This is a genomic window from Ralstonia sp. A12, assembly GCF_000801955.1.
Classification (GTDB): Bacteria; Pseudomonadota; Gammaproteobacteria; order Burkholderiales; family Burkholderiaceae; genus Ralstonia.
Map to the genome: position 1 here is coordinate 57,672 of NZ_JSZO01000006.1, position 56,906 is coordinate 114,577.

Consider the following 56,906-nt stretch of genomic DNA (forward strand, 5'->3'; position numbering starts at 1 on the left):
CGTGCGAAATTCTCGTTGGGCTTGCCCTTACGGCTCTCCGCGCCATCCAGGTAGATCAGCATCGCCGGGTCCTTGCCGATGGCGTGCAACATCGCGCCGAAGTTGCCGACCGCGTCTTGGCGCAGCAGCACGTTCTGCCGATACATCAACTGCGCAAACGGCACCTTCTGCGAGCTGGATACGAAGTGGTTGTGCCAGAACAGCGTCATGCGCTCCGTCAGCGGCGACGGCGTCTTGATCATCTCGCCCATCCACCAGGCTCGCAGTTCCAGCTCGTGGGCAGCGTTCTTCTGACGCGCAGCCTTGCGGGCGTCTTCGTCCGGCAGCTTGTTGTAGGGGATGATCGGCTCATTGACCCACGCCGGCGGCGGCTGCGTGGCGACGTTGCCGGTCTGCGCCAGTACGCGGTCGATGGCTTCGCGGTGGGTCAGCCCGGCATAGGCGTCGAGTTCGCTCTCAGAGGGTGAGAAGCCGATGCGGGTGAGGAAATAGCGCGCGTCTTCGCGATCCAGACGCTGCTCGTCGGCAGCGGGTGCCTTGGCATGCGCGCTGTGGTGATGCGGCTTGTCCTGCGTCGCCGCCTGCGCGGGTTGAAGTGAAAGGACGCCAGCGGCTGCCAGCGCCAAGAAAATCGTGCCACGAACTTGCATGTCGGTCCCCCGAGTCGACCCTGATGCCTTCTGCCGGGGCAGCGACTGTGCGCCGTTCCTCGGCCCCTACCTAGCCGCCACGGTGGTAGATGTCCCGCGTGACGTCATAGATGTTCTGACGCAACTGCTTGCGTTCCTCGGGTGACAGCTTGCGCTGCGGGGGTGGCCCTGACCTGCCTTCGTTCTCGGCCCGGCGGTTTTCCATGGCGGCGGCGCGGCGACGGCGTTCATCCGCCTCGTTGCCGCGTGCTGCGCCAGAATTCCCGCCCTTGTGCGGCGCGGCGGCCTCGAAGAAGCCACCGCCATTGAATCGGCCGAACCCGTTTCCGCCACCAAAACCGCTGGGGGGCGCATTGTGCGGCCCACGCGCCTGTGCAGGCAGATACGCCAGGCACAGGGCGGCAGCACACACCGTCAGCGCCAAGCGCCGCCGGAAACTTGCTGATCGATCCGTCAAAAGAGAGAGAGAAGCCACGTCCATGTTGCTGGAAACCGATGCGCCATGCATCATTGCGCGACAATCGATATCAGGCAACCGCATTGCACGCCAGCCCCCTTTGCGGGGGTCAACACGTTTTGACCCCAACTGAGGAACCGCCAAGGCAGTGTAGCCGTGCGTCCTACAGACTGTTCGCGCGACCCGGTAAATAATGTAACTGTCTGTTTCAATTGGGGTTCTACCGCGCCTCGAGCCGCTGTTTTTGTCGTTACCATTAGCGCCATGGAAAATTCTGGTCAAAAGATTCTCGTCGTCGACGACGATCCCCGCCTGCGCGACTTGCTGCGCCGTTACCTCGGGGAACAGGGCTTCACCGTGCTGGTGGCAGAAAACGCCACGGCCATGAACAAACTCTGGCTGCGCGAGCGTTTCGACCTGCTCGTACTCGACCTCATGATGCCGGGCGAAGATGGTCTGTCGATCTGCCGGCGCCTGCGTGGCGCAAACGATCAGACGCCTATTATCATGCTCACCGCCAAGGGCGAGGACGTCGATCGCATCGTCGGCCTCGAAATGGGCGCCGATGACTATCTGCCCAAGCCCTTCAACCCGCGCGAGCTGATCGCACGCATTCACGCCGTGCTGCGCCGCCGTGGCCCGGCCGAGATTCCCGGTGCGCCGTCGGAAACGCCCGAAACCTTCGCCTTTGGCGATTTCGTGCTGAACCTTGCCACACGCACGCTCAAGAAGAACGACGAAGAGATCACGCTCACAACGGGCGAATTCTCCGTGCTCAAGGTGTTTGCGCGCCATCCGCGCCAACCCCTATCGCGCGAAAAGCTGATGGAAATGGCGCGCGGCCGCGAATACGAAGTCTTCGACCGCAGCCTGGACGTGCAGATCTCCCGCCTGCGCAAGCTGATCGAGCCCGACGCCAGTAACCCGCGCTTCATCCAGACGGTCTGGGGCCTGGGCTACGTGTTCATTCCCGACGGCGCCAAGTAACCCTTCCTACCCGCATCCGACTTGCGCATTCCGCGTCCGGCCGCGTTGCGGCGTCTATTGATCAGTGTGTTTGGTTCGCTGTTCTGGCGAACCTTCATGCTGATCGCCCTGCTGATTGCGATCTCGCTGGGTGTCTGGTTCCAGAGCTTCCGCATTTTCGAGCGCGAACCGCGCGCGCAGCAGATCGCCATGCAGGTGGTCAGCGTGGTCAAGCTCACGCGGGCGGCGCTGCTGTATTCCGACCCGGCACGGCGGCGCTTCCTGCTGCTGGACCTCGTGCAGAACGAAGGCATCAAGGTCTACCCGCGCGAGAAGGAAGATGAGTACCGCGAGCCGCACACCAACCCCTACCTGACGCAGCTCGTCCAGCAGGAGATCCGCAACCGGCTGGGTGCCGAAACGGTGATCGCCACTGCGGTCAACGACATCCCGGGCGTGTGGGTCAGCTTCCAGATCGAAGGCGACGACTACTGGGTCGCCATCAGCCCGGATCGTTTCGAGCACGTGCCGGGGCTGCAGTGGCTGTGGTGGTCAATGGCGGCACTGGTGCTTTCGGTGCTGGGCGCGGCTTTCATCACCTCGCGGGTGAACCAGCCGCTCAAGCGCCTGGCCGACACGGCACGGGCCATCAGCGCGGGGGACGACCCAAAGTCGCTGCCCGAGGGCGGCGGCACGGAAGTGGCGCAGGCAAATCACAGCTTCAATCAGATGGTGCGCGACCTCAAGCAACTCGAGGCCGACCGCGCCGTCATGCTGGCTGGCATCTCGCACGACCTGCGCACCCCGCTCACGCGTCTGCGCCTGGAAACCGAGATGAGCCCGGTCGACGAGCAAACGCGCGAACTGATGGTGGCCGACATCGAGCAAATGGACGCCATCATTGGCCAGTTCCTCGATTACGCGCGCCCTTCCAGCGAGATGCAGGAAGACGTGGATCTGACCGAGCTGGTGCGCGATACGGCACCGGTGTATTCAGCGCACGACGACATCGACCTCACGCTCAAGCTCGCGCCGGAAGCCATTGCCCGCTGCAATCGCATGGAGACGCAGCGCATTCTCGACAACCTGATCGAAAACGCGCGCCGCTACGGCAAAACGCCCAGCACTGGCCGCGCCGACATCACGGTCAGCACCCTGCTGCAAAACAACGAGGTCGTACTGTGCGTAGCCGATCGCGGCGCCGGCGTGCCGACCGATCAATTGGCGCTACTCACGCGCCCGTTCTATCGGCTTGAATCGGCACGCAGCGAAGCCAAGGGCGCTGGGCTCGGCATGTCGATCGTCAATCGCATCCTGCAGCGCAGCGGTGGCCGGCTGGTGCTTGAGAACCGCACGCCACCGGAAACCGGGCTGGTCGTCAGCGCCTGCTACACGCGCACCTGATCTGTGCCGCTCAGGCACATCCTCTGCTCCTCACGGCTGTCATTTGCGGCGACTACGTTCGAACTAGCGCGCCCATCGGCTATGGCCGACGTTGAGACAATCAATTAGCCGGTTTCAACATCGTCGACCATACTGCAGCCGCCAGGCTGCGCATCCGCCGCAATTGCGTTCTTCGCCGCTCCGCTCCTCCTCCCTCCTTGCTGGACGGGCGGCGAGTCTGTGCTTGTGCAAGCGCTGTTCCCACCGCCTCACAACTTCGGGAGAAGCTCATGAAGACCATTGGTGACAAGCTCGAGCCATTCAAGGTCGTCGGCGTCAAGCCGGGGTTCAATCATCACGAGGAAAACGGCCAGTCGGCGTTCGAAGACATCACCGAGACCTCGTTCCCGGGCAAGTGGAAAGTCATCTACTTCTATCCGAAGGATTTCACCTTCGTCTGCCCGACTGAGATCGTCGCCTTTGCCAAACTCAATGACGATTTTGAAGACCGCGACACCATCGTGCTCGGCGGCTCGACCGACAACGAATTCGTCAAGCTCGCATGGCGCCGCGAGCACAAAGACCTCGACAAACTCAACCAGTGGTCCTTTGCCGACACAACGGGCGCGCTGGTCGACCAGCTCGGCGTGCGTGAACATGAGGCCGGGGTTGCATTGCGCGCAACGTTTATCGTCGACCCGGACAACGTGATCCAGCACGTGTCGGTGAATAACCTGAACGTAGGCCGCAACCCGGATGAAGTCCTGCGCATTCTCGACGGCCTGCAGACCGACGAACTATGCCCGTGCAACCGCGCAATCGGCGGCGCCACGCTGTAACCGCCTCCTGCTTCGGTGGACTCACACCGCGCGCCAAGCCCGCCCGCTGCGAGCTTTTCAGCGCTGGGCGATAGGAGAGTCGATGGAATTCCTGCAGACGATTAAGGGGCGTATCCCCGACTACGCCAAAGACATCCGCCTGAACATGGACGGCACGATCGCGCGGTCTTCGCTTGAAGTCACCGATGCGGTGGGCGTGGCGCTGGCGGCAGCCTTTGCTGCCAAGAGCAAGGTACTGGTCGAGATCATCCGCGGTGCCGGCGTGCTGTCGCCCGAAGAGACCGCCGGCGTGCTCACGGCCGCAGCGCTGATGGGCATGAACAACACGTGGTATCCGTTTGTTGAGATGGCCGACGATGATGACCTGAAAACGCAACGCGCCGAATTGCGCATGAACGCCTATGCCGGCCATGGCGGCATCGACAAGCGCCGCTTCGAGATGTATGCACTGGCCGCATCCATTGTCGGCAAATGCCACTTTTGCGTCAGCTCGCACTACAAGCTGCTCAGGGAGTTCGGCATGACCACGCAGCAGTTGCGTGACGTGGGGCGCATCGCAGCGGTCATCAACGCAGCGGCCATCGTGATTGCCGTCGAATAGGTGATCACGCGCCGCCAACGAAAACGGCAGCGCGGAACCATCCGGGCTGCCGTTGCTTTCTGTGGGGCCGTGCTTCAGTCTTGATCAGCGGCTTCCGCGCGATAGATCAGCACCACAGCCTGCGCGACGATACCCTCTTCCTTGCCTTCGAAGCCGAGCTTCTCATTTGTCTTGGCCTTGACGTTGCAGCGCTCCGGCGCGATGCCAAGGTCTTCTGCCAGGTTGGCGACCATGCCCGGCACATGAGGGGCAAGCTTTGGCTTTTGCGCGATGACCGTGGCATCAACGTTGCCCACTGCATAGCCCGCCTTGCGCACACGTTGCACCGCTTCGCGCAGCAGCACGCGGCTGTCGGCACCGGCAAAGGCCGGATCGGTATCGGGAAAATGCCGGCCGATGTCGCCCAGGCCCGCGGCGCCGAACAGCGCGTCGGTAATCGCATGCAGCAGCGCATCGGCGTCGGAATGGCCGAGCAGCCCACGCGTGTGCGGAATGTCCACGCCGCCGAGGATCAGCTTGCGGCCCTCCACCAGCGCGTGTACGTCGTAGCCCTGGCCGATGCGAATGTCCATCCAGTTCATGCTTGCGATGCCTCGTGAGGTTGGTCTTGTCCGCCCTGCGCGAGGATGGCCTCGGCGAGTGCGAAATCGTCGGGATACGTCACCTTGAAGTTGCGCAGCGCACCGGGCACCAGCAACGGTTTGTGGCCGGTGGCCTCGATAGCGCTGGCCTCGTCGGTGACGATGCGATGCCGCGCCAGCGCGTCACGCAACGCACGTTCCAGAAGCCCTAGCGGGAACATCTGCGGCGTTTGCGCTTGCCATAGGCCATCACGCTGGACGGTGGCGTCAATGTGCTGCGCGGCGTTTGCGCGCTTGAGGGTATCGGCTACCGGCAACGCAAGAATGCCGCCGACCGCTTGCGAACCCTCGGCTTCCACGGCAGCAACCAGACGAGCGATCAGCGCAGGCGTCAGGCCCGGACGCGCGGCGTCGTGCACAAGCACCCAGTCGTCATCGTGCGCACCCAGCCCGCGCAACGCAGCCAGCCCATGCGTGACCGACGCGTGCCGCGAATCACCACCGCAATCGACCTCCACCAGCCTGGGGGCTTCGAAACCGCCATCGGGAAAGCGCTGCACGAGCGGCTGCGCGCCCGGCGTCGTCACGATCAAGACGGAATCGATCTCGGGGCTGGCCAGAAAGGCTTGGGCCGTATGCCACAGCATCGGCCGTCCGGCGATCGCCTGATATTGCTTGGGCAAATCGCCGCCGGCGCGCGAGCCGGTGCCGGCTGAGGGAATCAGCGCAAAACGGCGTCGGCCTGGGCGGGAGTTTGCGGACATGGAATGCGGAAGATGGGCTTTGGTTCGGCGTTTGCTCACGTTTTGAGCCGTCACCAACACGTAATTCGCGCGGATTTTATAATAGCGGCCAGTGTCACGACACCCCGCCTGCAAATGCCGGCGGGGTGTCGTGCTTTGTCTACGGATCCTGACACCCCATGTCTGACTTCTCGCTCTCTGCCCTGCCCGCTGTCAAACCGGGCGCGCGCTTTGTTTTCAGCGGCCTGCAAGGCGCGGCGGATGCCCTGCTGCTCGCGCGCTACCTGGAGCAACATCGCGCCGCCGTGCCGATGCTGGCGGTCGTCTGCGCCAACGCCGTCGATGCCCAGCGCCTGGCCGAAGAACTGCGCTGGTTTGCCCCGCAGGCGCACGTAAAGCTGCTGCCGGACTGGGAAACGCTGCCGTACGACAACTTCTCGCCGCACCAGGATTTGATTTCCGAGCGGCTGGCAACGCTGCACGACCTGCAGAACGGCGCGTGCGACATCCTGCTCGTGCCTGCTTCCACCGCCTTGCAGCGCGTGGCACCGCCATCATTCCTGGCGGCCTACACTTTCTTCTTCAAGAAGGGCGAAAAGCTGGATGAGGCGGCGCTCAAGGCGCAATTCACGCTGGCCGGCTACGAGCACGTCAGCGCCGTCATGCGCCCGGGCGAGTACTCCGTACGCGGCGGCCTGATCGATCTGTTCCCGATGGGCTCGCCACTGCCGTACCGGCTCGACCTGTTCGGCGACGAAATCGAAACCATCCGCTCATTCGACCCCGACACGCAGCGCAGCCTCTACCCCGTGAACGAAGTGCGCCTGCTGCCGGGCCGTGAATTCCCGATGGACGAGGCCTCGCGCACCGCCTTCCGCGGCCGCTGGCGCGAAGTGTTTGAAGGCGACCCGACGCGCTCGCCCATCTACAAGGACATCGGCAACGGCGTGCCGAGCGCCGGTATCGAGTACTACCTGCCGCTGTTCTTTGAAGACACCGCTACGCTGTTCGACTACCTGCCGAGCGCTACGCATCTGGCCTTCGTTGGCGACATTGAAGGCGCGGTGCGCCGCTTCTGGGCCGACACCACGCAGCGCTACAACTTCATGCGCCACGACCGCGAGCGGCCACTGCTCGAACCAGCTGCGTTGTACCTGGATGAAGAGGCGTTCTTCGTGGCCGCCAAGCCGCATGCGCGCCTCGTGCTGCGCGCCGAGCCTGGTGACGCCCCGCTCTCGCTGCCGCTGCCCAACGTGGCGGTCAACCGGCGTGCAGAAGACCCGCTGGTCAATCTCGAATCGTTCCTGATGCGCGGCAACTGCCGCGTGATGATCTGCGCCGAATCCGCCGGCCGCCGCGAAACACTCGCGCAGATGCTCGCCGCCAGCGGTCTGCATCCCGAAGGCGTAGCCGACTATGCCGATCTGCTGAGCGGCGACGCCAAATTCGTGCTGGGCGTCGCACCGCTGTACCAGGGCTTCATCCTCGGCGACGAACGCATCGCCATCATCACCGAGGCGGAGCTGTATGCGCAGACCACGCGCCGTGCCGGCCGCCGCAAGCAGGAACAGGCCACCGCCGTCGACGCCATGGTGCGTGACCTGGCCGAACTGAAGATCGGTGACCCGGTAGTCCACAGCGAGCATGGCATCGGCCGCTATCAGGGGCTCATCTCCATCGACATGGGCAACGGCGAGGAAGAATTCCTCCACCTCGACTATGACAAGGGCAACAAGCTGTACGTGCCGGTGCACCAGCTGCACGTGATCTCGCGCTACTCGGGCGCCGATCCGGAAACCGCGCCACTGCATTCGCTGGGTTCCGGCCAATGGGAAAAGGCCAAGCGCAAGGCCGCGCAGCAGATTCGCGATACGGCGGCCGAGTTGCTGAACCTGTACGCACGCCGCGCGCTGCGCCAGGGCTTCGCCTTCCCGCTCACGCCGGAGGACTACGTCAAGTTTGCCGAGAGCTTCGGCTTTGAAGAAACGCCCGACCAGGCCGCCGCCATCGCTGCCGTCATCGCCGACATGACATCCGGCAAGCCGATGGACCGCCTCGTCTGCGGCGACGTCGGCTTCGGCAAGACGGAAGTTGCCCTGCGCGCCGCCTTCGTGGCGGTGATGGGCGGCAAGCAGGTCGCCATCCTCGCGCCGACGACGCTCTTGGCGGAACAGCACTACCAGACACTGGTCGACCGTTTTGCCGACTGGCCGGTGCGCATTGCCGAAATTTCTCGCTTCAAGAACAAGAAGGAAATCGACGGTGCCATCGAGGCCATCAATGCCGGCACCATCGACATCGTGATCGGCACGCACAAGCTGCTCTCGCCGGATGTGAAATTCGACCGGCTGGGGCTCGTCATCATCGACGAAGAACACCGCTTTGGCGTGCGCCAGAAGGAAGCGCTCAAGACGCTGCGCGCCGAGGTCGATGTGCTTACGCTGACGGCCACGCCGATCCCACGTACGCTGGGCATGGCGCTGGAAGGCCTACGCGATTTCTCCGTGATTGCCACCGCGCCGCAGAAGCGGCTGGCCATCAAGACCTTCCTGCGCCGCGAAGAAGATGGCGTGCTGCGCGAAGCCATCTTGCGTGAGCTCAAGCGCGGTGGCCAGGTCTACTTCCTGCACAACGAAGTCGAGACCATCGAGAACAAGCGCGCCAAGCTGGAAGAGCTGATTCCAGAAGCACGCGTGGTGGTCGCCCACGGCCAGATGCACGAGCGCGAACTGGAACGCGTGATGCGCGATTTCGTGGCCCAGCGCGCCAACATCCTGCTGTGCACGACCATCATCGAAACCGGCATCGACGTGCCGACCGCCAACACGATCCTGATTCACCGCGCCGACAAGTTCGGCCTGGCGCAGCTGCACCAGTTGCGCGGCCGCGTTGGGCGCTCGCACCACCAGGCGTATGCCTATCTGCTGGCGCACGATCTGGACGGTCTGACCAAGCAGGCGCAACGCCGGCTGGAAGCCATCCAGCAGATGGAAGAACTGGGTTCGGGCTTCTATCTGGCGATGCATGATCTAGAAATCCGCGGCGCCGGCGAGGTGCTGGGCGACAAGCAGTCGGGCGAGATCTCCGAGATCGGCTTCCAGCTCTATACGGACATGCTCAACCAGGCGGTGAAGTCGCTCAAGGCCGGCAAGGAGCCCGATCTGATGGCGCCGCTGCATGCCACCACCGAGATCAACCTCGGCACGCCGGCCCTGCTGCCGCAGGACTATTGCGGTGACGTGCAGGAACGCCTGTCGCTCTACAAGCGCCTGGCCAACTGCGAAAGCGGCGAGACCATCGACAACATCCAGGAAGAGCTGATCGACCGCTTCGGCAAGCTGCCGCCGCAGGCGCAGTCGCTCATCGAGACGCACCGCCTGCGCATCGCAGCAGTGCCGCTTGGCATCCGCAAGATCGACACCGGGACGGAGGCCGTCACGCTGCACTTTGTGCCGAACCCGCCTGTGGATGCCATCAAGATCATCGACCTCGTGCAGAAGAACCGGCAGATCAAGCTGGCCGGGCAAGACCGCCTGCGTATCGAGAACATCCCCGCCGAATTCGCCGCGCTGACGCAAACGATCCGCCACACCATGCGGCAATTGAGCTGATCGGATAGCATCAGTCGCTTATAAGAAGGAATTCATCATGCACACCCCCTCTGCCAACTCCGGCCACCTCAGCACCTTCGACTGGACCCGCAAGCTCGTCAGCTTCGACACCACCAGCCGCGGCTCCAACCTGGCCCTGATCGAAACCGTGCGCGACTACCTGCGCGGCGTCGGCCTCGAATCGCATCTCTCGCACAATGACGAGCGCAACAAGGCCAACCTGTTCGCCACCATTCCGGCAGCAAACGGCAGCGTGCAAGGCGGCATCGTCCTGTCGGGCCATACCGACGTGGTGCCGGTGGACGGCCAGAAGTGGGACAGCGATCCGTTCACGCCCGAGGTGCGCGACGGCAAGCTGTACGGGCGCGGCACGTGCGACATGAAGGGCTTCATCGCCTCGTCGCTGGCGCTGGTGCCGTCGCTGCTGCAGGCCAAACTGCGCGAGCCGGTACATCTGGCGCTGTCGTACGACGAGGAAGTCGGCTGCGTAGGCGCGCCGCGCATGATCGAAGACCTGATCGCACGCGGTATCAAGCCGGCCGGCTGCATCGTTGGCGAGCCCACTTCCATGCGCCCCATCGTCGCCCACAAGGGCATCAACGCTTACCGCTGCCGCGTGCATGGCCGCGCGGCGCATTCGTCGCTGACGCCGCAAGGTGTGAACGCCATCGAATACGCGGCACGCATCATCTGCTTCGTGCGCGATCTGGCCGATGAATTCCGCGCCCAGGGCCCGTTTGATGAGGCATTCGACGTGCCGTTCACGACGTCGTCCACGGGGCTGATCAACGGTGGGATTGCGCTCAACACCATCCCGGCGCTATGCGAATTCGTATTTGAGTTCCGCAATCTGCCGGGCGTGGATGCCCCCGCCATCCGCACGCGTGTGGAGCGCTATGTTCGCGAGACCATCGAGCCCGCCATGCAGCGCGAGCATCCGGACGCCCGCATCGAGTTGGCGGAGATTGCCGCCGCGCCGTCGCTCGATGCCTCCGAGCAAGCCGCCATCACGCAGCTCGTGCGCGTGCTGACCGAAGACAACGACAAGCGCAAGGTCGCCTACGGCACCGAAGCCGGCTTGTTCCAGCGCGCCGGCATTCCGGCCGTGTTGTGCGGCCCGGGCAACATCGAGCAGGCGCACAAGGCCAACGAATACGTGGAACTGGCCCAGCTCGACGCCTGCGACCGCTTCCTTGCCAAGGTCGCCCGTAGCCTGATGGTGGAGACGGCATCCGCCTGAGCTTTGTGCTGCACTCGCCTCACCTTTTGGTGGGGCGCATTCCTACCGGGGGCTTCGCTACAATAGCGCGCTTCCCCCGGCGCATCCTTCCCCCCGTCCTCCCATGCCTGTCGTCCTGCAAAGCCTGTCGCCACTCTCCACTGGCGAGATCGAGTCCGTCCGCAGCCTGTTCGGCACGGCCGCGTTTGAAATGCGTGCGCCCAACGTCGCCGCCATCGAGTGGGTTCATGAACTGCCCAGCGAGCTGCGCGTGCAGCTCGACGCCATCTGCGCCAACCTGAAGCTGGACTACGCCTGGATTCCAGATGAATGGACCTTCGGTGACTTCCGCGTGCTGGCGATGGACATGGATTCCACGCTCATCACCATCGAGTGCATCGACGAGATTGCTGATTTCTGCGGGCTTAAGCCGCAGGTGGCCGCCATCACCGAAGCTTCGATGCGCGGCGAGATCAAGGATTTCAACGAAAGCCTGACGCGTCGCGTCGAGCTGCTCAAGGGCCTGGATGCGAGCGTGCTGGAACGCGTCTACAACGAGCGCCTGCAGCTCTCGCTTGGCGCAGAAAAAATGCTTAAGGCCGTGCAGGCGATGGGCATCCGTACGCTGCTGGTATCGGGCGGCTTCGATTTCTTCACCTCGCGTCTGCAGGAGCGCCTGGGGCTCGACCGCACGCGCGCCAATACGCTGGAAGTCGTGGACGGCAAGCTGACCGGCCGCGTGCTCGGCGAGATCGTCAACGCCGACGTGAAGGCGCAAACGCTCAAGGCGTTCTGCAAGGACATGGGCGTCACGCCGCACAACGCCATCGCCATGGGTGACGGCTCGAACGACTTGAAGATGATGGGCGTGGCGGGCCTGTCGGTGGCATTCCGCGCCAAGCCCATCGTGCAGGCACAGGCCGACGTGGCGTTCAACGTTGTCGGCCTGGACGGCTTGCTGAATCTGTTTCCGCAGCAGTAATCGACCTCAAGTCGCCCCCCCCCAGACCGGAATGGGGTGGCCTCCAAGCTAGCCATAGATTGCCTCGAGGGATGCCTTCCGCCGAGGCAGCGACACCGGCACAACGCGTCCATGCTCCACGACAACGCCTTTGTCCATCCGTCCACCGGTCTGGCGGGACGACTCACCAACCGGATCGTCGCGAACCGCTCGCTACTGCGTGCGCGCCGCGCACTGATGTCGCGACTGCCCTTCCTCCAACTCGCCAGCGATGTCGAGAACGTCGTGTATTGCACGTGGGTGGTCGACGTCGCGGCCGTTGCGCCACTGGTGCCGCGAGGCGTCACGCTCGCAAGCCGCAACGGCCTTACGCTGTTTACGGCGCTCACCTATGCACACCGGCACTTCGGCCCGCGCATCGCCGGTCCACTGCGACGCGTGTTCCCGTCACCGCTGCAAAGCAACTGGCGTCTCTATGTCGATGCACTGCCGGGCGGAACGCCGGTCGATGGGACGGTGCTGTTTGTGAAGAACGTGTTCAACCACCCACTCTATGCGCTCAGCACCCGGCTCTTCTCCGACGCGTTGCCGTCACACCTTGCGCAGCGCTTCACGCATACCGTGCAAGACGGCTGCTACCACACGTTGCTGTCGGGCGGCGCCGGCAGTGCGCCGGAACTGCGCTGCACGGCACAAGTGACCGACGATCGCACCCTGCCGGATGCATTCGCACCATTCTTCGACGGGTGGCGAGATGCCGTCGCGTCTTTGTCGCTGCAGCACGCAGCGATCGCGCAGGTCGAGGATTGCGGCCGTCTCGCACATGCGTCGATCGACCTGCCGATCGACGTCGATGCGGTGCGCCCACTGAAAGCAATCGGGCCAGTAGGCGGCGACGACTTTCTCGCCCGCATCGGTGCCACCGGCGAGCCGATGTGCTTCGTTGTGCCTGACGTCTCCTTCCGCGTGCTGTCCGAGCGGCTGCTATAGCGTTTCTCGACAATTCAGTCAGGCGTTCGAGGCGCCATCAACGCAGCGCTAACCTGTGCATGCCCCGCACTTGCCGACCCCGGATCGATCCCATTAAGGGGAATGCCAATGCAATGGCGATGGCGACAACGCAGCCCACCCGCCAGAAGCTCGCACCGGCGGCGCGGTGCTACCAGCAATCAACAAGGAACTGACGGGCCCGTACTGGGACATCCGCGTGATGCAGGAAAGCCAATTGGCGTAGCGACCTCCGCCATCACCAAGCGCTTGCCGAAGCAGCAGCAGGATCAGTTGCCGTCTCCCGAAGCCATCGCGCGCCCGCCGGAAACGTTACTGCCCCCAACAAAACGGGGCGCCGACGATCCAACGTCCATGCGCCCCGCCGCAACCGTCCTGAGAAGCCGGAAGATCAAGCCCGCAGGTGCATCTCCATCGCCTGCTTCAGATCTGCAATCAGATCACGCGGGTCTTCCAGACCGATGTACAGGCGCACGAAGCCACCTGCGCTCTCCCAGTCAGCCGGCGGCCAAGCCGTGGCCGTGCGCATCGATGGGATGTTGTACGGCAGTGCCAGGCTGTTCGCCCCACCCCACGAGAAGCCGATCGCGAAGTAGCGCAGGCCTTCGATGAAGGCATCGATCTGCGCCTGCGAGTAGCGCTCGTGCAACACGATCGAGAACAGGCCGCTCGCGCCAGTAAAGTCGCGCTTCCAGTTCTCATGGCCCGGGCAATCGGGCAGCGCCGGATGCAATACGCGCACGACTTCCGGTCGATCGGCCAGCCATTCCGCCACTTCCCGTGCATGTGCGTCGTGTGCGGCCAGGCGCGTCGGCAGGCTCGGCAGGCCGCGCAGCACGAAATAGCAATCGTCGGCCGATACGCCCCAGCCCATGCGCATGCGCGTGGCAAGCAGCTTGTGATGCAGCGCCTCGTCGTTGGTGATCGTGGCGCCCATCAGCACATCGCTGCCGCCGGACTGGTACTTGGTCAGCGCCTGCACGGAGATGTCGATGCCGTGCGCGAACGGCTGGTAGTACACGCCGCCGCTCCACGTGTTGTCGATGGCGGTCAAGGCGCCATGCGCACGGGCTACCTCGGCGATGGCGGTGCAGTCGGGCACTTCCATCGTCACCGAACCGGGCGCCTCAAGCCACACGAGCTTGGTGTTGTGGCGCATCAGGTCGGCAATGCCTGCGCCGATCATCGGGTCGTAGTAGCGCACGGTAATGCCGAATTGGCGCGCCATCCACTCGCCATGGTCACGGTTCGGGCCGTAGGCGTTGTCCGGAATGAGCACATCGTCACCGGACTTGATGAACGTGAAGTACACCAGCGAGATCGCCGCCAGGCCCGAGGGCAGCAGCAGCGCATGCGAACCGCCTTCGATCTGCGCAAGCGCCTGACACAACGTGTCGGAAGTCGGCGTGGCATGCAGGCCGTAGCGCCAGTGCACCACACTGCCACTGCCGAACGCACGCATGTCGGCCAGATCCTTGAACACCACGGTTGAGGCGCGGTGCGTGGCATGAGAGAACGCAGCAAAACCCGGCGGGACGTTCAGGTCCGGATGCACAGCCAAGGTTGCGGGAAACTTGGGCGGGAGCTTGGTATCGTCGGTCACGAAAGAGTCCTGGCGAGTGGCGTACGTGCAGCGCATGGCGGCTGCGGGCAACTGACCCGGCAGCTTACCAGTGCGCGCTGGATCGCGCGGGATTGACAGGCGGTAGCACCGGCGCAGGAGAGACTTGACCGGGTGCGGCGGGCATCAGCGGCGTGGCGGGCGTTGCAGCATTGCTGTTGGCGGCCGCATCGTACGGCGGAATCACCACCACGGCGACCGGCCGCAGCACAAATGGCAGCGTACCGCTGCCGTGCGCCACATCGGTCCAGGTGCCGCGCACGATGCCGCGCGCGTCGATGGCGCCCTCCCAGGTGCCGGTGACGTTCGTGCCGTCATCGGACTCTTCCATCAGGAAGCCGCCGTTTTCGTACTCGCCCGTCACGAGACGCACGGCCGGGCTCTTGCCGGCAACGTACTCGCCGTGAACGCTGTCGATCTCGCCGGTCTTGCGTCCGAGGCGCATGTGGATCGGCACGTCGCCAATGACGCCGGTGTACACGGGATATTTCGCGTAGTCGGGCTGGGGCTGCAGCACGTGGGGTTGATCGGTCTGGGCGGAGAACCCATTGTCGGCCTTGGCAGCCCTGGCGGCCCGTCGCTTGTCGCCATCGGCAATGGCGCGATTCAGGCCCAGGTCACCCGGCTGCACGTTGGCGCCGCCGGTCGACACGTCATAACCGTTGTTAGCAGACGGCGTCTGCGCAGACGCCGTCGCCACGCCTGTGGCCAACGCCAGCGCGAGCAGCGCGCCGGCCGGCCAAGTCAGGCGTTCAACCGAAAGAAAGCGTTCAGATGCGTTCAAACACCGCCGCAATGCCTTGTCCTCCACCAATGCACATGGTCACCAGTGCGTAGCGACCACCGATGCGTTGCAACTCGTGCAGCGCCTTCACCGTAATCAGAGCGCCCGTTGCGCCAATCGGGTGGCCGAGCGAAATGCCGGAGCCGTTCGGGTTGACCTTGGCCGGGTCCAGGCCGAGTTCCTTCGTCACTGCGCAAGCCTGCGCAGCAAACGCCTCATTGGCTTCGATCACATCCAGATCCTTGACCGACAGACCGGCGCGCTCCAGCGCCTTGCGCGTAGCCGGCACCGGGCCGATGCCCATGATCTTCGGGTCCACACCAGCATGGCCGTACGACACCAGACGCGCCAGCGGTTTCAGCCCGCGCTTCTCTGCCACCGAACGTTCCATCAGCACCAGCGCAGCGCCCGCATCATTCAGGCCCGAGGCATTGCCGGCCGTCACGGTGCCGTTTTCCTTCGCGAAGACCGGCTTGAGCTTGGTCATGTCGTCGATGGTCGCGTCGTGGCGGACGTGCTCATCGGTATCGAACTGGATGTCGCCCTTGCGCGACTTGATCGTCACCGGAACGATCTGGTCCTTGAAGTAGCCGGCCTGGATGGCGCGCGAGGCACGCTGGTGCGATTCCAGCGCGGTCTGGTCCTGCTGCTCACGGCTGATGCCGAATTCGCGGGCGACGTTTTCTGCCGTCACACCCATGTGGATGGTGTGGAACGGGTCGTGCAACGCGCCAAGCATCATGTCGACCATCTTGGCGTCGCCCATGCGCGAGCCCCAGCGGGCAGCGGGTGCCAGGTATGGGGCACGGCTCATGCTCTCGGCACCGCCAGCGATGGCGATATCGGCGTCACCCAGCAGAACGGTTTGCGCGGCGTTCACCACGGCCTGCAGGCCCGAGCCGCACAGGCGATTGACGTTGAACGCGGGCGTCTCGGCCGACACGCCGCCGTTCACGGCCGCCACGCGCGAGAGATACATGTCGCGCGGCTCGGTGTTGATCACGTGGCCGAACACCACGTGGCCGACTTCCTCGCCCTTCACGCCAGCGCGGGCCAATGCCTCGCGCACCACCAGCGCACCCAGCTCGCACGGCGCCACATCCTTCAGGCTGCCGCCAAACGTCCCGATTGCGGTACGAACGCCGCTGACCACCACCACTTCACGTGCCATTTCTGTCTCCATGCAATTAGAAATCGGATGGCGGCCAGTATAAATGAACGACCGTTCGCAAAATTTTACGTGGAACTACCTAAGCCAACCCGCCGATGCGCAGGTCTCAAACTTCGCCCCACAGGTCATGGCCATCTGCGCCGGTAATCTTGACCGACACGAAATCGCCCGCCTTGTAGCGCTTGTAAGGCTTGGACGGCGGCGCGATGTAGACCAGACCGTCGATCTCCGGCGCATCCGCCGACGAACGGCCGATACCGCCCTCCTGGTTCACCTCATCCACCAGCACGCGCAGCGACTTGCCGACCTTGCGCTGCAGACGGCGGGCCGACACACGTTCGGCCACTTCCATGAAACGCGCGCGGCGCTCCTCACGCACCTCGTCGGGCAGCGCGCCCGGCAGGTCGTTGGCGGTTGCGCCTTCTACCGGCGAGTAGGCGAAGCAGCCCACACGGTCCAGCTCGGCCTCGGCAATGAAGTCGAGCAGCGTTTGAAACTCTTCTTCCGTCTCGCCCGGGAAACCGGCGATGAACGTGCTGCGGATGGTCAGTTCCGGGCACACCTCGCGCCAGGCGCGGATGCGGTCGAGGGTCTTCTCGGCGTTGGCCGGGCGCTTCATGCGCTTGAGAACGTCCGGGTGGGCGTGCTGCAGCGGCACGTCGAGGTACGGCAGCACCTTGCCCTCGGCCATCAGCGGCATCACCTCATCCACGCTCGGATACGGGTAGACGTAATGCAGACGCACCCAGGCGCCGTACTGCGAGGCCAGTTCGCCCAACGCGGCCACCAGCTCAGTCATACGCGTCTTCAGCGGGCGGCCATTCCAGAAACCAGTGCGGAATTTAACGTCGACGCCGTACGCGCTGGTGTCCTGCGAGATGACGAGCAGCTCCTTCACACCGGCCTTCAGCAGGTTTTCCGCCTCCAGCATCACTTCCGCCACGGGGCGCGAGACCAGATCGCCGCGCATCGACGGGATGATGCAGAAGCTGCAACGGTGGTTGCAGCCCTCGGAAATCTTCAGATACGCGTAGTGCTTGGGCGTGAGCTTGATGCCTTGCGGCGGCACCAGATCGATGAACGGGTCATGCGGCTTGGGCAGATGCGTGTGCACCGCTTCCATCACTTCGCCCAGCGCGTGGGGGCCGGTTACCGCCAGCACCTTCGGGTGCACGCTGGTGATGATGTCCTGGCCTGCAGCGTCCTTCTTGGCGCCCAGGCAACCGGTCACGATCACTTTGCCGTTCTCGGCCAGCGCCTCGCCAATGGCGTCCAGGCTTTCCTGCACGGCCTCGTCGATGAAGCCACAGGTGTTGACGACCACCAGATCGGCCCCGCCGTACGTACCGGAGATCTCATACCCCTCTGCGCGCAGTTGGGTGATGATCTGCTCGGAATCGACCAAGGCTTTGGGGCAACCAAGCGAAACGAAGCCTACCTTGGGGCTCTGGGTACTGACGTCGGACATGGGGACAACCTGATGTGGGGAGAGGATTTGCGCCGCACACACGGGGGTGCAGCGCGGTTTGCGTATTTTAACCGTTTGCCGTGCTAGGGCGACCAAGCCGGAGCTGCATTTGCTCAATCACGCGCTCGATTTCCATCGCTTCCTGCAACCGGCGGATCGCATCGTGCAGCTCCGCGGCCTGCGGCCACGTCCGCTTGAGATAGCTGAGCCACAATTTGACGCGCCCATGCTCGTGTTTAGCCTGGATGCGCGCGTGCAGCTTCTTCAGATAATCGGCGAGATAACCAAGCACGATCGGCCATTCAGCAGCGGACGGCGCTTGCTCCATCTGCCCGCGAATGCGCTGCGCCAGGAACGGATCGGACACGGCACCGCGCCCGATCATCACGTCGTCACAGCCACTGACCGCGCGACAGCGCTCCCAATCGCCCACGGTCCAGACTTCGCCGTTGGCGGTCACGGGCACGCTGACGGCATCGGCAATGCGGGCAATCCAATCCCAGTGGGCAGGCGGGCGATAGCCGTGATCTCGTGTGCGCGCATGCACGACCAGCGATTCTGCACCGCCTTCAGCCAACGCCGTGGCACAGTCGATCGCCCGCGAGGTATCGGAGACACCGAGCCGCATCTTGGCCGTCACCGAAATGTGGGCCGGCACCGCCGCCCGCACGGCGCGCACGATGTCGTGCAGCACCTCTGGCGTGGAGAGCAGCATGGCGCCGCCGCCGTGGCGGTTCACGACCTTGGCCGGGCAGCCAAAGTTCAGGTCGATTCCATGCGGTGACAGGGTCGCAGCGTACGCGGCATTCCGAGCCAACCATTCCGGATCGCTACCCAAAAACTGGACGACCATCGGCGTGCCACTGGCGGTATGGCCGCCGTTGGCGATCTCGGGAGTCTCCCGCTCGTAGGTGCGCAAAGGCAGCACGGAGCCCGTCACCCGGATGAATTCCGAGACGCACCCGTCGTAGCCGCCCGCCTGCGTCAACACGTCTCGCATGACGAAATCCGCGACCCCTTCCATGGGGGCAAGCAAAAGCCGGCTCATGCGAAAACGGAGGGCAACCGGCGCGCAAGCCGAGGACGGACATCAAACATGGGAAACCGGGGCGGGAAACATGATCGTCGATGAGACGCATGCCTCACCTGAAGGACCCATATTTTACCCTGCCGCCCTATCTCGCGCCCCAAAACGAAAAAGGCGAACCGCCATGCGATTCGCCTTCGTGCGCCGAGTCGACTCGACTTACTTCTTCTCGGGCGGCTGATTGAACGGGAACGTCCCGAACATGTTCTTGGCCTGACTCTGCATCTGCTCCTGCATCTGCACGAACAGGTTTTTGCTCTGCTCGATGTAGTTGCTCATCATGCCCTGCATCATCGGCCCCTGCATGTTCATGAACTGCGACCACATGTCGGGGTTGAAACTGTTGCCGCTGTAGAGATCCTTCGAGTTCTCGGCCAGCTTGCTCTGGATGTCGACGAATGCCTGGATGTTCTTTTCCAGATAAGTGCCCATCATCCCCTGCATGGCGTTGCCGTAGAAGCGGATGATCTGCGCCAGCATCGAGCCGGAGAACATCGGCACACCGCCGGTTTCTTCTTCCAGAATGATCTGCAGCAGGATGCTGCGGGTCAGGTCCTCACCGGACTTCGCGTCGACCACGCGAAACTCCTCGGTTTCCATCACGAGCTGCTTAACGTCTGCCAGCGTGATGTAGGTACTGGTCTGGGTATCGTAGAGCCGGCGGTTGGGATATTTCTTGATCAGCCGTTCGGTGCCCTTCTTGCTGGTGGCCATCGTGCCTTTCCGTGTTGGCGATGCTGCTGCGGTGCAGCCGATGCAGTGCGAAATGACTACACCAAGCGGTGCAGCAAAATACGCGGTTGCCCGGCTGCTCCGATCTGCGTGCGAATGCTTCAATGCAGACTCAGCGCAGATGCATCCGGTTATGATCGGACGCCCCGTGTCTCCCTGCGGAGCGCCTCCGTGATTGGATTCTATGCGGATCGCCCTGCAAAGAAAAGGCGACCTCCCCCGGTGAAAACCCGCAGCATTTTGATACGACTGACGCACCCAGATGCACGTCGACAGGCGACACAAACACGCTGCTGCGACGCACTTAAGCATCGCAGCACCAAACGATTTTCAGGGGAAAAATTGCTGCGCCCATACTGCAGCATTGCCGCAGCGTGGGCGTTTGAAGGTCAGCCCATGTGCAGGCCGCCGTTGAGGGAGAAGTCCGCGCCGGTGGAGAAGCCCGACTCCTCGGACGACAGCCACGCGCAGATCGAAGCGATTTCAGTCGGCTCGCCCAAGCGTTTGACCGGGATCGTGCCGACGATCTTGTCGAGCACATCCTGACGAATCGCTTTCACCATATCGGTGGCGATATAGCCCGGCGACACAGTGTTGACCGTCACGCCCTTGGTGGCCACTTCCTGCGCCAACGCCATCGTGAAGCCGTGCAGGCCGGCCTTGGCCGTCGAGTAGTTGGTCTGGCCAAACTGCCCCTTCTGGCCATTCACCGACGAAATGTTGACGATGCGGCCCCAGCCACGATCCACCATGCCGTCAATCACCTGCTTGGTCACGTTGAACAGCGACGTGAGGTTGGTGTCGATCACGGCGTCCCAATCTGCGCGGGTCATCTTGCGGAAGACCACGTCGCGCGTGATGCCGGCGTTGTTGATGAGAACATCCACCTCACCCACTTCGGCCTTGACCTTGTCGAACGCGGCCTTGGTCGACTCCCAATCGCCGACGTTGCCCTCGGACGGGACGAAATCAAAGCCCAGCGCCTTCTGCTGCTCGAGCCACTTTGCCTTGCGCGGCGAATTCGGGCCGCAACCTGCGACGACGATAAAGCCGTCGCGCGCCAAGCGCTGGCAAATCGCCGTTCCGATACCGCCCATGCCACCGGTGACGTATGCGATGCGTTTGGTCATGTCCACTCCTAGTCCTTGTTGTTGGAGCCGCCTGAGCTTTTCTCAAACGGAGATGCTTCGGATCGGCGTGCGCTGCATTCGTTCAGCGCACGCCGATAACACTACAAAGATTTACGGACGCTCGACTGCCAGCGCCACGCCCATGCCGCCGCCGATACACAGCGAGGCCAGGCCCTTCTTCGCATCACGCTTCTGCATCTCGTGCAGCAGCGTCACCAGGATGCGGCAGCCCGATGCGCCAATCGGGTGACCGATGGCGATCGCACCACCATTGACGTTCACCTTGGACGTATCCCAGCCCATCTGCTGATGCACGGCCAGCGCCTGCGCGGCAAACGCCTCGTTGATCTCCATCAGATCCAGGTCATCCACCGACCAGCCGGCGCGCGACAGGCAGCGCTTGGAAGCCGGCACCGGCCCCATGCCCATCACCTTCGGATCCAGGCCAGCGCTAGCGTAGGCTCGGATGGTGGCCAGCGGCGTCAGGCCCAGTTCCTTGGCCTTGGCCGCAGACATCACGACCACCGCAGCAGCGCCATCATTCAGACCCGAGGCATTGGCCGCCGTAACGGTGCCAGCCTTGTCAAAGGCGGGCTTCAGGCCAGCCATCGAATCCAGCGTCGCGCCGTGACGAACGAATTCATCCTGCGTGAAGGCGATCGGATCGCCCTTACGTTGCGGAATCAGAATCGGAACGATTTCGTCGTTGAAGCGACCGGACTTCTGCGCGGCTTCCGCCTTGTTCTGCGAGGCCACAGCAAACTCGTCCTGCGCCTCGCGCGTGATGCCGTATTCCTTGGCGACGTTCTCGGCGGTGATGCCCATGTGGTACTGGTTGTAGACGTCCCACAGCCCGTCCACAATCATCGAATCGATAAGTTTGGCGTCCCCCATGCGGAAACCGTCACGCGAACCCGGCAGCACGTGCGGCGCGGCGGACATGTTCTCCTGACCGCCAGCCACAACGATGTCTGCGTCGCCCGCAATGATGGCGTTGGCCGCCAGCATCACGGCCTTCAGACCCGAACCGCACACCTTGTTGATGGTCAAGCCCGGCACCATGTTGGGCAGCCCAGCCTTGATGACAGCCTGGCGCGCCGGGTTCTGCCCCGAACCGGCCGTCAGCACCTGGCCCATGATGACTTCGCTAATCTGATCCGGCGAGACCTTGGCGCGCGACAGCGCCTCTCGAATCACAGCTGCACCCAGTTCAGGCGCGGGAATCTTCGCCAGCGAACCACCAAACTTACCCACGGCGGTACGGACCGCCGATACGATCACAACTTCGGTCATTTGCTTTCCTTCCACAGTCAAAGGGGGTTATGCGGAGGGCGCCGTCAGCCGTCCGGCTAGGCCGGCCAACATGGCGTCTTGCGCGCGATATTACGCCTTCTGTTTGACATAGCGACCAGGTGCCGGCTCGATCTCCGGGTGGTCTGCATTGCCATAGCGTTTGGGGGCGGCCTTTTGTGCGCCAGCATGGGATGCCAGCCAAGCCGACCAGTCGGGCCACCAACTGCCCGGGTGTTCTTTGGCGCCCTCGAACCACGCGTCGGCGGTCTCGGGCAGTTTGGTATTGATCCAGTGAGAACGCTTGTTTGCCGCCGGCGGGTTGATGACACCGGCGATATGCCCCGAAGCGCCCAGCACGAAGCGCCGCTTGCCATTGAGCAGCGGTACCGATGCATACGCCGATTGCCACGGGACGATATGGTCTTCACGGGAACCGTAGATGTAGACCGGCACGTCGATCTTGCCAAGGTCGACAGGCGTACCACCCACCGTCAACTTGCCCGGTTCCTTCAGGTCGTTCTGCAAGTAGGTATGGCGCAGATACCAGCAGTACCAAGGGCCCGGCAGGTTGGTTGAATCGCCGTTCCAGTACAGCAGGTCGAACGGCGCGGGTGTCTTACCCTTCAGATAGTTCTCGACCACGTAGTTCCAGACCAGATCGTTCGGGCGCAGGAACGAGAAGGTGTTCGCCAGCTCCACCCCGCGCAACAAGCCGGGGCCAGTCGGCGCACTTGCACCGATGGTCTGCTCACGCATCTCCACCTGGGCCTGATCCACAAAGACATCCAGGATGCCGGTGTCGGTAAAGTCCAGCAGCGTGGTCAGCAAGGTCAGGCTTGCGGCGGGATGCGCGCCTCGCGCCGCCAATACCGCCAGCGCCGTGGAGAGAATCGTGCCGCCTACGCAGAAGCCCAGCACGTTGATCTGGTCCTGCGCCGAGATCTCACGCGCCACGCGAATGGCTTCAATCGCGCCGCCCTCGATGTAGTCCTCCCAAGTGCGCGAGGCCATGCTGACATCGGGATTGCGCCACGACACCAGGAACACCGTGTTGCCCTGTTCCACCGCATAGCGCACCAGCGAGTTGGCCGGCTGCAAATCAAGGATGTAGTACTTGTTGATGCACGGCGGCACCAGCAGGAGCGGGCGCGCGTGCACCTTGGCCGTCAGTGGCTTGTACTGGATGAGCTGGAAGTAGTCGTTCTCGAAGACGACCGCGCCTTCGCTGTTGGCCACGTTGCGGCCGATCTCGAACGCCGTCTCGTCGGTCTGCGAGATCTTGCCCCGCTCCATGTCCTGCAGCATATTCAGGATGCCGGTACGCAGGGACTCGCCGCGCGATTCAAGCAGTTGCTTCTGCGCTTCCGGGTTCGTCGCCAGGAAGTTGGACGGCGACATGGCAGCAGTCCATTGCGACACCGCAAAACGCACACGCTCGCGGGTCTTGGCATCGGCCTGCACGGCATCGGCCATTTCCATCAGCGTACGGGCGTTGAGCACATAGAAGGCGGCGGCATAGCCATAGAGCGGGCTGTTGCGCCAAGCCTCGTTGGCAAAGCGGCGGTCCGACGGCGCGACGGCTTCGGCGCTATCGCCCGTGCTCATATGACGCCAGATCTGGAGCCATTCTTCGAGGTATTTCTGCTGGATTTCAGCCAGGCGTTCAGGTGGGATCAATGCGAAGGGCACTGCGCCCTCGCCCATCATCTGCGTGCCATTGAACTGGCCGAGGCCAGGAGCGGCAGCGCCAGGCTGGGCGAATGCGCCCGCGTAGGCTTGCCATTGCTTGAATTGCTCAGCCCATTGTGCCGGATCCGACAAGCCCTGCCAGGGGGCTTGGGTGTGGGCGCTAGATGCTTTGGAAGATGCGGATTGACGCGTTGCCATAGTGCCCTCATGCGTACGATACGCGCCGCTCCGGGTGGTTGTGCGGCGCATATCGCAGTATTCCAGGGCATTGTTGCCTTGCCGTTTCAAGGCTGTCAATCGGAGTTGACCGTTGATTGCTTGTAAACCGTGATCCAGTGCGGGTTTTGCCGAATCCGCCCCAAAGCGACGCACACCAAATGGCTAAGTGCAGCGGCAGGCTATGGTCGAACCGGGGCAATTTCGTGCGAGACTGCACTATTGCTCCATTTGCATAAGCGCCGGGCGCCTTCCCGCCATGTATATCGTCGCCATTGCCTGGCTTTACGTTGTCCTGATGATGTCCTTGACTGAGCAATCGTGGGTTGCCGGTATCGGCACATTCATCCTGTACGGCCTAGCGCCGCTGTCGCTCTTTTTGTGGATTGTCGGCTCACCGGCACGCAAACGGCGCCGGCTAGCGCAGGAAGCAGAGAAAAACGCCGCCGCATCCATCGACAGCGCCACCTGACGCCAGTCAGCGTCACTCAGTGCGCCAGATCAGCGTGGCCATGCGGCCAGTCGTTCGCTCCCGGCGATACGAATAGAAGCGATCGGCGTCCGTCATCGTGCACAAGCCCCCGCCGTACACATCCGTACAGCCGACACGTGCCAGCCGCAGCCGGGCCAGCGCATAGAGATCGGCGAAGAACTTCCCTTCCGATACGCCATTGACAAACGCCACCTCGGTAGCCGGCAGCTCATCTTGCTGAGCCGCGTCAATAAAGGCTTGGCGCACTTCTGCCCCCACTTCGAAGCACGATGGGCCGATGGCGGGCCCCAGCCATGCCAGCCATGTCGGATCGGCCTCCTGACCGCAGGCACGCAGCCGTTGCATCATCGCGTCGACCGTGCGCTCGATCACGCCACCGCACAGGCCACGCCAACCGGCGTGCGCTGCCCCGATGGTCACGCCACGCGCGTCACTCAGCAGAACAGGCAGGCAATCGGCCGTCATGACCACGCAGACACGATCGCGCCAGGACGCTACTGCTGCGTCGGCCACCACGGGTGTCGACACGTCCGTGAGTTGATCCAGGTCCGCCACGCCGGTGCCATGCACCTGTTCCATCCATGCCGGTTCCGCGGGAACGGCGGCACGCAGGATGCGACGATTCTCCTCAACGGCATCCGATGCATCGCCCACGTGCTGGCCGAGGTTAAGCCCGCCCGGCAGGCCGCCGGCCAGACCATAGGGGCCGGTGCTGACCCCACCCAGCCGCGTGGTCGCCAGCGCCTTGACACGCGGATGCGCTGGCCAGTCGGGAGTGATCCAATCAGGTGAAATCGACATCGGGGTCCAGGTCCAGGGCTTCCATCAGTTCCGCGAAATCGTCGGGCACCTCGGCCGTCCAGTGGACGGACTTGCCGGATGCAGGGTGTACGAGCCCCAGGCGCACGGCATGCAGCGCTTGCCGTGCAAACGGCACCGGCAGTTGCGCCTTGATCGTCTGCGGCCTACCGCGACGGAAGTTGCGCGTGTACACCGGGTCGCCCAGCAGCGGGTGGCCCTCGGATTCAAAGTGCACGCGAATCTGGTGCGTACGGCCGGTCTCCAGCTGGCAGCGCACCAGCGACACCTGTGCACGCCCCAGATCCACCACATCAAGCGTCTTGAAATGCGTGCGGGCCTGCTTGCCGCTGGCTGTCTCAATGATGGCCATGCGGGTGCGGTCACGCGGGTCGCGGCCGATCGGTGCGTCGATGGTGGCCTCTTCCGGCGTCTCACCCCAGACCAGCGCCAGGTACGTCCGCTTGACCGTGCGGGCCTGCAACTGGCGTACGAGATCGGTCTGCGCAGGCAACGTGCGCGCGACGACCATCAGGCCGGAGGTCTCCTTGTCCAGCCGATGCACAATGCCGGCGCGCGGCAGCTCGGCGGCGTCGGGATAGCGATGCAACAGCCCGTTGAGCACAGTGCCGCTCCAGTTGCCGGCTGCCGGATGCACAACTAGGCCGGCGGGCTTGTTGATGACGAGCAGCGTGTCGTCTTCGTAGACGACGTCCAAGTCGATCGGCTCGGCCACGAAAGCGTTCTCGTCAGCCGCGCGTTGTGGCACGACCTCGATGCGAGCGCCACCGGATACCGCTGCGCGCGGGCGCACCGCGGCGCCATCCATGCGCACGGCACCGGCGTCGATCCATTGCTGCAGGCGGCTGCGCGAGTAATCGGGCAACAGCTTGGCGAGCGCTTTGTCCAAGCGTTCACCGTGCAGAACTTCGGGAACCTCGACGACAACCGGCTCGGCTGCCTCTGCACCACTCGCAGCAGACAGGTCGAGCGCCTCATCGTCGAGCGCGTCATCCGTTTCTTGCGAAGTGATGGAAACGTCAGCCGCAGCGTCGTCTGACACAGGGCTTGGGCTATAATCCTTGATGCGATTTTTCATTGAGAAAAGGTGCCCATGTCGGTCACGAGCGTAAAGCAGGCGCGTTTTGGTGTACGAATCCGCGCACAAATCGGAGCAGTGTTGGCGGTAGGTATGGCATGCCTGACCATTTCGGCCTGCGGCATCCTGCCGGAACAGCAAGACGAAACGGCTGGCTGGTCAGCCAACAAATTATATTCTGAAGCGAAGGATTCGCTGAATGGCGGCGACTACGCCAAGGCCGTCAAGTACTACGAAAAGCTCGAAAGCCGCTACCCGTTCGGCCCGTTTGCTCAGCAAGCGCAGATCGAAACCGCTTATGCCAACTACAAGGATGGCGAAACTGCTGCCGCACTGGCCGCGGTTGATCGCTTCATCCAGTTGCACCCAAACCACCCCAGCGTCGATTACGCCTACTACCTCAAGGGCCTGATCAACTTCAACGACAACCTGGGCTGGCTTGGCCGCTTCTCGAACCAGGACCTGAGCGAGCGCGACCCGAAGGCGGCCCGCGCTGCTTACGACGCGTTCAAGACGCTGATCACGCGCTTCCCGAACAGCAAGTACACGCCGGACGCCACCGCACGCATGCAGTACATCGTCAACGCGATGGCCGAGCATGAAGTGGGCGCTGCACGCTACTACTACCGCCGCGGCGCATACCTGGCCGCCGTCAACCGCGCACAGGACGCCATCAAGGATTACGACCGCGCCCCGGCTGTTGAGGAAGCGCTGTACATCATGATGAAGTCGTACGAGGCGCTGGGCATGAAGGACATGCGCGACGACACTGAACGCATCATCAAGCAGAACTACCCGAACAGCGATTTCCTCGCCTACGGTCAGCGCAAGAAAGACAAGCCCTGGTACCAGATGTGGTAAGCAAGGCTTGAACAGTACAGTAAAAAGCCCGGTCGATTGGCCGGGCTTTTTATTTGTGCGTCAGCGTCAGTCTGATGCGGCGTCCGCTGGCGGATCGTCCGACTGCAGCGAGCGCAGAAAGCCTGCTGCTGTGTCCGCCTCACGCGTGCGCTTGAACGGCGGCAGGCTCTGCCAGATCTGCCGGCCGTAGGATTTTTCCACCAGGCGCGGGTCGCAGATCATCAGCACGCCACGATCGGTCTCGGAGCGGATCAACCGCCCCGCCCCTTGCTTGAGCGTGATGACGGCATGCGGCAACTGGTGTACGGCGAACGGGCTCAAGCCTTTCTTTTCCAGCGCTTCCATGCGCGCGCTCAGCACGGGGTCATCGGGCGGCGCAAACGGCAGCTTGTCGATCACGACCAGCGACAACGCCTCGCCGCGTACGTCCACGCCTTCCCAGAAACTCTGGCTGCCGATCAGCACAGCATTGCCAAGCGTGCGGAAGCGGTCGAGCAACTCCGTGCGGCTGGCCTGCCCCTGCACGAGCAACGGAAAATCCCAGCCGCGCTGCGCAAACTCATCGGTCAGCCGCTCGGCCGCGCGATTGACCGCACGCAGCGTCGTGCACAGCACGAAGGTCTTGCCGCCCGCCGCCTCGATCATCGGCAAGGCCGCGTCGAGCACCGCGTCAGTAAAGCGCGGATCGCTCGGTTGCGGCAGATCGCGCGGCACATACAGCAAGCCCTGCGATGCATAGTCGAATGGGCTGTCCAGCATCATCGACCGATCACGATTGAGCCCAAGCTGCGCCGCGTAGTGCGTGAAGTTGCCGCGTACCGACAGCGTGGCCGAGGTGAAAATCCACGCGCGTGGCTGACCCGCGCGCTGGCGCGAAAAGATCGGCGCGATGGACAGCGGCGTCAGATGCAGTTGCACGGAATTGGCGAACACCTCGACCCAGCGCACGCGCTCATCGACGGGGGCGGTTTCCACCGTCTCGCCCTCTTCGTTCTTCACCACGGGCGCGGGCTTGGCGGACTTGGGATTCGCCCACGCGTCCAGCTGGTCGCACAGCGCGGCGGCGCGGCGATGGCACTGCTCGATGGTCTCAGCACGTTCGGCCTGGGCCTCCAACGCGCCCGTGAAATCCGACAGCGCCTGCTCCAGCTTGGGCAGCACTTCGTAGAACGGCTTGGCGGTCGCCTGATCGCTGTCGATTTGCTTGATCGACAAGCGCGCACCGTCCTGACGAAACACCAAGCGCAAATCACGCGCAGCGCGCTCCAGCGGCGCGGCAATGGCAACCCAGTCCACCGCATCGCGTGCATGCGACAGGCCTTCGGCCACGGCATCGCGTGCCAGCTCCAGAATCTGGTTGGTCGAGATCGTCTCGCCGAAGAACAGCGTGGCGGTCTCGGGCAACTGGTGCGCTTCGTCGAAGATGATCGTGTTGGCCGCCGGCAGCAGCTCGGCCATGCCGGTGTCCTTCAACATGACGTCGGCAAAGAACAGGTGATGGTTGACTACCACCACATCGGCCTGCTGCGCCTCTTTGCGGGCGCGCATGACGAAGCAGTCCTTGTAGTACGCGCACTCCGAACCGAGGCAATTGTCGCGCGTGGACGTGACGAGGTTCCACACCGGCGCGTTCTCGGGCACGGTGGACATCTCGGCCTTGTCGCCGGTCTTCGTGGTCTTCAGGAAGAGGTTGATCTGACGCAGCCAGGCTGCATCCTGCCGAGAAGACAAACGCCCATTCTGCGACGTGCGCTCCAGGTGGTAATGGCAGACGTAGTTTGCGCGCCCCTTGAGCAGTGCGACCGACACCGGCGCGCTCAGCGCCTTGCGCACGGTGGGAATATCGCGCAGGAAGAGCTGGTCCTGCAGATTCTTCGTCCCCGTGGACAGAATCACCTTACCGCCCCACAACATCGCGGGAACAAGGTACGCGTAGGTCTTGCCCGTGCCCGTGCCAGCCTCGACGATGAGCGAATCGGCAGCCTCGATGGCATTGGCCACGGCCTGCGCCATCGTCAGTTGCGAGCTGCGCGGCCGATACGAATCGATGCCTTTGGCCAGCGTGCCGTCATCGGCGAAGAGCGTCGCCAACTCAGCATGGTGGACATCAACGGGAACGGCTACGGGAGCAGAGGTGTCACCAACAGCATCGGATTCACTCGACGGCTCGGTGAGCGGGGAAAGCGAAGTCAACGGAGGAAAGTCCCTGGGGAGCAAATAAAGGAAGCCGCATGTGCGGGAGGCTTCTCAGAGTTAGGGTGGGCGACGCTCAGGCTGGCACGTCCGGTTCAAGCTGCAACTGTAGCAGCGTGATGGCGTCCTTGAGTTTCAGCTTGCGCTTCTTGAGGCGACGCAACTGCAGCTCGTCGTGATCGGTTTCCGACGCCAGCTTGTCAATCAGGAAATCGAGATCACGATGCTCGATCTGCAATTCGATGATGCGACGTGAGATCGTGTTCAGATCGCTGTCCATCACTTCCTCCCGGGACACCCGTCCACGCTTCAGAGTTTAGAACCCCAGCGGGCTCGTGTTGCTGTTGTTTTGTTCGTTGCGGCGCTTGGTCTCTTCACGGCGCTCTTCCAGCTCCTTCTGACGCTGCACGGCCTGCTGCTGCTTCTCCTGGAACTGCTTGACGTTGTCAGCGCGCTTGGCGGCATTGGCGGCGCCCTGCTCCTGTGCAGCTTTGAGCTTGGCGTCGTGGTCGGCCTGCTTCTGGGCGTTCGCCTGCGCATTGGCGGCGCGCTGCGGCGCTTCAGCCTGGCGCTGTGCCTCATTCAAGCGCTGCTGTTCCTGCTTGCTCTGGAAGTCGGTGCGGTTCTTCTGCTCGGCGGCTTCACGCTGCGGGCGCTCGGCGTTGTACTGGGCCTCGCGGACGGCGCGATCCTGGTCGCGACGTGCAGCGCGGTCGGCGCGCTCGGCTTCGTCCAGGGCCAGCTCGCGCTCACGGATGGTATGGAGTTCCGTGCGACGCACATCCTTGGCCTTGTCGATGCAGCGCGTGACAAAGAACTTGTCGTAACAGGCGCGCTCAGCCTGCGCATAGCGGTATTCCGCCCACGATTTGGCGCTGGTGATGCGATCGTGTTCCACACCGAAATCCGGCGGCGTGGCGGACACGGCGGGGGTCGATGCGGCGGCCGGCTGGGATTGGCTCCACGCGGGCGCGGCGCCGAACGCGGCGAGCAGCAGAACCAGGCGGGAAACACGGCGCGCACCGGCGCGATGATGGGCAGAAAACAGGAGCATAGGCATAACGTGCATTTTATCACCGCGCTTGTGCGGCAAACGTCGCGTCGGGCGCGCAATCAGCGCCGGAACAGATTGTGCCTTATGGCAAAATGCGCGGCTTCCCATCGCACTCTCTGGAAGCAATGACCGATTCCGTGTTGCAGAAGATCGTCTCCCGCATTGCCATTGAACTGGCGGTCAAGCCGCATCAGGTTGCCGCCGCCGTGCAACTGCTGGACGAAGGCGCCACCGTGCCCTTCATCGCACGCTACCGCAAGGAAGTGACGGACAACCTGGACGACACGCAACTGCGCAACCTGGAAGAGCGCCTGCTGTACCTGCGTGAACTGGAAGACCGCCGCGCAGCGATCCTCGCGTCCATCGAAGAGCAAGGCAAGCTGACCGACGCGCTGCGCACCGCCATTGAGGCTGCCGAAACCAAGCAGGTGCTGGAAGACCTCTACCTGCCCTACAAGCCCAAGCGCCGCACGCGTGCCCAGATCGCCCGCGAATGCGGCCTGGAGCCGCTCGCCCAGGCACTGCTGGCTGACCCGACGCTCGACCCGCAGGCCGAAGCCGCCAAGTTCGTCAACGGCAACCCGACCGCAGACGGCGGCGTGCCCGACGTGAAGACCGCGTTGGACGGCGCGCGCGACATCCTCTCCGAACAGTTTGGCGAAACGGCCGAACTGCTGGGCAAGGTGCGTGAACACCTGTGGAGCCAGGGCCAGGTCTCGTCGACGGTGGTGGAAGGTAAGGAAACCGCCGAGGAAGAGAAATTCCGCGATTACTACGCCTACAGCGAGCCCATCCGCAACGTGCCGTCGCACCGCGCGCTGGCATTGTTCCGTGGCCGCAATGCGGGCGTGCTGTTCGTCAAGCTCGGCCTGGGCGAAGAACAGGACGCGCTGAGCCCGCACCCATGCGAAACCATGATCGCGCGCCACGTCGGCATCGAAAACAAGGGCCGCGCGGCGGACAAGTGGCTCTCGGACGTCTGCCGCTGGTGCTGGCGCGTCAAGGTGCAGCCGCATATCGAAACCGAACTGCTGACGCAACTGCGTGAATCGGCCGAAGCCGAGGCCATCAAGATTTTCGGCCGCAACCTGCACGACCTGCTGCTGGCCGCACCCGCTGGCCCGAAGGCCGTGATGGGCGTCGACCCGGGCATCCGCACAGGCTGCAAGATCGCCGTGGTCGACCATACCGGAAAGCTGCTGGAAACCGCCACCATCTACCCGCACGAGCCGCGCCGCGATTGGAATGGTTCGCTCGCCACGATGGCGCGCCTGACCAAGCAGCACAACGTGGCACTCGTCTCCATCGGCAACGGCACCGCCAGCCGCGAGACCGACAAGCTCGTGCAAGACCTGATGCAGCTCCTGGCCCAATCCGCCCCCGACGTGAAGCTGACCAAGATCGTGGTGAGCGAAGCTGGCGCGTCGGTGTACTCGGCGTCGGAACTGGCAGCCAAGGAATTCCCAGAACTGGACGTGTCGCTGCGCGGCGCGGTGTCGATTGCGCGTCGTCTGCAAGACCCGCTGGCTGAACTGGTGAAGATCGATCCGAAGTCGATCGGTGTTGGCCAGTACCAGCACGATGTGAACCAGCGCGAGCTGGCCCGTGCGCTGGATGCCATCGTCGAAGACTGCGTGAACGCGGTCGGCGTGGACGTGAATACCGCCTCTGCCCCGCTGTTGGCCCGTGTGTCGGGCCTGAACTCGATCCTCGCCAAGAACATCGTCGAGTACCGCGATGCCAACGGCGCGTTCGCCAACCGCGACGCACTCAAGAAGGTACCGCGCCTGGGCGACAAGACGTTCGAGCAGGCCGCCGGCTTCCTGCGCGTCAACGACGGCGACAACCCGCTCGACCGCTCGTCCGTCCACCCGGAAGCGTATCCGGTGGTCAAGCGCATTCTGGATAGCATCAAGAAGGGCATCGGCGACGTGCTTGGCAACCGCGAAGCACTGCGTGGCCTGACCGCCCGCGAGTTCACCGACGAGAAGTTCGGCCTGCCGACCGTGGTCGACATCCTATCGGAACTGGAGAAGCCCGGCCGCGACCCGCGCCCCGAGTTCAAGACGGCGACGTTCCAGGACGGCGTGGAAGACATCAAGCACCTGCAACCCGGCATGGTGCTCGAAGGCGTGGTGACCAACGTGGCGGCCTTTGGCGCGTTCATCGACATCGGCGTGCATCAGGATGGCTTGGTGCACGTGTCGGCGCTATCTACCAAGTTCGTGCGCGACCCGCACGAGGTGGTCAAGCCCGGCCAGATCGTCAAGGTCAAGGTGATGGAGGTGGATGTGAAGCGCAACCGCATCGGCCTGACCATGCGCCTGTCGGACGAGCCGGGCCAGACACCTGCGCGCGCCGGCGGCGGCGGTGATCGTCCGAACAGTGGCGGCAATCGTCAAGGCGGTCAGCAACGCCGTGAGGCAGCACCGGCTGGTGGCGCGATGGCCGCTGCTTTCGCCAAGCTCAAGCGTTAAGGCGCATTCTGCTGGTGAGAACCCGCCCGGTCTTCGGACCCGGCGGGTTTTTTATTGGCCGATCTCCATGCGCGCGGAGTGCGTTACAAGTCCTTACTTGCGTGGAACTTTCCTAACACTCGCGCGTCGTCGGCGTGTCTTTTCGGCCCGTTAAGGAGGCACAGGCACACACCGCGCCTGGCACCCACGAGGAGAAACACCATGAAGACGAGCCACACCCTGATCGCTGTTCTGCTTGCTGTTGCTGGTACCGCTGCCTTCGCACAGACCACGCCGCCCGCTCCTGTGTCGCCGGTCACGCAGGTGCAGCAAGACAACCAGCAGATCCACCAGGACAACCGTGATATCCGTCACGACAACCGCGACATCCGCCATGACCGTGCCGACATCGGCAAGGACAAGGCCGCTCTGGCTGACGAACGCGCCGAGCGCAACGCCGCCCAACGCCGCGAAGACCGCGATCTGGCCAACGGCAACGTCAAGGGTGCTGAATACTGGAACAAGCAACGCGCGCAAGACCAGCATCAGGTCAACGCGGATCGCCGCGACCTGCACCAAGACCGCAAAGACCTGCACGCCGACGTCAAGGACCGCAACCACGACGTGCACGCTCGCAACCACGAAGTGCACAAGCGCGATCACGACGCCTCGAAGATCTAACTCCGACGTCGCTCCAAACAAAACGGCCCGTGCGTCTCTCTCGCACGGGCCGTTTTGTTATTCAGCAATGCAGGTCGTCAGATCTCGACCTTGGTCCCCAGCTCCACCACGCGGTTGGCGGGAATGTGGAAGAAGTCCGAAGGCTTGGCGCCGTTTTGATGCATCCACGCAAACAAGCGTTCGCGCCACATCGACATCCCCGGCAGCTTGGACGGCACCACCGATTCGCGCGCGATGAAGAACGACGTATCCATCAGCTCGCAGCGTGTACCGATCTGCGGCTGGCCGAGTTCGAGCACGCGGTACACGTCCGGCGTTTCCTTGAAGCCGTATTCAGCCTTGACGATGTAGATGCCACTGCCCAGGTCGCGCACGGTCACACGGTGCTTGTCATCCACGTACGGAATGTCACGCGTGACGAAGCTGATGAAGATCACGCGCTCATGCAGCACGCGGTTGTGCTTCAGGTTATGCAGCAGCGACACCGGCACGAAATCCGTATTGCCGGTCAGGAACACGGCCGTGCCTTCCACGCGATGCGGCGGATGGGCCAGCAGGCCTGCCAGGAACGGCTCCAGCGGAATACCGTCTTCCAGGCTGCGCGCGCGCAACAGCTTCTTGCCCTTGTACCAGGTCATCAGCAGGAAGAACACGCCAGCGCCGAGCATCAGCGGGAACCAGCCGCCGTCACGGATCTTCAGCAGGTTGGCCGCGAAGAACGCTAGGTCAACCACCAGGAAGCCCAGACTCACCAGCGTCACCAGCACCGGATTCCAGCGCCACACGTTGCGCATCACCACCGCCGCCAGCACCGTGGTGATGACCATCGTGGTCGTCACAGCAATACCGTAGGCGGCGGCCAGGTTGTCGGACTTCTTGAACGCCAGCACCACGCCGATTACCAGGATCAGCAACATCCAGTTCACCACCGGCACGTAGATCTGGCCGATCTCCGCTTCCGACGTGTAGCGGATGCGCATGCGCGGCACGAAACCGAGCTGAATGGCCTGGCTGGTCAGCGAGAATGCCCCCGAAATCACAGCCTGCGAGGCGATGACGGTCGCGGCCGCAGCCAGCACCACCATCGGCAGCTGCAGGGCTTCAGGAACGGAGCGGTAGAACGGGTTTTCGATCGTGCTCGGGTCGGTCAGCATCATGGCGCCCTGGCCGAAGTAATTCAGCAACAGGCTCGGCGCCACGATAAAGAACCACCCCCAGCGGATCGGGCGGGCGCCAAAGTGGCCCATGTCGGCGTACAGCGCCTCGGCGCCGGTCAGCACCAGAAACACAGAGCCCAGCACGATGAACGCCTGCAGCGCGTGGTCATGCAGGAACGAAATCGCATACATCGGGTTGATGGCCACCAGAATCTGCGGCGCCTTCACCAGGTTCATCATGCCCAGCGCGGCCAGCGCGGCAAACCACAGCAGCATCACCGGCCCGAACAGCTTGCCGACCACCGAGGTGCCGCTGCGCTGGATCAGGAACAGCGCCGTCAGAATCACCAGCGTGATCGGCAGCACGAACGGCGACAGCGCGGGCGCTGCGATCTCCAGGCCCTCCATGGCCGAGAGCACCGAGATGGCCGGCGTGATGACCGCATCGCCGTAGAACATGCACGCCCCGAAAACGCCGAGCATCAGCAGCAGCGACATGCGCTTGGAATTCGGATTGGCCGTGCGCAGCGACAGCGCCATCAGCGCCAAGATGCCGCCTTCGCCGTTGTTGTCGGCGCGCATGACGAACAGCACGTACTTGAGCGACACCACGATCACCATCGCCCAGAACAGCATCGAGATGATGCCGAGCACCGCGGTGTTGGAGAACGGAATGCCGTGCTCCGGATTGAACGCTTCCTTGAGCGAATACAGCGGGCTGGTCCCGATGTCGCCGAACACCACACCCACGGCACCGACCACCATGGCGCGCAGGTTTACGTTGGTCTTTGGGGGAACCCCTGCTGCTGTAAGAGCTTGACTCATGAGCTTGGAAATCGGCCGAACTGCTGGCCGCTCAAAAAAATAGTGCAATGCACAATGAGGGCGGATTGTACTCCGCGTCTTTCTCACGCCAACCCCTCAAACGGGCAATCGTTGCCACGCAGCATCAGGACAAATCCCGCTTGCTATTGGCGTTTCAAGGGCAACTACGGTGCGTCACTTCAGCAAACAGTCGTTTGATATTTGCAACGGAAACCGGCGCAAAGCCAAGTGCTATGCACCTTGTTGCCGGGTCAGGCATGCTGTACTGCACATAGCCAAACGTAGGACGGCGGCCGACAGAACTTTGTAGGAGAATGACTGACAAAGCTGAATTGCAAACTTCTTTGTCGGCCGCCCTGATGGCTGCACGGCAATCTCCAAACAAGGTCGGGCCTTGTCCTATTCATCCATTCGCATCTGGGGACGCATGCAGACCGCGCTGGCCGCACTGATCGTGCTGCTGGTCGTGGCAGTGGTGCTGTTCGCCATTCCGCGTGTGATCCTGCCCTGGACGCAGTCGGCATTCACGCCACGGCTCGATGCGGCGGTGTGGGCGGACTACACCGGCCCGTACGACATGGCGGCGGCCGTGGTGGCCGTCAGCGCCATCGTCATCTACCTCACCCGGCGTTAGTCGGGCTCAACGCGCCAGCGCGCGGGCGCACTCCGCCACCAGCGACGGACCGCGATAGATCAATCCTGTATAGAGCTGCACGAGCTGCGCGCCGGCATCGATCTTCTCGCGCGCGTGCTCGCCCGCCAGGATGCCGCCCACGCCGATGATTGGCACGGCATCGCCCAGCAAACCACGCAGCGCACGAATCACCCGCGTTGAGCCTTCACGCACCGGCTGGCCCGACAGACCACCCGCTTCTTCCGCATGGGCCAGACCGGTCACAGCTTCGCGGCGGATCGTCGTATTGGTGGCGATCACGCCATCCATCTTGTGACGCAGCAGTGCATCGGCCACGTTGGCGATCTGGTCGTCATCGAGATCCGGCGCGATCTTCAATGCCACGGGCACATAGCGCTTGTGCTGATCGGCCAGGCGGTTTTGCGCGTCCCGCAGGGTACCTAGCAGGCTGTCGAGTTCGCTCGCGCCCTGGAGCTGGCGCAGGTTCTTCGTGTTCGGCGACGAGATATTCACCGTGACGTAGCTGGCGTGCGGGTACACGCGCTCCAGACAGTGCAGGTAATCGTCGACGGCGCGTTCGATTGGCGTATCGGCGTTCTTGCCGATGTTCAGGCCGAGCACCCCGCCCGCCTCGCGCCACTTCGATGCCTTCACGTTATTGATGAACGCATCGACGCCACCGTTGTTGAAGCCCATCCGGTTGATGAGCGCGTTCGCCGCCGGCAAGCGGAACATGCGCGGGCGCGGGTTGCCTGGCTGCGCGCGCGGCGTGACGGTGCCCACTTCAATGAAGCCGAAACCGAGTGCGCCGAGCGCATCGATATACGCACCGTCCTTGTCCAGGCCAGCAGCCAGACCCACCGGGTTCGGGAACGTCACACCCATCACCGTGCGCGGTTGTGGCGCGACGCGCGCGCCGATGCAACTGGAGAACCCCATCGCATGCGCCCGCTTGAGCTGATTCAACGTGAAGTAGTGCGCGTCTTCAGGGTCCATCGAAAACAGCAGCGGGCGGGCAAGCGGATACAGGGCGTTGAGCACGATCAGAGTCAGGAGAAGAACGCGAAAGGCCGCATTGTAAACGGCTGCCGCACCGCGATGCATCGTGTGCGCCGCATTCGAACATCACGATGTTTGATCTGTCTAAAAACCAAGCATGGCTTGGCCTCGCAGGCACACCACACGAACATCACGCACCACTGCGGTGACGATTACGAAAGAAAGATGTTGCATCGCCACAGCAGTTTCGATATACTCTTTTATTCGACGGACGCGGGGTGGAGCAGTCTGGCAGCTCGTCGGGCTCATAACCCGAAGGTCGCAGGTTCAAATCCTGCCCCCGCAACCAGCCAGAAGTCGAGCGTGTTTCTTACGGACGCGGGGTGGAGCAGTCTGGCAGCTCGTCGGGCTCATAACCCGAAGGTCGCAGGTTCAAATCCTGCCCCCGCAACCAACGCATCAAACGGCTCGCTCCAAGACCTGGGCCGGATAGGAAACATCAGAGCAAAGCCCGCAACTAGCGGGCTTTTTGCTTTTCTGCGCGCAGCCAAAGTCCGCAGCTCAGTCGATACCCCGCCCCGCGCGGGGCCGAGTCACCGCGGTGATACACTGAGATATTCCACCCGCGCCAAGCCCTCCCCCATGAAATTCTGTTCCAACTGCGGCCAGCCAGTCGTCTCGCGCATTCCCGCCGGCGACAACCGACTGCGCGACGTTTGCGATCACTGCAATACGATTCACTACGTGAATCCGCGCAACGTGGTCGGCACCGTGCCCGTGTGGAACGATCAGATCCTGCTGTGCAAGCGCGCCATTGAACCGCGTTACGGTTTCTGGACCTTGCCCGCCGGCTTCATGGAAATCGGCGAAACCACCGCGCAGGCAGCCAACCGCGAAACGCAGGAAGAAGCCGGCGCCAACGTGGAAATCGGCGAGCTGTATTCGGTGCTCAACGTACCGCACGTGCACCAGGTGCATCTGTTCTACCTGGCCAAGCTGAAGGATCTGGATTTCGCCCCCGGTGAGGAAAGCCTGGAAGTCGCGCTGTTCAATGAAGCCGACATCCCCTGGGACGACCTCGCTTTCCCGACGGTCATCCACACGCTGCGCTGCTTCTTTGCCGACCGCGCTGCGGGCAAGTTGACCGACGGCAGTTTCCGCCTCCACACGCTGGACATCTACAAGCCGATGCGCTCAGCCACGGTCGACACGCCGGCAAGCACGACGACGGCGTCGTAATCCAGCCCTCAAAAATTTCTCCGCATCATGATCGCCTGGCTGGATCCGCACGATCCCTTTCCGCCGGTCGATCGCGCGCTCGGACCTGAATCCGAGGCGCCCGGGTTGCTTGCGGCCAGCGCGGATCTCTCGCCGCAGCGGCTGTTGATTGCGTATCGGCAAGGCATCTTCCCCTGGTACGCGCAAGGCCAGCCCGTGCTCTGGTGGAGTACTGACCCGCGTATGGTGCTGCGCCCGGAAGATTTCCGCGTATCGGTCACCTTCCGCAAGACGCTGCGCCGCGTACTCGACAACCCTGCCTGGGAAGTTCGCATTGACCACGCCTTCCGCGAAACCATGGTCGACTGCGCCACCACCGCGCGCCCCGGCCAGCACGGCACGTGGATTACCGAAGACGTGATCCAGGCCTACACCGCCCTGCACCGCCGCGGCTATGCCCACAGCGTTGAGACCTGGTATGCCGGCAAGCGCGTTGGCGGCCTGTATGGCGTGGCGCTGGGCCGGATGTTCTATGGTGAATCGATGTTCGCTCACCGCACCGACGCCTCAAAAATCGCGCTGGCCGCGCTCTGCGCCTTTCTCGGCGGCCAGGGCGTCGCGATGATAGACTGCCAGCAGGAGACCGAACATCTGGCGTCGCTGGGAGGAGCCCCGGTGCCGCGCGCAGCGTTTCTCGCGCATGTGCGGGAAGCGGCCAATGCGCCGGCCATCGTGCCGTGGCACTTCGACAAATTCGTGCTTCGTCGATGGACCGTGCGCAATGAGCAAGCTTAAGGAACTTCCTCTCTCGGCATTGCAGTTCTATGCCACCGCGCCTTACGCATGCAGCTACCTGGATGGCCGCTTGGCGCGCTCGCAGGTCGCCACACCGGCGCACCTGATCAACGCAGACGTCTATTCCAAGCTCGTGCGCGCCGGATTCCGGCGCAGCGGCATCTTCACCTACCGCCCCCACTGCGACGACTGCCATGCATGCACGCCATGCCGCGTCGTCGTCGATCAGTTTTCGCCGTCGCGCACACAACGTCGCGCCGCCGAGCGCCATCAGTCGCTTGAAGCGCTGGTCGCTCCACTCACCTATGTTGAAGAGCACTACCAGCTCTACCTGCTGTACCAATCCGTTCGCCACGCTGGCGGCGGCATGGACCACGACAGCCGAGACCAGTACGAGCAGTTCCTGCTGCAAAGCCGGGTGAATTCACGTCTGGTGGAGTTTCGCGAGCCGCCCGAATCGCCATCGGCGGGCAAGCTGCGCATGGTGAGCATGATCGACGTGCTGGAAGACGGCTTGTCGTCCGTCTACACGTTCTACGACCCGATCGAACACAGGGCGAGTTACGGGACGTACAACGTGCTGTGGCAGATCGCCCAGGCGCAGGCGCTGGACCTACCCTACGTCTACCTCGGCTACTGGATCGAACAGAGCCGCAAGATGGCCTACAAGGCCTTGTTCCAGCCGCTGGAACTGCTGGTCAATGGTGAGTGGCGGCGGTTTGAGGACGTGGCACCGCCAGCCACGGAATGAGGATCAGCGCGACGTCCGCTCAATCCCGGCATCCACTACGCCGTATGCGGTGATATTGGAACTTTGGCTGTACTGCTCACGCGAGGTCGAGCAACCGGCCAGTGCGGCACCAACGCACACCAATCCTGCCGCCCACAGTACGGCACGTTTCCATCCAGTCATGCGGTTCATCGAGTCAACTCCTATCAAGGTGTGGCCGTAAGCCGCTCGGCCAGCACCGTGTTGTATGCGCGGACCATTCCCGGGATCAGGAACACGTCCACCAGCACCCACAGTCCGCCGACAACGGCCAGCACCCAGCCGGCCGTATTGTTCATGTCGCGAAGCGCCAGCCAGGTACCACCAATGTTGGCGATCGCCTGGGCGATACCACTGCCCGGCCGCTTCACGTAGAAGCGATGCGCTCCCAGGAAGCCCAGCAGGAACCACCAGAGGTATGCAACGCCCGTGGTCTTCTTCTGGGCGTCGTACAGCATGATCTCGCGGGCAGTCTGGTTCATGGTGTCGGCTGGCATGGGAATAACGTGTCAGACACTAGCACGCACCGTGCGTTCCATGTCGACCGTCGATTACATGCTGGCGAGCTTGGCCTCAGCCTTGTCGACCCACAGACGCATCTCGGCGAACAGCGAAGCCGGCGAGAACGAACAGCTCTCTTCGCCGAAGGAGACGGCCATGTCCAGCCGCTGCAACAGCGAACAGCGCACCTGATCGTACGCGGGCGGCAGCACGGCCAGCGGTGCGAGCGCGGCCTCATCACGCCAGTGCTTGAGCAGGCGCGGCAGGTCAGGCGATTGTGTGTGACGGTCCAGCGCGTCACGCAGTGTTTGCAGGGATTCAGTAGCGGTCATGCACGCGCCTTCTTTTCACGATATAGCTCACGGAATGTCTTGCCGGCGGGGGCCGGCATGTCTCGCGTATCGGTCCAGCCTTTGCCGACCGGCAGCGAATGGATCAGTTTCTTGTCGCCGCCCATCCAGCGCAGCACCCGTGCCGCGACCCACGTGCCTGCCGAATACAGCGCCGGGCGCCGTGCCACGAAGCCCCACACGCGCAAGCCAAGACGCTCGGATTGCGGACGCAGCTCGCGCTCCATCTGCTTCTCGCGCAGTGTGCGCAATAAGTCCGACAGCGGGATCGACGCAGGGCAAACGCGATTACACTCGCCACAGAGCGTGGCGGCCTGCGGCAAATCCAGCGCATTGGACAAGCCCACGTAGCTCGGCGTCAGCACACTGCCCATCGGCCCCGGATACACCCAGCCATACGCATGGCCGCCGATCTTCTGGTAGACCGGGCAATGGTTCATACACGCGCCGCACCGGATACAGCGCAGCATCTCCTGGAACTCACCGCCGATCAGGCCGCTGCGGCCGCCATCGACGATCACGAAATACATATGCTCGGGGCCGTCTTTCTCGCCGGGGGCTCGCGGGCCGGTCAGTAGCGAGAAGTAATTCGAGATGGCCTGCCCCGTAGCCGAGCGCGGCAGCAGGCGCATGACGGTCGCCAAGTCTTCAAGCGTCGGCAGCACCTTCTCAATGCCTGTCACGGCAACGTGCACGCGCGGCATGATCGTACACATGCCTTCGTTGCCTTCATTGGTGACGACAGCCACCGAGCCTGTCTCGGCAATGATGAAGTTGCCGCCCGTCACGCCCATATCGGCCGACAGGAACTCGGGCCGCAGCACTTCGCGCGCCTCGCGCGTCATCTCGGGAATGTCGGTCAGACGCGGCTTGTTGTGCGTCTTGGCGAAGAGATCAGCAATCTCTTCCTTATCCTTGTGCACCACCGGCGCGATGATGTGCGACGGCGGCTCGCTGTCGTTGATCTGGAGGATGTATTCGCCCAGGTCCGTTTCGATGCTCTGCACGCCCATCTCGCCGAGCACCTGGTTCAGGCGCATCTCCTCGGTCACCATCGACTTGCTCTTGATGACCTTCTTCACGTCGTGCTGGCGGGCGATCTCGGCTACCAGGCGTGCGGCATCGGCCGTGGTTTCAGCGAAGAGCACCTTGGCGCCACGGCGCGTGGCCTCTGCCTCGAACGTAGCAAGCCAGACATCGAGGTTCTCGAGCGCACGGTTGCGGCGCTCTTTCAGCGCTTCACGCGTGGCCGGGAAGTCGATTTCCTGAATGGCCGTTGCACGTGCGGTAACGAACTTGGTCGAGAGCTTGGTGAGGTTTTGCTGCAGGCGCTTGTCGGCGAGCTTCTGCCCGGCACGCGCCTTGAATTCCATGCTGCGGACTTGCATGCGATTGCGTCTCCGTATTCTGTGCTCAGGCGTCGCCAGCGAGGACCTGCGCGATATGCAGCACGCGTGTGTGCGTGTCGCCGGTGCGGCGTAGACGACCTTCAATGTTGAGCATGCAGCCCACATCACCAAGCACCACGGCATCAGCACCACTGGCCTTGATGTTGGCGCATTTCTCATCGGCGATGGCGGTGGAGATATCACCGTACTTGATCGAGAACGTGCCGCCGAAGCCGCAGCACGCCTCGCACGCCGGCATCTCTGTCAGCTGCACGCCAGGCAGTTTGCCGAGCAGCGCGCGCGGTTGCGCCTTCACACCCAGCTCGCGCAGGCCCGAGCATGAATCGTGATACGTGACATGGCCCTTGAACGCGGAATCAAGCGATTCGATGCGCGCGACGTTGACGAGGAAATCGGTCAGTTCATACACGCGGGGGGCTAGGCGCTCATAGCGGCTGGCAAGCTCCGGATCATCGCGAAAGAGATCGGCGTAACCCTTGCGGATCATGCCGCCGCACGAGCCGGACGGGATGACCACGTAGTCGAACTGCTCGAACTCCTTGAGCGTTTTTTCGGCCAGATCGCGCGCCAGCGGGCGATCGCCGGAGTTGTAGGCAGGCTGACCGCAGCATGTCTGGGCAGGCGGCACCACCACGTCGTAACCGGCCTTTTCCAGCAGCTTGAGCACCGAAAAACCGATGTCAGGCCGCATCAGATCAACCAGGCAAGTGACGAACAGGCCTACGCGCATGGGGAGTCTCGTGTGTTCTCGGAAGCCGCCATTATGCGCCCGACGCCCAGCCAGCGCGGGTTTTCAGGCATAGAACTTCTTCATGCCGCTCGTGAGTATGCTTCACGATGCGCTCTCAAGCACAACGCAAGCACGACCGAGAATGCCCTCGAAAATACCCGGAATCATGCGTCGGGAGGGTGCGCATTTTCACATCGTGGGATAGAATTTTGCATCGCATCCGCAACCCCCTGCACCCATGGCAGAAGCAGACAAGGACCCCGGCAAGACGTCCATCCAGGTCATCGAACGCATGATGATGCTGCTTGACGCACTGGCCGAACACGCCGACCCGGTCAGCCTGAAAGCGCTGTCCGCCAGCACGGGCCTGCACCCGTCCACCGCGCACCGCATCCTGAACGACATGGTGGCATGCCGCTTTGTCGATCGCTCCGACCCCGGCAGCTATCGCCTCGGCATGCGCCTGCTGGAACTCGGCAACCTGGTCAAAGCGCGCCTGTCGGTGCGTGAGGCCGCGCTGACACCTATGCGCGCGCTGCACCGCCTGACCGGCCAGACCGTCAACCTCTCCGTACGCCAGGGCGATGAGATCGTCTACATCGAGCGCGCGTATTCCGAGCGCTCAGGCATGCAGGTCGTGCGTGCCATCGGCGGCCGTGCGCCGCTGCACCTGACGTCGGTCGGCAAGTTGTTCCTGGCAGCAGACGAGATCGGCCGCGTGCGAGCCTATGCCACGCGCACGGGCCTGTCTGGCCATACGCGCACATCGATCACCGATCTGCCCAAGCTTGAGCGTGAACTGAACTGGGTACGCACCAACGGCTACGCGCGCGACAACGAGGAGCTGGAACTCGGCGTACGTTGTATCGCTGCCGGCATCTATGATGATTCGCGCCGGCTGGTGGCGGGCTTGTCGCTATCCGCACCGGCAGACCGCCTGCAGGACAGCTGGCTCGACAACCTCAAGGACACCGCCCTGCAGATCTCCAAGGGCATGGGCTACACGTATGACGAGGAGCCCGTGCGCGCGGAATGAGCGCCGGTTTTACCCAACAAAAAAGCGCGTTCGATGACGCGCTTTTTTGTTGGGCGATCAGACTGCGACTCAGGCGCCGTGCTGCTCCGAAGCCAGCACCGTTGCCGGTTGTTGCGTCGATACCGGAACGTTGCGCAGCGGCGCAGCAGCTTGCGTGGCTGCCTCCACATGCGGATTGCGCTCCAGCCAATTGCGCACGCGCGTGGCATCCGCAAAGCGCGTCAGATTGCCTGCCGAATCCAGGAACACCATCACCACATTGCGGCCATGCACGTTGGCTTGCATCACGAGGCAGCGGCCTGCTTCGTTGATGAAGCCGGTCTTCTGCAGACCGATGTCCCATTCGCCGCCACGCACCAGGCGATTGGTATTCACGTAATGCAGCGTGCGGCCGTTCGCGTTGACGGTGTGCTCAGTGGTGGTCGTGAACTGGCGGATGGTCGGCACCTTGTACGCAGCGATCACGATCTTGGCCAGATCCTGCGCGCTCGACACGTTGCTGCTCGACAGGCCATTCGAATCGACATAGTGCGTGTCGTTCATGCCCAGCTCGTGCGCCTTGCGGTTCATGGCGGCCACGAATGCCGGACGGCCACCCGGATAGCTGCGGCCCAGTGCCGACGCCGCACGGTTTTCCGACGACATCAGCGCCAGCAGCAGCAGGTCTTCACGCGTAAGCATCGTGCCGAAACGCAGACGCGAGCCGGTGTTGCGCTCGTAATCGCGATCGTCATCGGTAATCTCGAGCAGTTCGTCCATCGGCTGATGCGCGTCGGTCACAACCAGCGCGGTCATCAGTTTGGTGATCGAGGCGATCGGCAGCACTGCAGCCGAATTCTTCTGGAACAGCACTTCACCGGTGTTCTGATCCATCACCAGCGCGACCGACGAGCGCAGCGCCAGCGCATCCGGCGTGGCCCGCAGGCCCATTGCTTCGCCCAGCGTCGGGCTGGCCGGCACAAAGGCAGCACGCACCGGGCGAGCACCACGCTCAACCACGATCACGCGGCGTTTGCCCTTGACGGTGACAACCTTGCGGATTTTGGTGGTGGCAACGTCATCGCTGCTCGCAGCCGCGACTTTGGCGCTGGCTTTCTTGCTGGTGACGGTCTTGCCTTTGGACTTGGCTTTCTTGCTGGCGGCAGGCTTTTTGTCGGCGGTGGCAGCATGGGCCACAGAGGCGACGGAAACGGCGGCGAGCGCGACGGTCATCAGCGAGGCTAGGCCGAGACGTCGGAAAAATGAGGATACAGACCGTGACATGATTCGATCACCCGCGCGTGAGATGGCGCAAGTGTAGGCAAAAACAAAATTCTTAGCAAGATGAAGGACTTAGCTCACAGCCTTAAAGTTTGACCTCTGGAGCCTTATCATTCAGACATCATTTCGACGCAATTCCCTGCCAAGGCAAGCCACAATTTGCGAAGAAAGTTGCGCATAGGGCACTTTCTGAGTACCGCGTCAAAACGTATTGCGAAGGCCCCAGAGAGAGCACTTCATCCCGCTCGAATTCCCACCCGAATGGTGACAATCACGGTTTACAACGTCGTCCAACACTTCCTCACAATGCGCCCGCGCTCACACGCCGACTGCATGATGGAAGTCTAACGAAGCATCGCCTGATTCTGTTGACACAATTCAACGACTTTTCTGGTTCTATTTGCGCCTTGCGCGAAGATGTGCGCCGTAGCACGCAGGCGGCTGCGCGATAACGACGTCAGTCGAAGAACCGAGTGAAGTCGGAGACAGGTGCGCGCTCGGTGATGAGCGTGTTTTCGATGGCGGACGGGTCTGCATACCCCATCGACATACCGCACACGACCATCTCGTCATCCGGTAACGCAAGATGCGCTTTGATGACGCGATGGAATGGCGTGAACGCCGCTTGCGGACATGTATCGATACCGCGTGCGCGCGCCGCCACCATCACGGCTTCGAGGAACATGCCGTAGTCGAGCCAACTGCCCTGCTCCATCACGCGATCGATGCTGAAGATGAGGCCGACGGGCGCATCGAAGAAACGGAAATTGCGCGCGTGCTGTGCGTGCATGCGCGCCTTCTCTGCGCGACCAATGCCGAGTAGACCGTATAAGTCCCAGCCCACCTTGCGACGGCGACTTTGATAGGGATCGATCCACGTGCGCGGATAGTACGGATACTCCTCGCGGTGCAGCGCATCGACCTCCGGATGGTCGAACGCTGCCAGCACGGATTCCGACAGGCGCGCCTTCGATTCGCCCGTCAGCACATAGACCTTCCAAGGCTGCGTATTGCTGCCCGACGGCGCGCGGCGTGCCACATCCAGAATCGCCTCGATGTCTTCACGCTCGACAGGCTTGGGCAGGAACGCGCGAATCGAGCGGCGCGACGTGATGGCCTGGTCGACGAGATCGACCTCGGTGGCGTTGGGGCGTCGATCACTCATGGCGAGGCAGATCACTCAGGCTGCAACGTTGGCGGCCAGCGGTTCCAGCACGGCGCGCAACGCCTCCGGCAGCGATACCGGGCGACGCGTTTCGCGATCAACGTAGACATGCACGAAGTGCCCTTGCGCGGCAGCCTCATGTGCATCGCCGCGGAACAAGCCCACCTCATAGCGCACGCTGGTGTTGCCCAGGCGCGCAACACGCAAGCCCGCGACCACCGGATCGGGAAACGACAGCGGTGCGAAGTAATTGCACTGCGTTTCGATGACGAGGCCGATGGTGTCGCTGTGCTCGGGGTCCAGCACGCCCTGCTCGATCAGGTAGGCGTTCACCACGGTGTCGAAGTAGCTGTAGTAGACGACGTTGTTGACGTGGCCGTAGACGTCGTTGTCCATCCACCGCGTGGTGATGGTATGGAAGTGGCGGTAATCGTCGCGCGTCTGTCGGGGCGTGCTCATGCTGGCGTGCGCTCGGGAGATTGGAAAACTACGAGGATACGCCAGCCGGTTGTCGGCCGTTACTTGCGAATCACCAGCGCTACACCGCACGCGGCAATCACCATGCCCAGCGCGGCCAGCGGCGGAAAGCGCTCACCGAAGAGCGCCCAGGCCATCACTGCGGTCGTGGGCGGCGTCAGGTACAGCAGCGACGTCACCTTGGTCGCCGCGCCCTTGCGGATCAGCACGAACAGCAGCGAGATCGCACCGATGGACAGCGCCAGCACTGACCACACCAGTGAGCCGATCATCTGCGCCGTCCAGTGCACCTCGCGTGTCTCGAACAGAAACATGAACGGCAGACACAGCAGCGCCGACGCAGCAAACTGAATACACGCGCCCATGCGCAGGTCGAACACCGGGCAATGGCGCTTCTGATACAGCGTGCCAATGGTGATCGACAGCAACGCGCCCATACACAGCGCCAGCGTCGTCACACCCACGCCTGCCAAGTGCAGTTTGTTCGCCACCACCAGCCCCACGCCGGCGATGCCGCACAGCAGGCCAAGCCACTGGCGCCCCGTCACGCGCTCGCCGCGCATCGACACATACAACGCCGTGAGGATCGGCTGCATGCCGACAATCAGCGCCGTCATGCCCGCCGGCATCCCCAGCTTCACAGCCGCCCAGACGCCGGCCAGATAGCCCCACTGCATCAGCACACCCGCCACGGCAAGGTGGCCGACGGCTGCCCAGTCGACATCTTTCGTGCCCGCGCGACGCGGCAACGGCACACGTGCCAATAACACGAGCGGTAGCAGGCACACCAGCACACCCACAAAGCGCAGGAAGAGGAAGGTGATCGGCTCGGCGTACGGCATCCCGTACTTGGCCACGATGAAGCCCGTGCTCCAGATCAGTACGAACAACCACGGCATTGCGGCCACGAACAGGGAATCGCGGGCCTGCGCAGGCGCGGCGGAATACGCTTGGGTCATGCGGAAAGCTGGAGAGAGGTCGATGCGGCAGCAGCCTCGTCGCGTGCCGCCCAACGTTGTGCATGCCGGGCAGCCAGCGCAATGGTCTGCGCGTGGACGGCCACGGTGTCGTCGATGTTGTTGCCGTAGCCGCCCGCCATGGTAACGGCAATGGGAATGCGCCGCTGATACGCAAAATCGAACACCTGCTGGTCGCGCGCGGCCAACCCGGACATCGTCAGCTTGAGCCGGCCCAAACGATCACCTTCGTGCGGATCGGCGCCAGCCAAATAAATGATCAGGCTCGGCTTGAAGCGCCCCGCCAGGATATCGAGCGCACCGGTCAGCGCTTCCAGATAGTCGTGATCACCGCAGCCGTCATGCAGGCCAACGTCCAGGTCGGACGCTTCCTTGCGGAATGGGTAGTTCTTCTCACCGTGCACCGACAGCGTGAACACCGAGGCATCGTCACGCAGGATCGACGCGGTGCCGTTGCCCTGGTGTACGTCCAGATCAACGATGGCGACGGGAAACTCGGCGGGCGCCCTGCCCGGCTGGCGCTGCATCCAACGTGAAGCGATGGCCGCGTCGTTGAAGACACAAAAGCCGGCGCCCTTATCCGCATAAGCGTGATGCGTGCCGCCTGCCAGGTTGACGGCAATGCCGTCTGCCATGGCGGCTGCACATGCCGCCATGGTGGCGCCTGCAGATCGGCGACTACGCTCCACCATCTCCGGCGACCACGGGAAGCCGATCTCGCGCTGGCGTGCCGGATCAAGGTGGCCGGCGCTCACCGCCTCGACGTAATCAGGTGCGTGCGCCAGCAGCAAAGCCTGGTCATCGGCTCGCGGGGCTTCATGCATCTCCAACCCCGGTACCTCCGCCAGCACCCGCGCGCGCAGCTCACTGTATTTACGCATCGGAAACCGGTGGCCTGGGGGCAGCGGCAGCACAAAATGATCGGTGTAGAACGCCCGCATGAGAGATCACAAATAATTGCAGCGCAACAGAATTGGCGAACGGACGCATCCTAACCTAGGCTGCGACAGTATGTTTTTTGAGACGAAGTTGCCGCTAGAGCTAGCAAAGCAACTTCGACACGCACCACAAATGCGCATTCTTTTGCTACAAAAAGTTACGCCAAACGGTTTGCCGCGCAATTCCTGTGCATCAAAAATCAGCCAATTCTGATTTTTGTGCGATGCACAAAAGCTGCTTGACACTGGTTTGACGTTCAACAACAATGGAATTGTTGCGATGCACCATCCATAAGCCATCGCGATGTCGCCTGGAAGGCCCGACGCAGACCGTCATGCTTTGTACATCTGGGCGATCTAAATTTTGATTTTGATTCCCCCCGTCCACCTTGCATTGGAGAGACAACATGCTGACTCAGGAACAGATCGCTGCGGCGCACAAGGCCAACCTGGAAACCTTCTTTGGCCTGACCAACAAGGCTTTTGAAGGCGTCGAGAAACTGGTCGAACTGAACCTGCAAGTCGTCAAGGCTACCCTGGCCGAAAACGTCGAGCACGCCAAGAAGGCCCTGACCGCCAAAGACGCGCAAGAACTGCTGTCGGTGCAAACCGCTGCCGTTCAGCCGCTGGCTGAAAAGGTTCTGGCTTACAGCCGCCACCTGTACGAAATCGCTTCGGACACGCAAACCGAGTTCAGCAAGGCCGCTGAATCGCAAATCGCTGAAAACAGCCGCAAGCTGCAAGCGCTGGTCGACAACGTGTCGAAGAACGCCCCGGCTGGTTCGGAATCGGCTGTCGCCTTGGTGAAGTCGGCTCTGTCGGCTGCCAACAACGCCTACGACTCGGTGCAGAAGGCCACCAAGCAAGCTGTGGAACTGGCTGAAAGCAACTTCCACGCTGCTGCCAACGCTGCCAGCAAGGCAACCGCCCAGGCTTCGGCTCAAGCGCGTGCTGCCACCAGCAAGAAGACCACGACCGCGGCCTAATCGGTCTTAGTTTTCTGCGCAAACGGGCCTCCTTCGGGAGGCCCGTTTTGTTTGTGCCGTCGAATCAATCTTCCAAACGCATCGTTTGCGTGTATTTTGCGCGGAACCGAAACACACGCCCGGCGGTCAATTCCACTGTGTTCGTTGGATTGCCTCCTCGGTACCGCCAGAGAAAACCTGTCCTCAGTGGTGATCAGTGGGTACCTTTGACCCGGCTTCGGCCGGGTTTTTTGTGTGCACGCAAACCGTCACGGCGCTTCAAACTGCGAACTTTTGTGGGCGACCGGCGCTCCATCCTATATTGCGGATTACCACCCCAACCCTACGCCGATGTCCCGCGAATCCCTGGCCAAACGTGGCCTGATCTTCCTGGCCGCACTGATCCTGCTGTTCGAAGAATGGATCTGGAATGCCATGCTGCGGGTCACTGCCCGACTGGCAACGCACCCATGGGTGCAGGCTGCAGAACGACGCCTGGCTGCGCTTGAGCCGATCGAAGCCCTCTGTGCGTTCGTCCTGCCGATGCTGGCGCTACTGCCATTCAAGCTGGCGGCTGTCTACGTGCTCACGCGTGGCAAATTTATCGCCGGGACGCTCGTGCTGATACTGGCGAAGGCTGTCAGTACGGCGTTAGGTGCCCGCATCTACGTAGTGGTTCGGCCGCAGTTGCATACGATCGACTGGTATTCCCGCTGGGAAGTCGCTTTCCTGGCCTGGAAGCAGCGTATGGTTGCTGCCTTGCGCGCCAGCCCGACCTGGCAGGCGCTGCAGGCACGCATCGTCAGTTGGCGAACCCACCGGCGCGGGCTGCTACGCCTAGCTTGGCGCCGGCTGACCGCAGCGCTGCGCCTGCTGCGCCGGAACCGTCGCCCCGCCCAACCGCGTCACTGAGGCAACGCATCAAAGAAGAAGGGCCGCCCAATCGAGCGGCCCTTCTTCTTTGCCAGCCAGGTTTCAGGGTCTCTCTGAAAACACGGCGGTTAATTGCATCTCAGCGCTTGCGAGCTGGCGGCACATCCGTGCAGACACCCTCATAGATTTCCGCAGCCATGCCCACCGACTCACCCAGCGTCGGGTGCGGGTGGATGGTCTTGCCGATATCCACCGCGTCGGCGCCCATCTCGATGGCCAGACAGATCTCGCTGATGAGGTCGCCCGCATGCGTGCCGACGATACCGCCGCCGATGATGCGATGCGTTTCCTCGTCGAAGATGACCTTGGTGAAGCCCTCGTCGCGGCCATTCGCGATCGCGCGGCCCGAAGCGGCCCACGGGAACACGCCCTTGCCGTACTTGATGCCCTGTGCCTTGCACTGGTCTTCGGTCAGGCCGGCCCAGGCCACTTCCGGATCGGTAAAGGCCACCGATGGAATCTGCTTGGCATCGAAGTATGCCTTCTCGCCGTGCGCAGCTTCGGCAGCCACATGACCTTCATGGACCGCCTTGTGCGCCAGCATCGGCTGGCCAACGATGTCGCCGATCGCGTAGATGTGCGACACGTTGGTGCGCTGTTGCTTGTCCACGTCGATGAAGCCGCGGTCCGTCACAGCCACGCCGGCCTTCTCGGCGCCGATGCGCTTGCCGTTCGGGCTGCGGCCCACGGCCACCAGCACCATGTCGTAGCGCTGCGGCTCGGCCGGTGCAGCTTCGCCTTCGAACTTCACATAGATACCGTCCGGCTTGGCCTCGACACCAACCGTCTTGGTCTTGAGCATGACCTTGTCGAAGCGGCCCTTGTTCATCTTGTCCCACACCTTGACGAGGTCACGGTCGGCGCCCTGCATCAGGCCGTCGAGCATTTCCACCACGTCGATGCGCGCGCCCAGCGTGCTGTACACCGTGGCCATTTCCAGGCCGATGATGCCGCCGCCGATGACCAGCATCTTGGCCGGCACTTCATGCAGCTCCAGCGCGCCGGTCGAATCGACGATGCGCGGGTCTTCCGGGATGAACGGCAGTTTCACGGCCTCGCTGCCCGCAGCGATGATCGCCTTGGCGAAGCGGATGACCTTCTTCTCGCCGGTCACAGCCTTGCCGGCGCCGTCCGTCACCTGCACTTCCAGGTGGTTCGGATCGAGGAACGTACCAACGCCGCGCACGACCTGCACCTTGCGTGCCTTGGCCATGCCAGCCAGGCCGCCGGTCAGCTTGCCGATCACGGATTCCTTGTGCTTGCGCAGTTGGTTGATATCAACCTTCGGCTCGCTGTAGACGATGCCGTGCGCGGCCATCGCCTTGACTTCTTCCATCACGGCGGCCGTGTGCAGCAGCGCCTTCGACGGGATACAACCCACGTTCAGGCAGACACCGCCCAGCGTGGAGAAGCGCTCGACCAGCACGGTGTTCATGCCAAGATCTGCGCTGCGGAAGGCGGCCGAATATCCGCCCGGGCCAGAGCCGAGGACGAGCATGTCGCACTCGATATCTGCGCTGCCGGCATGCTTGGCCGCTTGCGGTGCGGGCGCCGCTGCTGCCGGCACTGCAGCAGGTGCTGCGGCCGGTGCCTGCGCAGGTGCCGGAGCTGCGGCTGCGCCGGCTTCCGCCGTGGCAATCACCGCTCCCTTCGCAACCTTGTCGCCCACCTTGACCTTCACATCGACGATCTTGCCGGCCACGTCCGACGGCACTTCCATGCTGGCCTTGTCGGATTCCAGCACGATCAGCGACTGCTCAGGCGCCACGGTATCGCCCGCCTTGATCAGCACTTCGATGACTTCCACTGCGTCGAAATCGCCGATGTCCGGCACCTTGATTTCCACCACGCTCATTCCTGACTCCTTGTTCTTGTCGTCGGCACCCGGCATCGCCTTGGCCGCCGACGCTTTCAATCTTGCAGACGTATCGTGTGCACTTCGATCGGGCCGCCCGAACTCTTGTCGAATTCCACGCCCGCAGCCACGCCGACCTGCGCAACATCCGCCGCCGTCTTGCCCGGCATGTCGAACACCGTAGACATGGCCCCCAGCGCAAAATTGCGCCCCGAGCCGATGCCCCAGAAGCGGTCGAACGAAAACACTTCGCGGTACGAATAAACGCCGTAGATGCCAGTTGCGTTGGCGATCAGGCAAGTGATCTGAGACGACTCGTAAGGGTCATCGTCGTCTTCCTTGGTGTTGACGAAATACTCGTCTTTGAGCTTTTCGTGCACCTTGAGGAAGGTCCGGAAGACGTCGTCGCGCGAGCCAAGCCGGCATTCATCCGCCAAGCCGGTCAGCAGGCTGCGCATGACCGGGAAGTGGGCCGTCGTACCCGCCAGGGCGATCAGCGACTCGCCCACCTGGAAGATCTTCTGGTTTTGCTCGTAGCCGCGCGCTAGGCGCGTATCGCCGAACGTCACCAGCGAATCGGCTGCGATTGCCACTTCGCCGTCTTTCTTGACCACCACGCACGTCGTCATGTCGTCCTCGCGAAAAATCCGCCGGCCGCTGCAAACCCGGCTGTAACCCCATCCAGGCCGGCACGCACAGGCCCAAAGCCAGATGCGTGCCGCACCCGTGCGGGCTTACAGGCTGACGCGGCGGAAGTCCGCCAGCACGCTGGCCAGATACGCGTTGAAGCGGGCAGCTTCTGCGCCATCGATCACGCGGTGATCGTACGACAGCGACAGCGGCAGCGTCAGGCGCGGCACGAACTGCTTACCGTCCCATACCGGCTTCTGGTAACCACGCGACAGACCCAGGATGGCCACTTCCGGCGCGTTGATGATCGGCGTGAAGTTCGTGCCGCCGATGCCGCCCAGCGACGAGATCGAGAAGCAACCGCCTTGCATTTGGTCCGGCTTCAGCTTGCCTTCGCGGGCGGCCTTCGACAGGTCGGCCATTTCCTTGGCGATGTCGACCAGGCCCTTCTTGTCCGCATCGCGGATCACCGGCACCACCAGCCCGTTGGGCGTATCAGCCGCAAAGCCGATGTGGAAGTACTGTTTGAAGACCAGGTTGTCGCCGTCCAGGCTGGCGTTGAACGTCGGGAATTTCTTCAGCGCGCCAACAACCGCCTTGATCACGAACGCCAGCATCGTGAACTTCACGCCGGCCTTTTCGTGGTCCTTGTTCATCTGCACGCGGAAAGCTTCCAGCTCGGTGATGTCCGCTTCGTCATTGTTGGTGACGTGCGGGATCATGACCCAGTTGCGGTGCAGGTTCGCGCCCGAGATCTTCTTGATGCGCGACAGCGGCTTCGGATCGACCGGACCAAACTTGGTGAAGTCCACCTTCGGCCACGGCAGCAGGTTCAGCTCGCCGCCGCCAGACGGTGCGGCAGCAGCCTTGCCCGGCGCTGCGGCTTGGCCGGTCATCACGCCCTTGACGTAGCGCTGCACGTCTTCCTGCGTGATACGGTTCTTCGGACCCGTGCCGCCAACGAGGCTCACGTTCACGCCCAGATCACGCGCGTACTTGCGCACCGACGGGCTGGCGTGGGCGGCCTTGCCCACCGTACCGACGGTGTCGGCGGTGTAGGTTGCAGGCGCAGCAGCCGGGGCGGCAGCGGGAGTAGCGGCAGGTGCCGGGCTCGGTGCAGCGGCAGCCGGTGCGGGCGCCGGAGCTTGTGCGGGGGCCGGTGCTGCAGCCGCGCCGCCAGCACCATCCAGCACGACGATCAGCGTGCCTTGCGACACGGCATCGCCCACCTTCACGCGGATTTCCTTGACGGTACCGGCAGCCGGCGACGGCACATCCATCGTGGCCTTGTCCGATTCGAGCGTGATCAGCGACTGCTCGGCTTCCACCTTGTCGCCCACCTTCACGCTGATCTCGATGACCGGCACGTCCGTGTAGTCGCCGATGTCCGGGACCTTCACTTCAACCGTGCCGCCACCTGCAGCTGCCGGCGCGGGTGCCGGAGCTTGTGCAGCAGGCGCGGGTGCCGGCGCAGCAGCGGCCGGAGCCGGTGCGGGCGCAGCTTGAGCGGCAGGCGCCGGAGCTGCAGCGGCGCCCTGCTCTTCGAGCAACAGCACCAGCGAGCCTTCCGACACGCTATCGCCCACCTTGATCTTCACTTCCTTGACGACGCCGCTCTTGGGCGACGGCACGTCCATGGTCGCCTTGTCCGACTCCAGCGTGACCAGCGAATCCTCGGCGTTGACGGTATCGCCCGCCTTGACCAGCACTTCGATCACCGGGACGTCTTTGTAGTCGCCGATGTCCGGCACCTTGATTTCTACGACTTGACTCATTCTTCTGTCTCCAGAGGGTCTGGCGGCGAGCGCATCCGGCGGCGGACACAAGCTGCCCCGCAGGCTACCGCATCGTGCAGGCAAATGCACTACGCGAAAAGTCTGTCGGGGGCGGTGCCCGGCCGGACGCAACCTGCGCGCCCGGCGGCTCCGTTATACGGTCATCGGGTTGGGCTTGTTCGGATCGAGGTTGTACTTCTTCAGTGCCTCGGCCACCTTTTCGCGCGGCAACACGCCTTCGTCGGCGAGCGCCTTGAGCGACGCGACCGTCACCCAGTAGCGGTCCACTTCGAAGAAGTGGCGCAGCTTCTCGCGGGTATCCGAGCGGCCGAAGCCGTCGGTGCCCAGCACCACGTAGCGACGCGGCACGAAGGCGCGGATCTGCTCGGCGAAAGTACGGACGTAGTCGGTCGATGCGATGACCGGGCCGCGTGCGTTCTTGAGCAGCTTCTCGACGTGCGACTCGCGTTGCGGTTCGGTCGGGTTGAGCAGGTTCCAGCGGGCGACGGCATTACCTTCGCGGGCCAGCTCGGTAAAGCTTGGGGCACCCCACAGGTCGGACTCAACGCCCCAATCCTTCTTGAGCAGCTCAGCCGCGGCAATCACCTCACGGAAGATCGTGCCCGAACCCAGCAGTTGCACGCGCGGTGCGTTGCTGTTCTCGACGCCCTTCTTGAACTGGTACATCCCCTTGATGATGTCGCCCTCGACACCCGCCGGCATTTCCGGGTGCTCGTAGTTCTCGTTCATCACCGTCAGGTAGTAGTAGACGTCTTCCTGCTCGACATACATGCGGCGCAGGCCGTCTTGCATCACCACCGCCAGTTCGTACTGGAAGGTCGGGTCATACGAGATGCAGTTCGGGATGGCAGCGTGGTACACGTGCGAGTGGCCGTCTTCGTGCTGCAGCCCTTCGCCGTTCAGCGTCGTGCGGCCAGCGGTGCCGCCCAGCAGGAAGCCGCGCGAGCGCATGTCGCCAGCAGCCCAGCAGAGGTCGCCGATACGCTGGATGCCGAACATCGAGTAATAGATGTAGAACGGGATCATCGCCACGCCATGCGTCGAATACGACGTGGCGGCCGCGATCCAGTCGCACATGGCGCCGGCTTCGTTGATGCCTTCCTGCAGCACCTGACCTGTCTGCGATTCCTTGTAGAACATCAGCTGGTCGTGATCCTGCGGCACGTACTTCTGGCCTTCCTGGTTCCAGATACCGACCTGGCGGAACAGACCTTCCATACCGAACGTGCGGGACTCATCCGGCACAATGGGCACGACGTGCTTACCGACGTTCTTGTCCTTCAGCAGGATGTTCAGGATCCGCACGAAGGCCATCGTGGTGGACACTTCGCGGCCTTCGCCGGTGGCCTTCAGCAGCGCGTCAAACGCGGCCAGTGCCGGAATCTGCAGCGCGTCGGCCTTCTGGCGACGTGCCGGCAGGTAGCCGCCCAGGTCCATGCGGGCCTTGCGCATGTACTCGAGTTCCTTCGAGCCCTCTTCGAACTTGACGTACGGAACGTGCTCGAGCTGGTCGTCGGCAACCGGGATGTTGAAGCGATCGCGCAGCTTGCGGATGGCGTCCACCGGCATCTTCTTCTGCTGGTGGGCGATGTTCATCGCTTCGCCGGCTTCGCCCATGCCATAGCCCTTGATGGTCTTGGCG

At 63.1% G+C, this 56,906-nt stretch carries 54 protein-coding genes, 2 tRNA genes and 1 pseudogene (2 of these 57 cut by a window edge); 22 read left to right on the plus strand and 35 right to left on the minus strand.

Annotated features, from left to right (window positions below; genetic code table 11):
* Both PI87_RS09285 and PI87_RS09290 read right to left on the minus strand, forming a co-directional pair.
* Positions 1-650, minus strand: partial view of a DUF1800 domain-containing protein gene (locus PI87_RS09285; protein WP_039597432.1) — the beginning only. 979 nt of this gene lie to the left of the window's left edge; the window shows 650 of its 1,629 coding nt (coding positions 1-650); it begins with the start codon at positions 648-650; its stop codon lies beyond the left edge, outside the window.
* Between the two features lie 70 nt (positions 651-720).
* Positions 721-1,251, minus strand: coding sequence for a hypothetical protein (locus PI87_RS09290; protein ID WP_232313967.1), 531 nt, complete (start codon positions 1,249-1,251; stop codon positions 721-723).
* Positions 1,252-1,371: 120 nt separating this feature from the next.
* On the opposite strand from PI87_RS09290, the gene ompR reads away from it, so the two are divergent.
* The 4 genes from ompR to PI87_RS09310 all read left to right on the plus strand — a co-directional run bounded on the left by ompR (position 1,372) and on the right by PI87_RS09310 (position 4,896).
* A complete protein-coding gene (gene ompR, locus PI87_RS09295; protein ID WP_004627064.1) occupies positions 1,372-2,094 on the plus strand; it encodes an osmolarity response regulator transcription factor OmpR in 723 nt (240 codons plus the stop codon).
* A 21-nt stretch (positions 2,095-2,115) separates the two neighbouring features.
* Positions 2,116-3,477 carry an ATP-binding protein gene (locus PI87_RS09300; RefSeq protein WP_039597434.1) on the plus strand — a complete coding sequence of 454 codons (1,362 nt, stop codon included), beginning with the start codon at positions 2,116-2,118 and terminating at the stop codon, positions 3,475-3,477.
* A 269-nt stretch (positions 3,478-3,746) separates the two neighbouring features.
* Positions 3,747-4,295 (plus strand): peroxiredoxin, encoded by a 549-nt coding sequence (locus tag PI87_RS09305; RefSeq protein WP_039597435.1) that lies wholly within the window; start codon positions 3,747-3,749, stop codon positions 4,293-4,295.
* Positions 4,296-4,377: 82 nt separating this feature from the next.
* On the plus strand, positions 4,378-4,896 hold the full coding sequence (locus PI87_RS09310) for a carboxymuconolactone decarboxylase family protein (RefSeq protein ID WP_039597436.1): 519 nt from the start codon (positions 4,378-4,380) through the stop codon (positions 4,894-4,896).
* 74 nt (positions 4,897-4,970) lie between these two features.
* On the opposite strand, the gene ispF is transcribed toward PI87_RS09310, so the two are convergent.
* Both ispF and ispD read right to left on the minus strand, forming a co-directional pair.
* Entirely contained in the window at positions 4,971-5,477 is a 507-nt protein-coding gene (gene ispF, locus PI87_RS09315; RefSeq protein ID WP_039597437.1) for a 2-C-methyl-D-erythritol 2,4-cyclodiphosphate synthase, read from the minus strand.
* Positions 5,474-6,241, minus strand: coding sequence for a 2-C-methyl-D-erythritol 4-phosphate cytidylyltransferase (ispD, locus tag PI87_RS09320; RefSeq protein WP_039597438.1), 768 nt, complete (start codon positions 6,239-6,241; stop codon positions 5,474-5,476). Before ispD ends, ispF begins: the two co-directional genes overlap by 4 nt.
* Positions 6,242-6,399: 158 nt before the next feature.
* Between ispD and mfd the strand changes: the two genes are divergently transcribed.
* From mfd to PI87_RS29920, 5 genes and pseudogenes are all read left to right on the plus strand, one after another.
* Entirely contained in the window at positions 6,400-9,831 is a 3,432-nt protein-coding gene (mfd, locus tag PI87_RS09325; protein ID WP_039597439.1) for a transcription-repair coupling factor, read from the plus strand.
* Positions 9,832-9,868: 37 nt separating this feature from the next.
* Positions 9,869-11,071: an acetylornithine deacetylase gene (argE, locus tag PI87_RS09330; RefSeq protein WP_039597440.1), complete on the plus strand. Its 1,203-nt coding sequence runs from the start codon at positions 9,869-9,871 to the stop codon at positions 11,069-11,071.
* Between the two features lie 103 nt (positions 11,072-11,174).
* Positions 11,175-12,032 (plus strand): phosphoserine phosphatase SerB, encoded by an 858-nt coding sequence (gene serB, locus PI87_RS09335; protein ID WP_039597441.1) that lies wholly within the window; start codon positions 11,175-11,177, stop codon positions 12,030-12,032.
* 111 nt (positions 12,033-12,143) lie between these two features.
* Positions 12,144-13,001 (plus strand): DUF2071 domain-containing protein, encoded by an 858-nt coding sequence (locus PI87_RS09340; RefSeq protein ID WP_039597442.1) that lies wholly within the window; start codon positions 12,144-12,146, stop codon positions 12,999-13,001.
* A gap of 216 nt (positions 13,002-13,217) precedes the next feature.
* Positions 13,218-13,334, plus strand: a pseudogene (locus PI87_RS29920) (DUF1016 domain-containing protein); the annotation flags it as partial.
* Between the two features lie 76 nt (positions 13,335-13,410).
* Here the strand turns inward: PI87_RS29920 and PI87_RS09345 are convergent.
* The 9 genes from PI87_RS09345 to phaC all read right to left on the minus strand — a co-directional run bounded on the left by PI87_RS09345 (position 13,411) and on the right by phaC (position 24,192).
* A complete protein-coding gene (locus PI87_RS09345; protein WP_039597574.1) occupies positions 13,411-14,622 on the minus strand; it encodes a cystathionine beta-lyase in 1,212 nt (403 codons plus the stop codon).
* A 64-nt stretch (positions 14,623-14,686) separates the two neighbouring features.
* Entirely contained in the window at positions 14,687-15,436 is a 750-nt protein-coding gene (locus PI87_RS09350; protein WP_039597443.1) for a hypothetical protein, read from the minus strand.
* Complete coding sequence (bktB, locus tag PI87_RS09355; protein WP_039597444.1) at positions 15,411-16,595, minus strand: beta-ketothiolase BktB; 1,185 nt, start codon at positions 16,593-16,595, stop codon at positions 15,411-15,413. Before bktB ends, PI87_RS09350 begins: the two co-directional genes overlap by 26 nt.
* 106 nt (positions 16,596-16,701) lie before the next feature.
* Positions 16,702-18,063, minus strand: coding sequence for a 30S ribosomal protein S12 methylthiotransferase RimO (gene rimO, locus PI87_RS09360; RefSeq protein WP_031329281.1), 1,362 nt, complete (start codon positions 18,061-18,063; stop codon positions 16,702-16,704).
* Positions 18,064-18,130: 67 nt separating this feature from the next.
* Positions 18,131-19,111 (minus strand): tRNA dihydrouridine synthase, encoded by a 981-nt coding sequence (locus PI87_RS09365; RefSeq protein WP_039597445.1) that lies wholly within the window; start codon positions 19,109-19,111, stop codon positions 18,131-18,133.
* Between the two features lie 198 nt (positions 19,112-19,309).
* Entirely contained in the window at positions 19,310-19,864 is a 555-nt protein-coding gene (gene phaR / locus PI87_RS09370) for a polyhydroxyalkanoate synthesis repressor PhaR (RefSeq protein ID WP_021194616.1), read from the minus strand.
* Between the two features lie 407 nt (positions 19,865-20,271).
* Positions 20,272-21,012, minus strand: a complete 741-nt coding sequence (locus PI87_RS09375; RefSeq protein WP_039597446.1) for a 3-ketoacyl-ACP reductase — start codon at positions 21,010-21,012, stop codon at positions 20,272-20,274.
* A 111-nt stretch (positions 21,013-21,123) separates the two neighbouring features.
* Positions 21,124-22,305: an acetyl-CoA C-acetyltransferase gene (locus PI87_RS09380; protein ID WP_039597447.1), complete on the minus strand. Its 1,182-nt coding sequence runs from the start codon at positions 22,303-22,305 to the stop codon at positions 21,124-21,126.
* Positions 22,306-22,395: 90 nt separating this feature from the next.
* Positions 22,396-24,192, minus strand: a complete 1,797-nt coding sequence (gene phaC, locus PI87_RS09385) for a class I poly(R)-hydroxyalkanoic acid synthase (RefSeq protein WP_039597448.1) — start codon at positions 24,190-24,192, stop codon at positions 22,396-22,398.
* 277 nt (positions 24,193-24,469) lie between these two features.
* Between phaC and PI87_RS09390 the strand changes: the two genes are divergently transcribed.
* Positions 24,470-24,682: a hypothetical protein gene (locus PI87_RS09390; RefSeq protein WP_039597575.1), complete on the plus strand. Its 213-nt coding sequence runs from the start codon at positions 24,470-24,472 to the stop codon at positions 24,680-24,682.
* A 12-nt stretch (positions 24,683-24,694) separates the two neighbouring features.
* On the opposite strand, the gene pgeF is transcribed toward PI87_RS09390, so the two are convergent.
* Together pgeF and PI87_RS09400 are read right to left on the minus strand one after the other, a co-directional pair.
* On the minus strand, positions 24,695-25,504 hold the full coding sequence (gene pgeF, locus PI87_RS09395) for a peptidoglycan editing factor PgeF (protein WP_039597449.1): 810 nt from the start codon (positions 25,502-25,504) through the stop codon (positions 24,695-24,697).
* Positions 25,488-26,600 carry an RluA family pseudouridine synthase gene (locus PI87_RS09400; protein ID WP_039597450.1) on the minus strand — a complete coding sequence of 371 codons (1,113 nt, stop codon included), beginning with the start codon at positions 26,598-26,600 and terminating at the stop codon, positions 25,488-25,490. Before PI87_RS09400 ends, pgeF begins: the two co-directional genes overlap by 17 nt.
* A gap of 15 nt (positions 26,601-26,615) precedes the next feature.
* Between PI87_RS09400 and PI87_RS09405 the strand changes: the two genes are divergently transcribed.
* Positions 26,616-27,461, plus strand: a complete 846-nt coding sequence (locus PI87_RS09405) for an outer membrane protein assembly factor BamD (RefSeq protein ID WP_039597451.1) — start codon at positions 26,616-26,618, stop codon at positions 27,459-27,461.
* Positions 27,462-27,527: 66 nt separating this feature from the next.
* Here PI87_RS09405 and PI87_RS09410 read toward each other — a convergent pair whose 3' ends face one another.
* From PI87_RS09410 to PI87_RS09420, 3 genes are all read right to left on the minus strand, one after another.
* Positions 27,528-29,654: an ATP-dependent DNA helicase gene (locus PI87_RS09410; RefSeq protein WP_039597452.1), complete on the minus strand. Its 2,127-nt coding sequence runs from the start codon at positions 29,652-29,654 to the stop codon at positions 27,528-27,530.
* A 76-nt stretch (positions 29,655-29,730) separates the two neighbouring features.
* On the minus strand, positions 29,731-29,934 hold the full coding sequence (locus tag PI87_RS09415) for a DUF465 domain-containing protein (protein ID WP_039597453.1): 204 nt from the start codon (positions 29,932-29,934) through the stop codon (positions 29,731-29,733).
* A 36-nt stretch (positions 29,935-29,970) separates the two neighbouring features.
* Complete coding sequence (locus PI87_RS09420) at positions 29,971-30,723, minus strand: hypothetical protein (protein ID WP_039597454.1); 753 nt, start codon at positions 30,721-30,723, stop codon at positions 29,971-29,973.
* A 110-nt stretch (positions 30,724-30,833) separates the two neighbouring features.
* Between PI87_RS09420 and PI87_RS09425 the strand changes: the two genes are divergently transcribed.
* Both PI87_RS09425 and PI87_RS09430 read left to right on the plus strand, forming a co-directional pair.
* Positions 30,834-33,185: a Tex family protein gene (locus tag PI87_RS09425; RefSeq protein ID WP_039597455.1), complete on the plus strand. Its 2,352-nt coding sequence runs from the start codon at positions 30,834-30,836 to the stop codon at positions 33,183-33,185.
* 201 nt (positions 33,186-33,386) lie between these two features.
* Positions 33,387-33,845 (plus strand): DUF4148 domain-containing protein, encoded by a 459-nt coding sequence (locus PI87_RS09430; RefSeq protein ID WP_039597456.1) that lies wholly within the window; start codon positions 33,387-33,389, stop codon positions 33,843-33,845.
* 77 nt (positions 33,846-33,922) lie between these two features.
* Here PI87_RS09430 and PI87_RS09435 read toward each other — a convergent pair whose 3' ends face one another.
* Positions 33,923-35,827: a potassium transporter Kup gene (locus PI87_RS09435; RefSeq protein ID WP_039597457.1), complete on the minus strand. Its 1,905-nt coding sequence runs from the start codon at positions 35,825-35,827 to the stop codon at positions 33,923-33,925.
* A 394-nt stretch (positions 35,828-36,221) separates the two neighbouring features.
* On the opposite strand from PI87_RS09435, the gene PI87_RS09440 reads away from it, so the two are divergent.
* Positions 36,222-36,461, plus strand: coding sequence for a hypothetical protein (locus tag PI87_RS09440; protein WP_039597458.1), 240 nt, complete (start codon positions 36,222-36,224; stop codon positions 36,459-36,461).
* Between the two features lie 6 nt (positions 36,462-36,467).
* On the opposite strand, the gene PI87_RS09445 is transcribed toward PI87_RS09440, so the two are convergent.
* On the minus strand, positions 36,468-37,502 hold the full coding sequence (locus PI87_RS09445; protein ID WP_039597576.1) for a quinone-dependent dihydroorotate dehydrogenase: 1,035 nt from the start codon (positions 37,500-37,502) through the stop codon (positions 36,468-36,470).
* Between the two features lie 230 nt (positions 37,503-37,732).
* On the opposite strand from PI87_RS09445, the gene PI87_RS09450 reads away from it, so the two are divergent.
* The 5 genes from PI87_RS09450 (at position 37,733) to PI87_RS09470 (ending at position 40,224) form a co-directional block, all read left to right on the plus strand.
* A tRNA-Met gene (locus tag PI87_RS09450) sits at positions 37,733-37,809 on the plus strand.
* A 28-nt stretch (positions 37,810-37,837) separates the two neighbouring features.
* Positions 37,838-37,914, plus strand: a tRNA-Met gene (locus PI87_RS09455).
* 188 nt (positions 37,915-38,102) lie between these two features.
* Positions 38,103-38,699, plus strand: a complete 597-nt coding sequence (locus PI87_RS09460; protein ID WP_039597459.1) for an NUDIX hydrolase — start codon at positions 38,103-38,105, stop codon at positions 38,697-38,699.
* A gap of 27 nt (positions 38,700-38,726) precedes the next feature.
* A complete protein-coding gene (gene aat / locus PI87_RS09465; protein WP_039597460.1) occupies positions 38,727-39,473 on the plus strand; it encodes a leucyl/phenylalanyl-tRNA--protein transferase in 747 nt (248 codons plus the stop codon).
* Positions 39,460-40,224 carry an arginyltransferase gene (locus PI87_RS09470; RefSeq protein WP_039597461.1) on the plus strand — a complete coding sequence of 255 codons (765 nt, stop codon included), beginning with the start codon at positions 39,460-39,462 and terminating at the stop codon, positions 40,222-40,224. Before aat ends, PI87_RS09470 begins: the two co-directional genes overlap by 14 nt.
* A gap of 3 nt (positions 40,225-40,227) precedes the next feature.
* Here the strand turns inward: PI87_RS09470 and PI87_RS29420 are convergent, their stop codons facing one another.
* From PI87_RS29420 to PI87_RS09490, 5 genes are all read right to left on the minus strand, one after another.
* The gene (locus PI87_RS29420; protein WP_198139539.1) at positions 40,228-40,395 is read right to left on the minus strand and encodes a hypothetical protein; all 168 of its coding nucleotides are present in this window, start codon (positions 40,393-40,395) and stop codon (positions 40,228-40,230) included.
* A gap of 14 nt (positions 40,396-40,409) precedes the next feature.
* Positions 40,410-40,724: a TM2 domain-containing protein gene (locus PI87_RS09475; protein WP_039597462.1), complete on the minus strand. Its 315-nt coding sequence runs from the start codon at positions 40,722-40,724 to the stop codon at positions 40,410-40,412.
* A 69-nt stretch (positions 40,725-40,793) separates the two neighbouring features.
* Positions 40,794-41,075 (minus strand): hypothetical protein, encoded by a 282-nt coding sequence (locus PI87_RS09480; RefSeq protein WP_039597463.1) that lies wholly within the window; start codon positions 41,073-41,075, stop codon positions 40,794-40,796.
* A complete protein-coding gene (locus PI87_RS09485) occupies positions 41,072-42,481 on the minus strand; it encodes a LutB/LldF family L-lactate oxidation iron-sulfur protein (protein ID WP_039597464.1) in 1,410 nt (469 codons plus the stop codon). The genes PI87_RS09480 and PI87_RS09485 overlap by 4 nt, the downstream gene beginning before the upstream one ends.
* Before the next feature lie 25 nt (positions 42,482-42,506).
* Complete coding sequence (locus tag PI87_RS09490; RefSeq protein ID WP_039597465.1) at positions 42,507-43,232, minus strand: (Fe-S)-binding protein; 726 nt, start codon at positions 43,230-43,232, stop codon at positions 42,507-42,509.
* A gap of 238 nt (positions 43,233-43,470) precedes the next feature.
* Here PI87_RS09490 and PI87_RS09495 point away from each other — a divergent pair, with 238 nt between their 5' ends.
* Positions 43,471-44,268, plus strand: coding sequence for an IclR family transcriptional regulator (locus PI87_RS09495; protein WP_039597466.1), 798 nt, complete (start codon positions 43,471-43,473; stop codon positions 44,266-44,268).
* Between the two features lie 69 nt (positions 44,269-44,337).
* Here PI87_RS09495 and pbpG read toward each other — a convergent pair whose 3' ends face one another.
* From pbpG to PI87_RS29040, 6 genes are all read right to left on the minus strand, one after another.
* Complete coding sequence (gene pbpG / locus PI87_RS09500; protein ID WP_039597467.1) at positions 44,338-45,531, minus strand: D-alanyl-D-alanine endopeptidase; 1,194 nt, start codon at positions 45,529-45,531, stop codon at positions 44,338-44,340.
* A gap of 454 nt (positions 45,532-45,985) precedes the next feature.
* A complete protein-coding gene (locus PI87_RS09505) occupies positions 45,986-46,693 on the minus strand; it encodes a nitroreductase (RefSeq protein WP_039597577.1) in 708 nt (235 codons plus the stop codon).
* Between the two features lie 15 nt (positions 46,694-46,708).
* Positions 46,709-47,152: an acyl-CoA thioesterase gene (locus PI87_RS09510; RefSeq protein WP_039597468.1), complete on the minus strand. Its 444-nt coding sequence runs from the start codon at positions 47,150-47,152 to the stop codon at positions 46,709-46,711.
* 59 nt (positions 47,153-47,211) lie between these two features.
* Positions 47,212-48,129 (minus strand): DMT family transporter, encoded by a 918-nt coding sequence (locus tag PI87_RS09515; protein WP_039597469.1) that lies wholly within the window; start codon positions 48,127-48,129, stop codon positions 47,212-47,214.
* The gene (locus PI87_RS09520; protein ID WP_039597470.1) at positions 48,126-49,088 is read right to left on the minus strand and encodes a histone deacetylase family protein; all 963 of its coding nucleotides are present in this window, start codon (positions 49,086-49,088) and stop codon (positions 48,126-48,128) included. The genes PI87_RS09515 and PI87_RS09520 overlap by 4 nt, the downstream gene beginning before the upstream one ends.
* 190 nt (positions 49,089-49,278) lie before the next feature.
* Positions 49,279-49,494: a hypothetical protein gene (locus PI87_RS29040; RefSeq protein WP_157003105.1), complete on the minus strand. Its 216-nt coding sequence runs from the start codon at positions 49,492-49,494 to the stop codon at positions 49,279-49,281.
* On the opposite strand from PI87_RS29040, the gene PI87_RS09525 reads away from it, so the two are divergent.
* On the plus strand, positions 49,493-50,071 hold the full coding sequence (locus PI87_RS09525) for a phasin family protein (protein ID WP_021194645.1): 579 nt from the start codon (positions 49,493-49,495) through the stop codon (positions 50,069-50,071). The genes PI87_RS29040 and PI87_RS09525 overlap by 2 nt on opposite strands.
* Before the next feature lie 330 nt (positions 50,072-50,401).
* Positions 50,402-50,962 (plus strand): hypothetical protein, encoded by a 561-nt coding sequence (locus PI87_RS09530; RefSeq protein ID WP_039597471.1) that lies wholly within the window; start codon positions 50,402-50,404, stop codon positions 50,960-50,962.
* Positions 50,963-51,062: 100 nt separating this feature from the next.
* Here the strand turns inward: PI87_RS09530 and lpdA are convergent, their stop codons facing one another.
* The 4 genes from lpdA to aceE all read right to left on the minus strand — a co-directional run.
* Positions 51,063-52,838 carry a dihydrolipoyl dehydrogenase gene (lpdA, locus tag PI87_RS09535; protein WP_039597578.1) on the minus strand — a complete coding sequence of 592 codons (1,776 nt, stop codon included), beginning with the start codon at positions 52,836-52,838 and terminating at the stop codon, positions 51,063-51,065.
* 56 nt (positions 52,839-52,894) lie between these two features.
* On the minus strand, positions 52,895-53,467 hold the full coding sequence (locus PI87_RS09540) for an MFS transporter (protein ID WP_039597472.1): 573 nt from the start codon (positions 53,465-53,467) through the stop codon (positions 52,895-52,897).
* A gap of 105 nt (positions 53,468-53,572) precedes the next feature.
* Complete coding sequence (gene aceF / locus PI87_RS09545) at positions 53,573-55,243, minus strand: dihydrolipoyllysine-residue acetyltransferase (RefSeq protein ID WP_039597473.1); 1,671 nt, start codon at positions 55,241-55,243, stop codon at positions 53,573-53,575.
* 153 nt (positions 55,244-55,396) lie between these two features.
* Positions 55,397-56,906, minus strand: the 3' portion of a protein-coding gene (gene aceE / locus PI87_RS09550) for a pyruvate dehydrogenase (acetyl-transferring), homodimeric type (protein ID WP_039597474.1). The gene runs 1,181 nt beyond the window's last position; only the last 1,510 of its 2,691 coding nucleotides appear in the window; the start codon falls outside the window, past its right edge — the gene reads right to left on this strand; the stop codon is at positions 55,397-55,399.

Excerpts from the sequence above, each read along its gene's own strand:
- ompR (WP_004627064.1), top strand. The coding sequence starts at position 1,372 with ATGGAAAATTCTGGTCAAAAGATTCTCGTCGTCGACGACGATCCCCGC.
- PI87_RS09305 (WP_039597435.1), top strand. The coding sequence starts at position 3,747 with ATGAAGACCATTGGTGACAAGCTCGAGCCATTCAAGGTCGTCGGCGTC.
- PI87_RS09310 (WP_039597436.1), top strand. The coding sequence starts at position 4,378 with ATGGAATTCCTGCAGACGATTAAGGGGCGTATCCCCGACTACGCCAAA.
- ispF (WP_039597437.1), bottom strand. The coding sequence starts at position 5,477 with ATGAACTGGATGGACATTCGCATCGGCCAGGGCTACGACGTACACGCG.
- ispD (WP_039597438.1), bottom strand. The coding sequence starts at position 6,241 with ATGTCCGCAAACTCCCGCCCAGGCCGACGCCGTTTTGCGCTGATTCCC.
- mfd (WP_039597439.1), top strand. The coding sequence starts at position 6,400 with ATGTCTGACTTCTCGCTCTCTGCCCTGCCCGCTGTCAAACCGGGCGCG.
- argE (WP_039597440.1), top strand. The coding sequence starts at position 9,869 with ATGCACACCCCCTCTGCCAACTCCGGCCACCTCAGCACCTTCGACTGG.
- serB (WP_039597441.1), top strand. The coding sequence starts at position 11,175 with ATGCCTGTCGTCCTGCAAAGCCTGTCGCCACTCTCCACTGGCGAGATC.
- PI87_RS09340 (WP_039597442.1), top strand. The coding sequence starts at position 12,144 with ATGCTCCACGACAACGCCTTTGTCCATCCGTCCACCGGTCTGGCGGGA.
- bktB (WP_039597444.1), bottom strand. The coding sequence starts at position 16,595 with ATGGCACGTGAAGTGGTGGTGGTCAGCGGCGTTCGTACCGCAATCGGG.
- rimO (WP_031329281.1), bottom strand. The coding sequence starts at position 18,063 with ATGTCCGACGTCAGTACCCAGAGCCCCAAGGTAGGCTTCGTTTCGCTT.
- PI87_RS09365 (WP_039597445.1), bottom strand. The coding sequence starts at position 19,111 with ATGAGCCGGCTTTTGCTTGCCCCCATGGAAGGGGTCGCGGATTTCGTC.
- phaR (WP_021194616.1), bottom strand. The coding sequence starts at position 19,864 with ATGGCCACCAGCAAGAAGGGCACCGAACGGCTGATCAAGAAATATCCC.
- PI87_RS09375 (WP_039597446.1), bottom strand. The coding sequence starts at position 21,012 with ATGACCAAACGCATCGCATACGTCACCGGTGGCATGGGCGGTATCGGA.
- PI87_RS09380 (WP_039597447.1), bottom strand. The coding sequence starts at position 22,305 with ATGACCGAAGTTGTGATCGTATCGGCGGTCCGTACCGCCGTGGGTAAG.
- phaC (WP_039597448.1), bottom strand. The coding sequence starts at position 24,192 with ATGGCAACGCGTCAATCCGCATCTTCCAAAGCATCTAGCGCCCACACC.
- PI87_RS09390 (WP_039597575.1), top strand. The coding sequence starts at position 24,470 with ATGTATATCGTCGCCATTGCCTGGCTTTACGTTGTCCTGATGATGTCC.
- pgeF (WP_039597449.1), bottom strand. The coding sequence starts at position 25,504 with ATGTCGATTTCACCTGATTGGATCACTCCCGACTGGCCAGCGCATCCG.
- PI87_RS09400 (WP_039597450.1), bottom strand. The coding sequence starts at position 26,600 with ATGAAAAATCGCATCAAGGATTATAGCCCAAGCCCTGTGTCAGACGAC.
- PI87_RS09405 (WP_039597451.1), top strand. The coding sequence starts at position 26,616 with ATGTCGGTCACGAGCGTAAAGCAGGCGCGTTTTGGTGTACGAATCCGC.
- PI87_RS09415 (WP_039597453.1), bottom strand. The coding sequence starts at position 29,934 with ATGGACAGCGATCTGAACACGATCTCACGTCGCATCATCGAATTGCAG.
- PI87_RS09420 (WP_039597454.1), bottom strand. The coding sequence starts at position 30,723 with ATGCACGTTATGCCTATGCTCCTGTTTTCTGCCCATCATCGCGCCGGT.
- PI87_RS09425 (WP_039597455.1), top strand. The coding sequence starts at position 30,834 with ATGACCGATTCCGTGTTGCAGAAGATCGTCTCCCGCATTGCCATTGAA.
- PI87_RS09430 (WP_039597456.1), top strand. The coding sequence starts at position 33,387 with ATGAAGACGAGCCACACCCTGATCGCTGTTCTGCTTGCTGTTGCTGGT.
- PI87_RS09435 (WP_039597457.1), bottom strand. The coding sequence starts at position 35,827 with ATGAGTCAAGCTCTTACAGCAGCAGGGGTTCCCCCAAAGACCAACGTA.
- PI87_RS09460 (WP_039597459.1), top strand. The coding sequence starts at position 38,103 with ATGAAATTCTGTTCCAACTGCGGCCAGCCAGTCGTCTCGCGCATTCCC.
- aat (WP_039597460.1), top strand. The coding sequence starts at position 38,727 with ATGATCGCCTGGCTGGATCCGCACGATCCCTTTCCGCCGGTCGATCGC.
- PI87_RS09470 (WP_039597461.1), top strand. The coding sequence starts at position 39,460 with ATGAGCAAGCTTAAGGAACTTCCTCTCTCGGCATTGCAGTTCTATGCC.
- PI87_RS29420 (WP_198139539.1), bottom strand. The coding sequence starts at position 40,395 with ATGAACCGCATGACTGGATGGAAACGTGCCGTACTGTGGGCGGCAGGA.
- PI87_RS09475 (WP_039597462.1), bottom strand. The coding sequence starts at position 40,724 with ATGAACCAGACTGCCCGCGAGATCATGCTGTACGACGCCCAGAAGAAG.
- PI87_RS09480 (WP_039597463.1), bottom strand. The coding sequence starts at position 41,075 with ATGACCGCTACTGAATCCCTGCAAACACTGCGTGACGCGCTGGACCGT.
- PI87_RS09485 (WP_039597464.1), bottom strand. The coding sequence starts at position 42,481 with ATGCAAGTCCGCAGCATGGAATTCAAGGCGCGTGCCGGGCAGAAGCTC.
- PI87_RS09490 (WP_039597465.1), bottom strand. The coding sequence starts at position 43,232 with ATGCGCGTAGGCCTGTTCGTCACTTGCCTGGTTGATCTGATGCGGCCT.
- PI87_RS09495 (WP_039597466.1), top strand. The coding sequence starts at position 43,471 with ATGGCAGAAGCAGACAAGGACCCCGGCAAGACGTCCATCCAGGTCATC.
- pbpG (WP_039597467.1), bottom strand. The coding sequence starts at position 45,531 with ATGTCACGGTCTGTATCCTCATTTTTCCGACGTCTCGGCCTAGCCTCG.
- PI87_RS09505 (WP_039597577.1), bottom strand. The coding sequence starts at position 46,693 with ATGAGTGATCGACGCCCCAACGCCACCGAGGTCGATCTCGTCGACCAG.
- PI87_RS09510 (WP_039597468.1), bottom strand. The coding sequence starts at position 47,152 with ATGAGCACGCCCCGACAGACGCGCGACGATTACCGCCACTTCCATACC.
- PI87_RS09515 (WP_039597469.1), bottom strand. The coding sequence starts at position 48,129 with ATGACCCAAGCGTATTCCGCCGCGCCTGCGCAGGCCCGCGATTCCCTG.
- PI87_RS09520 (WP_039597470.1), bottom strand. The coding sequence starts at position 49,088 with ATGCGGGCGTTCTACACCGATCATTTTGTGCTGCCGCTGCCCCCAGGC.
- PI87_RS09525 (WP_021194645.1), top strand. The coding sequence starts at position 49,493 with ATGCTGACTCAGGAACAGATCGCTGCGGCGCACAAGGCCAACCTGGAA.
- PI87_RS29040 (WP_157003105.1), bottom strand. The coding sequence starts at position 49,494 with ATGTTGTCTCTCCAATGCAAGGTGGACGGGGGGAATCAAAATCAAAAT.
- PI87_RS09530 (WP_039597471.1), top strand. The coding sequence starts at position 50,402 with ATGTCCCGCGAATCCCTGGCCAAACGTGGCCTGATCTTCCTGGCCGCA.
- lpdA (WP_039597578.1), bottom strand. The coding sequence starts at position 52,838 with ATGAGCGTGGTGGAAATCAAGGTGCCGGACATCGGCGATTTCGACGCA.
- PI87_RS09540 (WP_039597472.1), bottom strand. The coding sequence starts at position 53,467 with ATGACGACGTGCGTGGTGGTCAAGAAAGACGGCGAAGTGGCAATCGCA.
- aceF (WP_039597473.1), bottom strand. The coding sequence starts at position 55,243 with ATGAGTCAAGTCGTAGAAATCAAGGTGCCGGACATCGGCGACTACAAA.